Origin of the sequence: Runella zeae DSM 19591, assembly GCF_000423565.1 — a bacterium.
Lineage (GTDB): Bacteria > Bacteroidota > Bacteroidia > Cytophagales > Spirosomataceae > Runella > Runella zeae.
The window spans coordinates 57,672-115,342 of the sequence record NZ_AUIF01000035.1; the positions used below are offsets into that span (position 1 = coordinate 57,672).

Sequence of the window (57,671 nt, forward strand, 5' to 3'; positions counted from 1 at the left end):
TCGAGTTGCGCTTTCTTTTGGGCATCAATATCTTGAAAAGTACCATAAAGCCTGCGGCATTTACCATTCACGAGTTGAGCATTGCCAAGGGCTCTTACCCATCGTTCGTTGCCTTTGGCTGTTACGATTTGTAGTTCTATGCTCCAAGGTTTACCAGTTTCAATTCCTTTTTTGATAGCCTCTTGAATGGCTTTTCGACTTTTACCTTCTTTATAAAAATTGATTCCTGTCTCTAAATCAGGCTCGAAGTCGGCGGGTACTTCATGAATTTCTTTGGTAACTGCCGTCCAAATTACCTTGTTATTTACCAAGTCTACTTCCCAGCCGCCCACACTCGCGATTTGGTTGGTTTGTTCGAGCAGTTCTTTTGTTTGTTTTAAATCGTTTTCTAACTGATGTCGCGTCGTAATATCTAGGGCATTTCCGATTACATAATCCTCTCCCTCTAAGCTTTTTTCACGGATATTGTTAAACATCCAGATACGCGGTGAGCCATCACGGTGCAGGGTATGCATGAGACCACTTGACTTTCCTTTTTGTTTGATTTCGGACAAGTAGGCTCTGAGGCCACCATGCAATGGTACCGGAACAATATCAAACAAGCTCATGTGGGTTACTTCTTCGGCGGTATATCCCAAAATAGTTGCGCCGGCTTCGTTGACAGTGAGGAAGTTTCCATGCATATCATGGGTGCACATCAAGCCCTGAGAGTTTTCAAAAAAGGCTCTTAGTCTATCTTCGCTGATTTTGAGTTTAAGCTCTTTTTCTTTTTCAGTGGATATGTCTCTCGCAATCGCAAATATACTCCCCGTGGCAGGCTCAGGCGAAGCGGTCCATTGTAGGTATTTGTAGTGCCCATCTTTGGTACCAAAGCGATGCGTAAAATTGATTGTATTAGCGCCTGATGCTAGTTTAGCGATTTCTAGTTGGCTTTTTTCAACATCCTCAGGATGAATGAGTTCGAAAAAAGAAGTATGCAAAAGTGTTGCTTCATCCCATCCCAAAACTGCCGTGAAAGCAGGGTTAATTCTCTTGAAGTAGCCGTCGGTGCCAGCTATGCATATCAAATCATTGGAAGAATCAAAGAGTTGTTCAAAATGCCTTTGCTCCTCTTTTTGTCGACGTTCGACAATCAAAGAAATCGCTACTTCCCCGAGTAGTTCTAGGGCTCGTTGTTGAGAATCGGTGAGCTTACTAGGGGTATCATCCAAAACGCATAATGTCCCTAAAGCGTATCCGTTGGGGTCAATCAGCGGATAACCGGCATAAAATCGAATATTGGGATCGGAAGTAACAAGCGTATTTTCTTTAAAACGAGGGTCTTGGGTAGCATCTTCGATTTGAAAAATGGAACTATCCTGAATGGCATGATGACAGAAGGCAAGGCTGCGAGATGTTTCCTCCTGATTGAGTCCTACTCTAGACTTAAACCATTGCCTGTCTTCATCAATCAGCGAAACAAGTGACATGGATGTGCCGCATATCAGAGAAGCGAGTTCGGTAAGGCGGTCAAAATCTTCTTCGGGTAGCGTATCTAATATCTGATAGTATTTGAGCGCTTTAAGTCTATCCTTTTCGTTGCGTACTAAAGGGCGATTTTTCATTTATTTGGAAAATAATCTCAACAGTTAGGTGTAATCAACAGGCTATTAAAGATGGTCTGGGTATGTTTAGAGATAGCTTTATATACTATAAAGGTAATAACATTCTAAAAAAATGAAAAGTTGCGAAGCGATGGTTTTCTTGTGGTTTGTGTAAATGATTGATAATCAGCACGTAAATACTTTTAGGTGTGCCGGGGAATGCAAACAAAAGCACTTGATATGACCAAGTGCTTTTGTTTGCATTCATAAAAGGCCAAATTTAGCTTTGGATCTTAGCAAATTCTTTGACCAAATTGCCCGCTACTATCTCAATGTCATACAATTTCCACACCATCTTTTTTGCGTTTTTTTTGAGTTTATCGCAGTAAGAAGGATTTTGAAGCATTTGTACTAATCCTCCTAAGACACCTTCTACGGTAAGAGGTACTTCATGGGCAGCCTGATGCTGAGCAACGGTGCCATCGAAGCCGATGCGATTGGAAACAAGGGCAGGGACGCCCGCAGTCATGGCTTCTAAAGCCGCAATCGAAAAGCCTTCCGAATAAGAAGTTAAAGCAAAAATATCAGCATCGGCTAAGGCGGCTTTTTTGAGTTCACCAGTGAGCATTCCTACCATTATCATTTTATGAGCTAGATGATGGTCGCTAATGAACCGCTCCGTAAGTGCTTGGTACCCGTCATCTGGCCCTGCCAAAACAAGGATGGCATCATCGTATTGTTGGGCATATTTTTGAAAAGCCGGCAGTAGCAAATCAAGTCCTTTTTTGATGTTGAGGCGTCCCATAAACAAAACGATTTTTTTGTCGGTAGGCAAGCCAAATTTTTCTCTAAAAGAGCCTTTGGGCGGGAGATTGGCAAGCTCATCTAGCTGCATACCATTAGGAATGATAGCGACATTGGGATGCTGAAAACCCAAATATTGGCGTAAGTCGTTTAGCTCATCGTGGTTGTTGATTTGGATGAGGTTTGCTTTTTTGAGAAATCGTTTTTGAAATAAAGCAGAGAAAATTTTCTTTTTCCAATATCCGTGATGGAGTGCCCAATGGTCAAGCAAGCCATGAATGGTGATGGCTTTGGGTGTAGTGTTTTTGAACAAAAACGGAGCCACACTCCCAAAATGCCAAATGCCATGACAATGCACTACGTCATATTCATGGATGTGTTTTTTTAGAAAATCCCATAATTCCAACGAAAATTCAGGAAAAAAACGACTAATGGGAGTCGTACGCTTACATACAATTACCCGGGCGCCGTCAGGGGCAGGGTAAATTTTGTCGTCAGGTGAGGCCGGACTCAATATGTCCACTTCGTGACCTAGTTTCAAAACCACCGTAGTATGATCATAAATGATACGAGCTGGCCCACCAATCGCCCAAGTGTAGGCACAAATATTTAGGATTTTCATGCGGCAAAATAACCACATTGAAGCATATTACACAATAGAGGAGGCTGCACTAAATAATTTGGCACATTATTTGACATAGGCTTATTATACATTTCCCTTTCTCCATTAATCGATATGCGAAAGCTACTACCAATCGCTTTTTTATTTATTTTTTGGCAAATACAGGCTCAAAATGTGACTTTATTGGGTGTATCTCCTAGTTATTCACAGGCAGGAAAATTAACAGGCAAATTGGCATATAACTTTAATGTGACTTCGGTTATTAATGCAGTCAGTCAAACAGTCGAACAAAAGTTTTTCCCCTCGGGACATACGCATTTTCTTTTGCATGGATTGTTGGTATATCAGCTCAATAAAAAATGGAGCTTAGGAGGAGGCTATGCTTTTGGAAGACATAATATTTTTGGGCTTCGTGAAAACGAGCATCGGTTGGTTGGACAAGCGATTTACCAGCATAAATTAGGCAACTTTATAATCACCCACCGTGGCCGGTATGAGTGGCGTCAACCTATTAATTTACAGACGAAAGTAGTATCTGAAGCCAGCATTGGGCGTTATCAAGTTTGGGCAACTTACCCTCTTTACGACACTGACAAACAAAAAAAAGGATTCTATTTGTCAGCTTCTAACGAAGCCTTTTTGTATTTTAATGGGGCGACCAATGGCCCCGTAAGCTCGCGAAATGGCTCCCTATTGTCAGAAAATTGGATGCATATAGGAGGGGGCTATAATGGGGGGAAAGCACGTGTTGAACTGGGATATTGTTTTCAAGCCTTGGTACGTAATAAAGTGCAAGATTATCGATTTTTCAATCTCTTACAAATCAATATTTATCATACGATTCATTGGCACGACGTGCAGTATTGGTGGTATATGTAATTCTTATGGCATGAAAATTGTCTAAAATTTTAATGTAGAATTTTAAAGTTTTAAATACCTTTGGATTAAAATTAAAGTTTTTCTTGAAAAAATTAACTGCTATCGGCCTTTTTATCCTGTTGCTCTACAATATGTTTGGGCTGACGGTGGCAGTTTTGTTTTTTGAAAATGACTTCCAAACGGCTTCTCCTATCGCTGAAGACGATAAATGGCAAACCGTAAAAATGCACTTACCTACGCTTCCTTACAATGAAGCATGGGAAAATGCTGATGGACAAGAGGGGTTGATTAGGAGTGGGGATGATTTTTATAATATTACCCATCAACGCCACGAGAATGATACGCTCTATGTAACGCTCAAAACTAACCAACACGCCCGTGATCGGTTTTTTGAGCTTGCCAATATGATTCAAGAAATCGCTGATCCCAGCTCTGACCCTACCGATACTCCTTTTGGAAAGGTAGTGAAGCTATTGAGTGATTTGGTAAAAGTATATCTCCCTAACTCGTCGATTGAGTGGCCTACCGAAGCATCTATACAAATGCTCTCTACCCGTTTTTTTGCCGCTCCCAACGATTCTTTGCTACAATTTTTCCAGCTTCTACACTCTCCTCCTCCCGAAGTCGCTTAGTGATATATCCATTTGGGAGTTGAAAACTACTCTCATTGGTACGCTATGTCTGTAGTAGTACGGGCATATAATATCATTAATCGAAGCTAACAATGATGAAAACACTGTTAGGGGTTTTGTTGCTATTCTTGGTTGTGGTCTGTATCTCTAGGGATACCCACGCTTATGAAACAGAAAAAGCAACATCCTCGTCTATTTGCTCAGAAATAAAATCTTGTCGCTTAAAAAGCGAGAAAGATAACCAGTATATGATGACCACCCTAGCGGTAAAAGAAATTCCGCCAGTGGGATGTGGTATACCTATACCTCATTTTTCTGAAGCTGAATAATAACGGTTTTTCGCATCCAAGCTTTGGTTGAAATTATTCTATTTTTCAACCCAGACTCGTCGGAATACCCTACATGAGTCCCAAAGCTGTTATTAAATGAAACGTATTATCTACTCTTTGATAGGGCTACTATTAGCCAATGAAGGATTTTCGCAAGGATGTGTGGCGGTTCGTCATATGAGCTGTACTGCTACCAATGCGCTTACTTCTTCCGAATATTTCAAACAAAAAAACGGACAGTGGCAGGTCAGTATGGGCTATCGCTACTTTCGGTCGTTTCGGCATTTTAGAGGAGATGTCGAAGAGCATGAGCGACTAGAACAAAACACAGAAGTTATCAATTTATCTCATGCCTTAGATTTAGGGATTAGCTATCAGCCCAATGCCCGCCTAGCTTTTGGTATCAATTTGCCGATTCAATACAACGACCGCTCATCCTTGTATGAGCATTATGGAAATGCAGTCTCTGCCAATCCCGACCAAAAACGTTTTCATACTTATTCGAAAGGAATTGGAGATATCCGTTTGACGGCCACTTATTGGATGCTCAATCCCTACAAACTTCCCAAGTTTAATTTTGCCTTGGGAGCAGGTATAAAATTGCCCACCGGAAACCCAGGCGTAAGGGATGATTTTCATAAGTTGAACAAAGAAAAACAGGATTATGTGGTCAATAAGCCTGTAGATCAATCTATCCAACTAGGTGATGGAGGCGTAGGCGTAAGTTTAGAACTTCAAGGGTATGGGCAAATCACCAAAACCTTGACCGCTTATTTTAATGGCTATTACTTATTCAATCCCAAAGAGACCAACAATGTACTTCGCAACCCTGAAGCTACTACCATCGATTTAGTGACTGGGTACTTCTCCGTAGCGGATCAATTTGCGGGCCGTGTAGGATTGAGTCAAAGTATTGGTAAAGGCCTAGCTATTATGCTAGGGGGGCGCGTAGAAGGTGTTCCGGCGATTGATGCCATTGGAGGGAGCAAAGGCTTCCGTCGGCCAGGGTACATCGTATCGGTAGAGCCGGGTATTGCTTATATGAAAGGCAAGTTTTCGGCGGCGGTCAATGTACCTTATGCTTTGTATCGTAATCGTATCAAGAGCTACTCTGACCGCCTCGATCCGCTTGGGGTTCGTCATGGCGATGCTGCTTTTGCCGACTATTCTGTATCGATAAACATCAGTCGTTGGTTTTAACGTATATGAGGAGCGTTAGTTTGCTTATCATGTCTTTATTCTAAAAAAACACATTTCAAATGACCTATGAAAAATCTATATAGATGGGTGCTATCAGCACTTATGTTGGGCTACAGTACAGCCTACAGTCAGATGCCCAACGACGCTATTTATATGCCTAAAGGCGTAGTATGCGTGGGTACGATGTACACCCACAGTAGTTGGAAACAATACTGGGAAAATACCCTGAAGCGTGAAAATCTAAATATCGGAACGCATACCACCCAAAGCGTCATGGTAATGCCCGCAATAGGAATTACGAATCGATTCAATGTCATTTTGAGTTTGCCCTATGTATGGACTAAAACCAGCGCGGGGAATCTCATGGGGCAGAAAGGCTTTCAAGATTTGGGAGGCTGGCTCAAAGTAAAAGCGGTGGATTGGAAAGGCTTCTCAATCAATGGTTTGGTAGGAGTTTCAATCCCTGTTAGCAAGTATGTCCCAGATTTTTTGCCTATGTCGATAGGGTTACAGTGTCGCACTGCTTCAGGGCGCGTGTTGGCCAATTATACCCATCCCAAAACAGGATTCTATGTTACAGCTCATGGTACTTATACGTGGCGCAGCAATATCAACGTGGATAGAGATGCGTATCAGGCTGATGATAAAGTGTATAATACCAACGAAGTACGGGTACCAAATGCCTATGATATGGGTGCTAGAGTGGGAATTTTGAAAAAACAATGGCAGACCGAAATCTGGGCAGAGCGCAATTCGTGCGTGAATGGCGACAATATTCGCCGCAACGATATGCCTTTCCCGACCAATAATATGCAAGCTACGATGGTGGGATGGTATGGTAAGTTTCAACCTAAAGCGCTCGGTGTCAATGCGCGTGTAGGCTATGTAACAAATGGCCTCAATATGGGACAAAGTACTAGCTATACAGTAGGAGTACTTTATATGTTTGGCCTAAAAAAATAACGTTTAATTTGACAAACTGATGAAACCCTATTCAACTATTATAAAATATAGCACTGCTTTCCTCACGCTCGCGGTGATAGTATTAGCTTGTAACAAAGACCTTGAAGAGCCCCAAAGAGTAGGATATACGCCTGTTGCGGTAGATGAAAAAGCCGGAACTTGGAAAACCTATGTTTTGGCTTCGAGTGATGAAATCGAAGTAGCTGCACCTTTGGCAGTGACCTCGTCAGAATATACCGCTGAGCTATCTGCCCTAAAAGGATTGGCTTCTAATTTAAGCCAAGAGCAAAAAGAAGCTGTGGTGTATTGGGGAGCGGGAGCGGCGTATCGTTGGAACGAAATCGCCCGTGAGCTTTGCGCTCGCTACAACATCCCGCCTGCTTCGAATGCCGAGGGAAAATACCCCTTGCCCGATGCTGCCAATCCGTTGGCCGATCCTAAATTTCCTTTTGCCACTCCTCCCTATGCCTCACGGGCTCTGGCGTATTTGTCGGTAGCTCAGTATGATGCGCTAGTTTCGGCTTGGCATTATAAATATAAGTACAAACGCTCGGCTCCTTCAAAAGTAGATACGAGTATTCCAGTGGCGTTAGCAGTTTCAGCTTTACCGACTTATCCTTCAGAAGATGCCGTGGTTGCGGCGGCATCGGCCACCATTTTAAAAGCCATGTTTCCTGGCGAAGTACCTTATTTGGATGCAAAAATGAAAGAACATTTGGCGAGCCGTCAGTGGGCTGGTATGAATGTCACGAGCGATTTGACGGCGGGAACGTCGTTGGGAAATGCCGTAGCGGCAAAAGTAATGGGTAAAGCCCGCAACGACGGCATGGGTGCTTCCAACAACCAAACATTGGTGGCAGCTATGATAGAATCGGCCAAAACGAGAGGTATCAAGGAGCCTTGGATAAGTCAAGAAGCTCCTTTGCGCCCGCCTATGTTGCCCAATTTTGGCGCTGTTCAAACTTGGAATTTTGACAAGGCTACGCTGGTTAAAATCCGTCCAGCTGTGCCGTATATTGTAGGCTCTGCCGAGTGGCAAAAGGATATGGATGAGCTAAAACAAATCCAAAACAAACAAACCCGCGAACAAGCCCGTATTGCCAATTATTGGGCTGATGGGGCAGGTAGCTACACGCCACCGGGGCATTGGCACCGCGCGGCTGCCAACGCCGCCCACGAAGCACGCTTTAGCGAAGTACGTATGGCGCGCACGTTAGCCCTTGTCGGTACTGCCGAAATGGACGCTGGAATCGCTTGCTGGGATGCTAAGTATTTTTATTATACGCCTCGTCCTCAGCAGTTTGGCTTGAAAACATCCGTAGGTTTACCCAATTTCCCTTCCTATACATCGGGGCATTCTACGTTTTCGGCGGCGGCGGCTACTGTGCTAGGGTATGTATTTCCTGAGCAAGCAGCTAAGTTTGATGCACAAGCTTTAGAGGCATCTATGTCTCGTATTTATGGACTGATTCACTATCGGGTAGATTGTGAAATGGGGCTAAAACATGGTGAAGTCATTGGCGAATATGCTATTGCACGTGGCAAAGCAGATGGCTCTGGTTTGTAAGATACTTGGTATTTTTTGTTTGTCATCCATAAATAATTTTTAATAAAATAAGTGTTTGTTTAGCTATGTTCAGAAGGTTGGGAAGGTATAAAATCTTCTCAACCCTGAACACAGAGCAATCAAGCTTTCAGTAACAATCAATTTAAATTCATGAAGTTTATCTTTTCGGTACTTTTAATAATAGGAAGTATTCATTTTGTTTTTGCTCAAGATGGCCCTAAGCAAGAAGTTGCTCAACAACTTACCAACTGGCATAATGGCCTAGTAAAAGGAGATTTAGAGGGTGTAATGGCTCAGTATGCGAGCGATGCCGTTTTTTTTCCGACGTTTATCAATCAAGCGTTGACAGCCGATGAGCGAAAAACTTTTTTACAAACGCTCATTGCCAAAAAACCAGTAGCGACCTTAAATAATGACCAACGAATTCGGGTTTTTGGTGATGTGGCTACGTGTTCGGGCTCTTGGGTGTTTGATGTCAATGGAACGGAAGGGCAACGCGAAAAAAAGCCCGTTCGTTATCTGTTCGTTTTTGAAAAACGGGCTGGCAAATGGCTTATTATTGAACAACATGTTTCGGCTTTTCCCGAAAAAAAATAAACTATATTCTTGAAAAGACTGGTTTCGATATTGCTATTTAGCTTGTTGCTCTACAACATGGTAGGCTATTCGATAGTCTATTGGTTGGGAGGAAATGTGGCTTTGCATAACCAAGAAATTCAGTTTGATTCTAATGTGAATGAAGATTATATCACTGTGAAAGTGCCGGTAGTATTGCCTTATCAGACAAATTGGACGGCGCCTCAATCTGTACAAGGGAGTATTCAAGTAGGGGAAGAGTTTTTTGAGATGGTAGAGCAAATCATGCTTAACGATACCCTTTACATTAGTTGTAAGCCTGATCACTATGCGCGCAAAAACTTTTTTGCCTTGGCCAAACACATTGATAATCACATTAAAGATTATGAGGGTAGCAGCCCTGATTCTTCTAAAAGTAAAACTTTAAATCTTCTCAAAGAATATGTGTCGTTTAGGCGTTTGCATGTATTCTTTTGGGTAGAATGGCTTCCCGACACTACACCATCGATTAGTATTTCTTTTACGCTTCTTTTAAGGGCTTTGCCCCTTTTTTCTCCTCCTCCCGAATGGCTTGATTTTTAGGTGTTTATAGTAGTTGCTCTATCTTATGAGAGTAACTAGGGTTTTTATTGAAATACTTATAAATCAACTATTTGTTGTATGCCACACATACCACTACCTGAGCATTTGCCCGGTATTACGGGCTTGCTCGAATACCGTTTGGACACGGCTATGCCGATTCGTGATTTAACGCAGATTTTGTTGCGGGGCGAATCCTCTTTAACCCAAGGCGAAAGAGAGCTGATCGCGACGATTGTGTCTTCTCGAAACTGCACCAACTTTTGCGAAGCAGCTCACACGAAGGCCGCTGATTTGCTTTTGGGCGAGTCCGAAACGGCTCGGCTTGTCAAGCTGGATTTTGAATCAGCCCCCGTTTCCGATAAAATGAAAGCTTTGCTCAACATTGCGGCACTCACTCAAAAAAGTGGGAAGGCGGTATCAGAAGAGGCTATCGAAAGAGCACAAAAAGCGGGTGCCACCGATCTCGAAATCCATGATACGGTGCTGATTGCGGCGTTGTTTTGTCTTTATAACAAATACGTGGATGGACTTGCTACCGTCGCGCCTTCTGATCCGGCATTTTATCAGACTTTGGGGGAGAGAATTGTTGGAAGAGGTTATTTAAGGCCACCCGGAGGCTTTGTAAATCCTTCCTAGGAACGTATTTTAAAATGACTCATTGCCTCGTTTGGAGGCATATCAAAGACTTTTATTCATTATGAAAAAGCATATACTTATTTGGGTATGTATCATTCTGTTGTACAATGTACGTACAATTCAGGCGCAAACCACACGACTGATAGGGCGAATTACGGATGCTGATACTCAGCAGCCATTGGTGGGGGTCTCGGTTGCTATCAAAGGAAAAGTGATTGGAACAGTGACAGATGCGAAAGGAGATTTTGAATTAACTACTACTTTACCATCTACTTTACTAATTTCAATGGTGGGTTTTGAACGTCAAGAAGTTGTTGCGACTCAAAATCAACCGATTAGCATTGCACTCAAAACGGGGGCTGCTGAACTCAACCAAGTGATTGTCTCGGCTTCGAGAGTAGAAGAAAGCAGCCTGAAAACACCGGTTACCATCGAAAAAATGGATGCGAGAGCTATCCAACATGCACCGGCAGCCACGATGTTTGAGTCTCTCAATAGCCTCAAAGGTGTAGATATGGTGACGAGTGGGCTGACACTTCGACAAGTCAATACGCGTGGTTTTAACAGCATAGGCAACAGCCGTTTTTTACAACTTACTGATGGTGTCGATAATCAATCGGCGGGATTAGGGTTTCCGGCGGGGAGTTTTTTTGGGGTATCAGATTTGGATGTAGAATCAGTAGAGCTGATTCCTGGAGCTGCTTCGGCTTTGTATGGTCCAGCGGCTTTTAATGGATTGTTGATGACGAGAACTAAGAATCCGTTTGATTATCAAGGACTTATTGTTCAGCAAAAAGTAGGTGTCAATCATCTCAATGATCCTAATGGCGGAGGAGCCAAACCTTTTTTAGAAACCGCGATTCGGTATGCAAGAGCCTTCAAAAATCAGGCAGGCGTTGAAAAGTTAGCTTTTAAACTCAATGCTTCTTACATCAAAGGAACCGACTGGTATGCTACTGATTATACCGATATTGATCCCAATACTCCCGTTGAAAAAAGAGGGGTTGAGAATCCTGGTAAAAATAGCCTTAACATCTACGGTGATGAAGTAGCGGCTACCTTGCCTGGGATAGGGCGTGTATCGCGCACGGGGTATTTGGAAAAAGACGTAACTACCTATGATGTTTACAGCTTCAAAGCCAACGGCGCAGTCCACTATCGGATTTCGGACAAAATAGAGGCTATTTATCAGATTAATTTCAGTCAAGGTACTGCCAACTACACTAGTAGTAGTCGAAATATGCTACGTGATTTTCGATTTATACAGCAGCGTGTCGAACTCAAAGGCGCTAATTTTTTTATAAGAGCTTACTCGGTAGCTGAAAATTCGCAAAATGCCTACAATACACGTTCGTTGGGGCAGTTTATCAACCGTACATGGGTCAAAGATTTAGATGGAAATGTGGTTGCAGTAGGTAAAGCTGATGCCACTTGGTTTGAGCGTTATGGCGCGGCTTACAACGGAGCCATAAGCGGTATTGCGGCTAAAAATCACCAAGCAGCACGGACATTTGCCGACGAAGGGCGAATACAGCCCGGTACGGCGGCTTTTGAGAGTGCCAAAGATAAATACAGTCATTTGTATGGACTTGAAGGAGCGGGTGTACTGAGTTTATGTAAAATGTATCATATAGAAGGGTTATATGATTTTACACCTCATTTTTCGTGGGTAAGTGTACAAGTAGGCGGTAACTTGCGCTACTATGACATGAATACCAACGGTACGCTGTTTGATGATAAAGTCAATAAAGTTCGGGTACAGGAGTATGGGGCTTTTGTACAAGCATCTAAAGCTTTTTTGCAAGAAAAATTAAAATTAGCGGTCTCGGGGCGATTCGACAAAAACCAGAGTTTTGCTGGTAATTTTACGCCACGAGCCTCAGCAGTCTTTTCGCCCTCAGAGAATCATCATTTTAGGGTAAGCTATCAAACAGGATTTCGTAACCCCACAGTCGTGGATCAGTATATCAAGCTCAATGTGGGGCCGTTGATTCTATTGGGAGGTGCTCCTTCTAATTCTGTGGGTCTTAATGCTTATGAAAACTCTTTCACGGCGGCTTCTGTGGGAGTATTTGGGGGGGCTTTTGGTCAAGAAACTGCGGCTGGTACGCCATTTCCTCAAGCAGTAGCGAAGCATAAAGACAAATTAGTAAAATCAAATGTGCCTTATATCCGCCCCGAACAAATGCAGGCCTTTGAAGTGGGTTACAAAGGCGTATTGAACAATAAGTTGTTGTTTGATATTAGTTATTATCATGGGAAGTATACCAATTTTTTGATTAATCAGGTTGTCATTCGTCCAAACACCGCCAATGTACTTTTGGCGGATGGTACTATCAACCCTGCTGCTGCCCAAGAAATTTTAAGTACAACTACTCGTCAGACTTTTCAGCTATATACCAATGCGGCCGACAAAGTGTCGACCGATGGAGCGAGTGCGGGCATTACGGCACTGTTAGAACGTGGGTATCGTGTGGGGGCTAATGCTACTTGGGCACAATTCAACATCTTGGATGCTAACCCCAACAATGTACCAGCTTTTAATACGCCCAAATGGAAAACCAATGTCACTTTTAGCAATGCTCGTTTGACCGATAAAATTGGGTTTAGTGTAGCTTGGCATTGGCAAGAATCGTTTTTGTGGTACGGCACTTTTACCGAAAACCGTCCAGGATTGGTACCCGCTTATAGTCTGATTGACGCTCAAGTTTCTTACAAACTACCCAAATTGAAATCCTTTGTAAAGGTAGGAGCTTCTAACTTAGGAAACAATTATGTGGTACAGGCTTATGGTTCGCCTGCGGTGGGTGGATTGTATTACGTGAGTTTGACATTTGACGAACTACTGAGATGATAAAAGCCAATAACATAGGACTTGAAGTTTCGGCCTCAATCACAACCGACGCTTGTAGTCAGAAACTAAGAAATCTGGCTTTTGTGCTTTGCATGTTCAGCTATTTGTTTGGAGGGTCGGTAGCCACGCTCATGTCGGTTTATTTACCAGTGGCTATTCCTGAACTTTTAGGAGAAAAGCAAATCACTGAAGAGCATATGGGCGAAATTGGAGCCTATATTGGTGCTGCTTTTTTGTATGGATGGGGTATAGGAGGGCTGATGTTTGGCGTAGTGAGCGACCGCATAGGGCGAGTTAAATCCTTGACTCTTGCTACAGGCTTATACGGTATAGCCACTTTACTTACAGTCTTTGTTTCTCATTGGTACATGCTGATAGGGTGCCGATTTGTGGCCGGAATGGGAATCGGCGGAGTATTGTTGATTTCGACGGTGTATTTATCGGAAATCTGGCCTGTACGTACCCGTCCCGTTATTTTGGGGGTTTTGGCAGTGGCGTTCCCGATTGGCATTGTCACTAGTGGCGGTATTAATATACTCTTTGCGCATTGGCGAGATGCTTTTTGGGTGGGTGTGATTCCTGTTCTAACTGCCTTGACTATGAGTAGGTGGCTACCTGAGTCTGAGGCATGGAAAAGCGCTCAGGAAAGGTATCATAGCAATACTGCCAATTTGTGGGATGCCACCAATCGCCCCAACCTTCTCAAGGGGACTGTTATTTTTGGGTCTGTTTTGATTGGGTTGTGGGGCATATTCTCTTGGATTCCGACTTGGGTACAGTCCTTGCTTCCCTCAGGGCACACTGGACAGCAAGAGCGAGGGATGACCATGATGTTGCTGGGCATAGGGGGAATTGTAGGAGGAGCAGTTTCAGGTTTTCTAGTAAAAGCAATAGGGGCTCGAAAGTCGCTCATTTTTGCTTTTTTGGGCTGTGCTTGTATGTCATTTGTGTTGTTTTTGAGCAATACCCTTTTTAGCCCCATCGTATATCTTGAAATGGCGTTTTTAGCCTTGTTTTTTGGGATAAGTCAGGGGGTTCTTTCGAGCTATATTCCGCAATTGTTCCCGACTGTTATCAGAGCAACTGCGGCTGGCTTTTGCTTCAACATTGGACGTTTCTTTACGGCGACCTCCGTATTTTTTGTGGGGGCAATGGTAGCTTTTTTTGGAGGACTAAGCCATGCTCTGTTGACTTTTTCGGTGGCCTTTTTGGTGGCTTTGATAGCAGCATTTGTCGGTAAAAAGGTTGATAAATAGAAGTTTAAGGTAAACTCGTACACATTCAAATTTTGTAAAAACATGCCACATATTACACTTCCTGAAGGTTTGGCTGGTATTAGAAGTTTAGCAGCTTATCGTCCTGATACGGGAGCTGCTTTATATGCTTTAGCAGAGGCTCTTTTAAGGGGACCAGAATCGTCATTTAGTCAAGCCGAGGCAGAGCTTATCGCCACTTTTACTTCTTCTCAAAACGAATGTACTTTCTGTACGTGTAGTCATGCCGCAGCGGCGAGGTACTTGTTTAATCAAGATAAATCGATGGTAGATGCGGTGATTGAAAATTATGAAACAGCTCCGATTTCGAAAAAAATGAAGGCGCTTTTGGCGATTGCTAAGTGTGTGCAGCAAGATGCCCGCACCGTAACCGACGAATTGGTAGCTAATGCACGCTTAGTAGGTGCTACCGACCGCCAAATTCATGATACGGTCTTGATTGCCGCCACTTTTTGTATGTTCAATCGCTATGTGGATGGCTTGGCTACGGTTACACCGCTAGGACTTGAAGCCTATGAACCAATGGGCAAACGGATGGCCACTTTGGGCTATGTACCTCCTAAACCAATCAAGTAGATTTTAAAAAAATTAAAAAATAAAAAAGTAATGCCACATATATCATTGCCCGAAGGGATGCCTGGCATATTAGGCCCCATGAATTTTAGCCCTGAAACGGCCGCCCCGATGAATGCATTGGCCAATGCGCTTTTGCAAACCGATGAAGGGTTGAGTAGAGGGGAAAGAGAGCTAATCGCGACATATGTATCCTCCGAAAATGACTGTTTTTTTTGCCAGACCATTCATGGTGCCGTGGCTAGTCATTATTTGGGCGACGCAGATGGGTCGTTTGTGAAAGCGGTCAAATGTGATTTTGAGCAAACTACCCTCTCTGATAAGATGAAGGCCTTGCTTTCAATCGCTGGGAGCGTGCAAAAAGGAGGTAAAAATGTGACTATTGAACAAGTAGAGGCGGCAAAAAAACAAGGTGCTACCGACAAAGACATTCATGACACCGTCTTGATTGCGGCGGCTTTTTGTATGTTTAATCGCTATGTGGATGGTCTGGCTACCACTGCCCCTACAGAAGAAAATGTGTACCGATTGCGCGCATTGCGGATTGCCAACGATGGGTATTCGGCATCTGCACCCTACGCGCCTGTTACATCATAGGTTGAATGACTGGACAAAGGCCCCAGTATGTTGCTGGGGCTTTTCTGAAAAATGAATCTAAAAGTGCTTCAAAAACAATGACTTATGAGAGTAGTTTTTTATATCGGTATTATTGGTTTGGTGCTGTTTGAAATAGCCAATGTGTATTTTATTATGCCCATGCCCGGTAGTCAACGTATAAACAGCATCGACATCGCTTATTTTTTGCACACTTGGCGCTGGGTTTTTCGGGCTATTTTTGGGGTTATGGTTTTGGCGGGGGCTTGGTCTTTGTTTCAGAATAAATCATCAAAAATTACCAAATGGATAGCGGGTAGCGTGCTGGGAGGGGCTTTGGTAGTGGTCTATGTGGCTAATTTCATCATGGCTGCCGACTCCATGTTTTATCAACCTTCCACTTTAGTTTTAAAGAATGCTGCCGAAAACAAAGTTGACCCGAAACGATTGGTAATTGGTGTTGAAATCAATGGACAAGCACGGGCTTATCCGATTCAATACATTGGCTATCATCATCAGGTTAGGGATACTTTGGGTGGAAAGCCTATCATTGTGACTTACTGTACGGTTTGCCGTACAGGGAGGGTTTTTGAACCAATCGTCAACGGAAAATTGGAACATTTTCGCTTGGTAGGCATGGATCATTTCAACGCTATGTTTGAAGATAATACTACAGGTAGCTGGTGGAGACAAGCCAACGGTGAAGCAATCGCTGGTGAACTTAAAGGGCAAACGTTGCCCGAAGTAGATGTAGTTCAAGTGTCTCTTGCCCAGTGGTTTACTTATCACCCTCAGAGCTTAGTGATGCAGCCTGATACGAAGTTTCAGGAAAAATATGATTCGATGAGTACTTATGAATCAGGTAAAAAGAAATCGGCGCTTACTCGGCGCGATACTGCCTCGTGGAAAGAAAAATCGTGGGTAGTAGGTGTAGAAGTAAGTAGTGGCACCAAAGCCTATGACTGGAATGATTTGCAACGAGCCAAAGTAATCAACGATATGATTGGGTATTTGCCTATTACGCTTCTGCTTTCTTCTGATAAGCAAAGTTTTGTGGCCTTACGACGTGCTACACCCGGACAAAGACTTGCCCTTCAAAACGATACTATCATTGATGCAGGAGGAATAAAATACACCCTCCTCGGAAAATCACTCCAACCGACGCACCCCGACTTAGTAAGGGTGAACGCTTATCAGGAATATTGGCACAGTTGGCGTACTTTTCATCCTGATACGCAGCAGTATAAATAATTTTGGCACGATAATTGTTATACAATAAATAATGTCCTGTTTTACAGCAGGATAGACCTCTAACTCATGAAAAGAATCTACACTGTTATTGCGATGTTAATAGCATTCTATGGTACAAATGCTCAAACCATGAAAAGTGATTCGGCACGTGTTCTTAAGGAAATTGAAATCATTGGTACTCGTCAACGAATTCAAATTGAGCGCTTGCCAGATAGACAAGGAACCTATCTTTATGCAGGTAAGAAAAATGAAGTGATACAGCTTGGGGGTATTAATGCAAATATTGCTGAACGTACTCCTCGACAAATGTTTGCAAAAATACCGGGGGTGTTTGTATATGATATGGATGGCTCTGGCAATCAAATCAATTTTTCTACGCGTGGTCTTGATCCTCACCGTAGTTGGGAATTTAATATGCGTTATAATGGAGTCATTGGAAATACTGATATGTACGGCTACCCTGCAAGTCACTATAATCCACCCGCAGAGTCGTTTGAGCGGGTAGAAATTGTACGCGGAACAGGCTCTTTGCAGTATGGTGCGCAGTTTGGGGGCATGATTAATTATGTATCCAAACAGGCCGATACTACCAAAAGATTTGGGTTTGAAAGTATCAATTCGGTGGGTTCATTTGGCCTTTTTAGTTCTTACAATGCGATAGGTGGCAAGGTCGGGAAATTGACTTATTATGCTTATTATCACCGCCGAAACTCCAATGGTTATCGTAAAAACAGCCGTTCCGAAGCACAAGCACAGTTGGTGAGATTGCAGTATGATTTTTCGTCGAAGCTTTCGCTCAAGGCGGAAGTAGGGCATACCGACTATGTGTATCAGATACCTGGCCCTCTCACCGATAGTATGTTTGCTGCCAATCCTCGCATGTCTACACGGTCGCGAAATTATTATCAGCCCGATATTTATTTGCCTTCCCTGACGCTTGATTGGCAACTTAGCCCCCGTACTCGTTTGTTATGGACAAACTCTATGGTGTTAGGTTTCCGAAACAGTGTCATGATTGATGCCTTTGCTACCGTAAAAGACGCTATCGACCCTGCCACTGGCGATTACAAAAACCGTCAGGTAGATGTTGATAAGTTTAATAGTTTTACCTCGGAGCTGCGATTGTCGCATCAATATCAGTTGGGAGCTATGAGTAGTACGGTGGTGGGAGGCATACAAATCATGAGCAACGACCTCAACCGCCGACAAATGGGAAAAGGAACCACCGGAAGTGATTATGATTTGACGCTTGTCGTACCCAATGATTGGGGACGCGATATGCACTTCCGCACCAAAAACGTAGCGATTTTTGTTGAAAACTTGCTCTATATCACACCAAAATGGTCAATTTCACCGGGATTTCGGGTGGAAAGCGGTCAAACAGACTTCTCAGGATACATACGATATCTAAAGCCCGAAGTAGTTCCTAATAGCATTCCGCACCGATTTCCGTTGTTTGGGATGAGTACTCAGTACCAACTCAATCACCAAAATCGGATTTATGGTGGATTTTCGCAGGCTTATCGCCCCGTGATTTTGAAAGACATTGTGCCGGCGTCGGTACTAGAGCGTGCCGACAAAAACCTCAAAGATGCCAATGGGTATAATGCCGAAATTGGGTTGAGTGGGCGCACGGGGCGTTTGCATTATGACATAAGTGCGTTTTTGCTCCAATACAACAACCGACTCGGTAGCCTCCTCCTAAATGACCCCGACGGGACGGCTTATATTTTTCGTACCAATATTGGCGATAGCCGTACCAAAGGGCTGGAGATGTACATAGAATATGAGTTTATTCATAACAACAAAACCCGCTTGTCGGCCTTTACTTCTACGGCGTTGATGGATGCTCGTTATGTCAATGGAAAAATAAGTAATGGTAAAGAAAATCAGGATGTGAGTGGTAATGCGGTAGAATCAGTACCCAAATGGACAAGCCGAAATGGTATCGAATTCAATCACCGTTGGTTAAGTGGTACTTTGCTGGTGAGCTATGTTGACAAAAGTTTCGCTGATGCTTTTAATACTGTTAAGCCCACCGCCAATGGCGCACGGGGGCTAGTGCCTAGTTATACATTGGTCGATCTAAATACGACCTTTCATCTTACCAACCGCTATACTGTAAGATTTGGTATCAATAACCTGCTCAATAAAAGCTATTTTACAAAACGTCCTACATTCTATCCCGGGCCGGGTATTTGGCCTTCTGATGGGCGTAGTATCGTAGCTACGGTGGGAATAAAGATATAGAAAAGTCATTTTCGATTTTGTATTCTATTTTTTAGCTGTAGCAATCGGGCAGCAGGGTAGTTTTCAACTTGCTTGACAATGGCGCTGTCCGCTTGTTTTTAAACCTAGTTTCTTTTATGAAAAATTTGTTATTTACTGTGTTGAGCGTTGTACTGATTATGGGTAGTTGTACCAATAGTGACGTAGTAACGCCCCAAAAAGCCAACCATGTTTCAGAATATTCAGCAGACTTCTTGCGTGAATGGTTCAAACTTGAATGCCGCGTAGTGAAAGAAACAGCGGGATTTTTGCCTCCTCAAGCTTCACGGGCTTTTGGATATGTAGGTATTACAGCCTACGAAGCTGTATATAGTGGTATTCCAGATGCCAAACCTTTGGCTGGTCAAATCAATCGATTACTTAGAGCTGACATGCCTACTCCTCTGACGCTCAATGTGCGCTATCACTGGGGAATAGTAGTCAATGCCGCAGTAGCTGATATGATGCGCTATATGTTTGACAAAAACCTGAGCCCTGCCAATTTAGAAAAAATCGATGCTTTGGAGGCGCAGTATTACAATGAGTTTAAGGGAACGACTTCACAAATCCTTGCTGATGAATCAGTAAAGCATGGTAAAGCAGTAGCCACCGCTATTTATGAATATTCAAAGTCGGATGGTGGTCATGATTCTTACCTCAATCCTTTTTCAAGACCTTTTACGCCCGTTACGGGAATTGATAAGTGGGTTCCTACTGATGCCAAAAACGCGACTCCTTTGAGTCCTTATTGGTACAAGTGCCGTCCTATCATCGCCTCCAATATGCAATATGCCACTCCTTCCAAGCCTATTGCCTTTTCGGTAGATAAGGAATCGGCTTTTTATAAACAAGCCGAACAAGTCTATAATCAGGTCAAAACCAACACTAAAGACCAAATCGAAATCGCTAAGTTTTGGGCTGATGATCCTTTTGCTACTTGTACACCTACAGGGCATACTTTCAATATCATGACGCAGCTTTTGGAAGAAACCAACGCCACTCTTGAAAAAGCAGTAGTAGGTTATGCCATGCTTGGCATTGGTGAAATTGACGCCTTTATTGCTTGTTGGAAAGCCAAATATGACTATTCATTGATTCGTCCGGTGTCTTATATTCAAAAATACATCGACCCTAACTTCAATACTGTTATTGGTACGCCGGCTTTTCCCGCTTACACTTCGGGACACGCAACGGAGATTGGGGTGGGGGAGAAAATCTTCATTAAGCTTTTTACGAATGGCGATGGAAATTATACGATTACTGACCGGTCGCAGGTACAACATGGTTTTCCACCACGCTCGTATAAAAATTTCAGCGAAATGGCGCTCGAATGCGCCAACTCTCGTCTGTATGGCGGTATTCATTACCAAATGGACAACCAAAAAGGTCTTGAAATGGGACGCGGTATTGGAGAAAATGTATATAAAGCCATTTCGTGGCCTCAAAATATTAAATAGTAACGACGGGGTTTTGCCTTTTCAACCCCCAAAATTTATCTATTGTCATGAAAAAAAATCTGATTGTTGGAGTCATAATTCTCATGATGGGCTGCCAACAAAATACTAAACAGCAGCTCGAAAAAGATGCCAAGCTCATGGCTACGCTCGAATGCGAAGCACGTCAATTGAAAGAATATCGCTTCAAAGTAGCCAATGATATTCGGTTTATGGAAGATTCCCTGATGAAAACAGGTAAGGCACTTACAGCCACTCAATCCAAAGAAATTGATTCTATACGAAATGAGCTAACCCTGCGAACGGGTGGATTGGCCGATAAAATCACCAAAACGATGGATAGCTTGTTTACGGTCCAATACAAAACCACCGAACAGCGACACGATTTTGACGTAGCAACCGAACGAATGCTTCAAGAAGTTTGTAAATAGGGAGGAGAAATTCTCCCTATTTTTTTGTTATGATTTATACTTTTTTAGTAAACAAAATAACACTGGGGTAGTATATCATCCATAAGATAATCAACAAATTAGTCTCTGTGATACTCAGTGTAAAACTCCGAGCAACTCTGTGTCCAAAAAATTTGGGGATTACCTTATTTTCTCTTGAAAAAGAAGCGGGATGTTGTATAGATTAGTTTCAAGCAACAATTTTGCCTCATCACCGACGTTAATATCCTGTTTTTAAAAGTTGTTATTAAGATTTAATCATGAGAAAAATCAATTTATTGTTAGTGCTTTTGACCGTTGGGCTGGTGTTTAATCGCTGCGCTGTTACCAAACAAATCTCTGAAGTAAAGACCTTGGGTGATTGTAAATATTCGATTGCTTCGGCCGACAATATCACCGTAGCAGGGATTGATATTCGTCAGTTCCAAAACCTCCAAGATTTTGACTTGTCGCGTTCGCCGCAGCTTGCTTTGGCATTGCTAAGTAAGGAGGTGCCGCTCAAACTCCGCCTCAATCTTGACGTAACCAACCCTACCAAACAACTTGCGGGTATTACGCAATTTGAGTATAAGGTTTTACTGTCTGAAAATGAGGTTTTTACGGGTTTTTGGGATCAACGTATCGAGGTACAACCCAATGGTGGTACTACGCGCGTACCTATGCAGCTTTCGACTAATGCCTACCGTCTTATCACGGATGCCAAAACTCGTGATTCGTTTGTAAATATGGTAGAAAATTTGTCTGGAAAACAAAATACCCAACCGTCTAAATTGACGATTAAACTTAAGCCGACGCTTGGAATTGGTAATTCTCAAATCAATTATCCTGGCTACATCACTATCGAAAAAGAAGTAACCGCCAAAATGATTTCGGGCGAATAAGGAAAGTCCTACTAAATTTTCAAAACTTGGTTGAAATTTAGTCCTTCAACATTCCCTCTTCTTTTAAGAGCGCGTGCAACAACCTTGGCAAAGAGGCTACAAACTTTAACGCAGGCAACGTTCAGAACGTTGCCTGCGTTGGGGTTACAAATTCTTAGTTTTCAGTTGCTTTACGGCATAGTCAGCAGCACGTGCGGTGAGTGCCATATAAGTAAGAGAGGGGTTTTGAGTAGCGGTGGAAGTCATGCTACTACCATCAGACACAAATACGTTTTTGCAGGCGTGCATTTGGTTCCATTTGTTGAGCATCGAAGTTTTAGGGTCTTTTCCCATTCTTACGCCGCCCATTTCGTGGTTTTCGTTGCCCGGAACGCGTTTTGTGTCAGAAGTTTTGATATTTCTAAAACCTGCCTTAGCAAACATCTCCGAAAACTGTTCATAAAAATCTTGTACCATCTTCATGTCGTTGTCGTCAAAATCTACCGACATCCGCAGCTGAGGAATTCCCCAATCATCTTTCAAATCAGGGTCGAGACGTACAAAATTGCTTTCTTTAGTAAGTACTTCTCCCATCATCTGAGCGCCCATCGTCCAGCCTTCCGTAGAGGGTTTGAAGAGCTGTTCTTTGAGATCAGCACCTAGGTAGTTGTCGGTAGGAGTGCCTATTTTGGAAGAACTAATCGAAGCTGCATAGCCGCGCAAAAAGTCGGTTTCTTGTTTTGCTAAATTTCTAAAACGTGGTAAATAGCTTCCTGTGGGTCTTTTTCCTTCGGCCATTGTATCATGAAAACCGTCATACTCTGCCGATACTCTGCCTCGATAATTGTGAAAACCGATAAATTTGCCAAGCACGCCACTGTCGTTGCCAAAGCCGTTGGGGAATCGGTTGGAGGTAGAGTTTAGCAAAATCAAGTTGGTATTGAGTGCCGAGGCATTTAAGAAAATGATTTTGGCATAATATTCTGTCATTTCTTTGGTATGAGCATCGATCACACGCACACCCGTAGCGCGTTTCTTTTGCTCGTCATAAATGACCGAATGTACCACCGAATGAGGTTTTAAGGTCATTTTACCCGTTTTGGCGGCCCACGGAATCGTCGAAGAATTGCTGCTAAAATAACCACCATAAGGGCAACCTCTTTCACAAAGTACCCGATTCTGACACTGCGAGCGGCCTTGTTGATGATGAATCTCCTGGGCTTTGGTGAGATTGGCGGTGCGACCGATGATAATTTGGCGGTCGTTGTAGTTTTTGGCTACTTGCTGACTAAAATGCTTTTCAACACAGCTCATCTCATGAGGAGGCAAAAACTCACCATCGGGTAAGTGCGAAAGGCCGTCTTTGTTGCCGGCTATACCCACAAATTTTTCTACATAGCTATACCAAGGTGCTAGGTCGGCGTATCGGATTGGCCAATCTACCGCAAAACCATCGCGGGCGGGACCTTCAAAATCATAATCTGACCAGCGTTGTGCCTGACGCGCCCACAGCAGCGAACGTCCCCCTACTTGGTAGCCACGCATCCACGAAAAAGGCTTGTCTTGTATAAAAGGATGCTCGTAGTCTTTGACTACAAAATGAACGGTTTCTTCCTTAAAAATGTAATGCCCACTCGAAGCAGGGCTTTTTTGTTTGAGCTCTAAGGGTACTTGACCCAAATGCGGAAATTCCCAAGGATTTTTCATCGCAGTGGGATAATCTATGACATGTTTTACATCGCGCCCACGTTCGAGTACCAAAGTACGCAACCCTTTTTGGGTCAGCTCTTTGGTAGCCCAGCCTCCACTAATGCCCGTGCCCACCACTATTGCATCAAATGTCCGTTCTTTGATTGAATCAATATTAAAGTACGCCATGAATAAACTTCTGAATTGTCGATATATGGATTTTTCTTACTTTTAAAAAGAACAGCGTCAAGTGAATTACTTGCCATTGGGCAAAATTATTCTTTGACACAAATCTGTGCTATCTTTGTTTTTGTATCAAATATAAAACACAAGGCGATATTCTTTGGCGAAGATTAGGAAGTATTTGTGCCATTAAAACCTCAAATTTAAGCATGGTTACCAAATTTGAAGATTTAGATTTGACCAAACGATATAGCTATGCCGATTATTTGACGTGGCAGTTTCAAGAGCGTTTGGAGCTTATCAAAGGTCATATTTACAAAATGACGCCTGCACCAGCGCGGCGTCATCAGCAGATTGTTTGGAATGTAACTGGACTTTTTTGGGAAAGATTCAAAAAAGGACCTTGCAAAGTATATCAAGCACCCTTCGATGTGAGATTGCCTAAAAAGGGTCAAGTGTCAGATAAACAGATTTTTACGGTGGTTCAGCCTGACTTGTGTGTGATTTGTGATCTCAACAAACTCGATGACCGTGGCTGTGTGGGCGCACCTGACTTGATAGTTGAAATCTTATCGCCAGGGAATACTAAAAAAGAAATGAAACAGAAGTTTGATGTATATCAAGAAGCTGGGGTAAAGGAATATTGGATCATCCAGCCCGACGACCGTAATGTGTTTCAGTACGTACTCAATGAAGATGGTATTTATATTGGTCTTCACCCACTTACCGACGAAGATATCCTTATTTCGCGGGCTTTTCCTGATTTTGAAATAGAATTGGCCCAGCTTTTTGATTAAAAAATTACTCCTAAACCCCAAGTTGATATGACCGCAAAATTTCTATTCTCTCTTTTTTTTATTCTTTGTTGTAGCGTAGTCTATGCTCAAGAAACAAGCCTTTTCAATGGGAAGGACCTTACAGGGTGGCACATCGACGTACCTGCGATGGACAAAGATACCAAACTCCGAAATCCTTTTATCATCAGAAACGGGATGTTAGTAAGCTTGGGTGAACCGCAAGGGCATTTGATTACGGATAAAATATACCAAAACTACCGAGTCGAAGTGCAATATCGTTTTGCTGGTACGCCGGGCAATTGTGGATTGTTGTTGCACGCTTCTACGCCTCGTTCGTTGTATGGGATGTTTCCTAAATCTATCGAATCACAGATGATGCACCAAAATGCGGGTGATTTTTGGTGTATTGTAGAAAACATCGAAGTGCCTGAAATGGAAAAACGCCGTGGCCCTAAAGAAAATTGGGGGATAACGGAAGGCAAAGAACGCCGCGTAAGAAACCTAACCGACAATTCCGAAAAGCCCTTGGGAGAGTGGAATACGATGATTGTAGAATGCCTCAACGACCAAATCAAGGTATGGGTCAATGGCGATATGGTCAATCATGGATTCAATTGTACGGCTCAAAAAGGTCAGATTGCCTTGCAAGCAGAAGGTGCTGAAGTAGAATTTAGGAAAGTAGCTTTGACTCCTATCACCAAAATTTCGGAATAAGCATCAATAATAAATGTATCTACTTTAGCCTTAGGCAATAAGCTTAACGCAGGCAACGTTCAGAACGTTGCCTGCGTTAAAGTCCATGCATCTATTTATGTTTTTGAAAAACAGAACGATATACATATTCTGTTTATAAGTGGTAATATGAAGGCAATCAGGGTGCTACCTAAAGAAGTAAAATAAAGGCTTAAAATCAACGCAGGCAACGTTCTAAACGTTGCCTGCGTTAAAGTTCATGCATCTATTTATGTTTTTGAAAAACAGAACGATATACATATTCTGTTTATAAGTGGTAATATGAAGGTAATCAGGATGTTACCTAAAGAAGTAAAATAAAGGCTTAAAATCAACGCAGGCAACGTTCTGAACGTTGCCTGCGTTTACCTTAATGCATCTAACCCCCGGCCACGTTCTGAACGTGGCCGGGGGCGGGGACAGACTATAAATTCTTAGCTTTCAACTGCTTTACGGCATAGTCGGCGGCGCGAGCAGTGAGAGCCATATAAGTAAGCGACGGATTTTGGGTAGCGGTCGAAGTCATGCAAGCGCCGTCGGTCACAAATACATTCTTGCAGGCGTGAAGTTGGTTCCACTTATTGAGTAAAGACGTTTTAGGGTCTTTTCCCATGCGGCAGCCGCCCATTTCGTGAATGTCGAGGCCGGGTGCTTTGTTGGGTACATCATGGGTTTTGATGTTTGTAAAACCTGCCTTCGTAAACATCTCCGTCAACTGTTCATGATAATCCTTTATCATTTTCTCGTCGTTGTCGTCGTAGCTTACCGAGATTTTCAACTGAGGAATCCCCCAAGGATCTTTCAAGTTAGCATCAAGAGCCACGTAGTTGGTTTCTTTGGGAATGGTTTCACCCATCATGTGTGAACCTACGCGCCAGTTACCATATTTCTTTTCGGCAAGATTGTTTTTGAGGTCTTCGCCGAAGCCCGAGCGGTCGTTGTAAGTAATGCGATTTCCACCGAAACCCGCTGCATACCCACGAATAAAATCCGTTTCTTGCTTTAATAAATTCCTAAAACGAGGAATGTAGCCACTATTGGGGCGAATGCCTTCGGTGGTGGTGTCCAAAAACCCCTCGTATTCACCTGAGATACTCGTGCGATAGTTGTGAAAAGCGATGTATTTGCCAAGCAAGCCATTGTCGTTGCCCAATCCATTTTGAAAACGATTGGAAGTTGAGTTCAACAAAATCAAGTTGGTATTTAAAGCCGCCGCATTCACAAAGATGATTTTAGCGTAATATTCGGTTGTTTCCTTGGTGTTGGCATCAATGACTCGCACGCCTGAGGCTTTACCGAGTTTTTCGTCGTAGATAATCGAATGCACCACCGAATCAGGTTTGAGAGTCATTTTGCCCGATTTAGCCGCCCACGGAATCGTGGAGGCATTGCTGCTAAAATAGCCTCCATACGGACATCCTCTTTGACAAAGGGCGCGGTTTTGACATTGAGCGCGGCCTTGGTCATAATGAATCTGATTGGGTTTGGTCAAGTGAGCGCACCGCCCGATGATGATAGGGCGACTCCCTCCGTAGTGTTTGGCCATTTGTTGGCTAAAATACTTCTCCACGCAGTTCAGTTCGTGAGGCGGCAAAAACTCTCCGTCAGGAAGCTGCGGTAAGCCGTCTTTGTTACCCGAAATGCCCGCAAATTTTTCTACGTAACTATACCAAGGCGCGATGTCGCTGTAATTGATAGGCCATTCTACCGCGAAGCCATCGCGGGTAGGCCCGTCAAAATCGTATTGTGACCAACGCTGGGTTTGGCGCGCCCAGAGGAGAGATTTTCCGCCTACTTGATAGCCACGTATCCAGTCGAAGGGTTTTTCTTGAACATAAGGATGCTCGGCATCTTTCACAAAAAAATGCGCAGCATCTTCGTTGAAAGCATAACACCGACTTACTACGGGGTTGGCATCCTTGATAGCTTTGGGGATTTGATTGAGGTGCTCAAACTCCCAAGGATTTTTGAACGTAGTAGGGTAATCTGTCACGTGCTGAACATTGCGCCCACGCTCCAAAACCAGGGTTTTGAGACCTTTGCCTGTGAGTTCTTTTGCGGCCCAGCCACCACTAATTCCCGACCCGATAACGATAGCATCGAAAGTACGGTCTTTTACAGAATCTATATTGAAATATGACATTTTGATTTATTTTTTGACAGGTACACAGCCATGATAAAAACCCGGAGCCATGTTGTATTTTTGGATATTTACCATCACATACTCAGAGTTCATGTATCCCTGAATCGTCAAGTTTTTGATGGTATTTACAAACTGCTTGGCATTAGTATCAGAGGAAGTCGACAATTGTTTCAGCAGCTCAAGACGCTGCTGCGGGGTACATTCTACAAACCCTTTACTGTAGGCTTTTTGAGCCGCATCGTCGGTAGTTTTGAGGCCTTGTTTAAAACTTTGCTGGGCAGGCTCGGCGTAGCAATCATTCACCATTCGCATCGCAAATTGATGTACTTTAAGCGATTTTGCGCCAGGGGTGTTGGTTTCGGGAATGATGGTTTCTACAATTTCGGCCAAGGTATTTTCTTCGTTGAAAGAGAGCATAGAAACAGACCCGATGGAGTCGGGAGTCCATCCAGAAGCCCAAGAAGGAAGGCTTAACAAGCCTCCCATAGCCATGGTTAGGTTTTTAATGGCAGAACGTCGTTGCATAATCATTTATCAGTTGGGTATTCAATTCAGTTTAAATTATTAAAGTCGCACGGCAGGTTTTTATTACCCATTCAAAATAAAACAAAAAAAAGATAGTTTACGCAAATTTTTTGGAAGAGAGCATCGACGATTCCCGTATCATAAGCTGAGTAGAGAGGGTAATGGTCTCGGGAGTATTGTGTTCGGACTCCAATTGTCTAAGAAGGAGCCTTACTACTTGGGCGCCCATTTCTTGAATGGGCTGATTGACACTTGTCAGCGAGGGCGAAAGATAAATGCAGGTAGGTTCGTTGTTGAAACTTACCACTGCTACATCTTCTGGAATTTTAATGCCTTTTTGTTTAAAAGCATACATCGTCGAAAACGCAATGCGGTCGCTCATGGTCAGGATACCGTCAGGGGGCTGAGGGAGACTCATCATATTGAGTGCTTGCATGATGGTATTTTCGGGCGTAAAATCGCTATGAAATATATAACGGTCTGTATAGGGTAAATTGTACTTTTGGAGAGCTTCTCTAAAACCAGCCAGTCGTTGATTACTAATCAAAAGGCTAGGAGGGCCAGCCAAGCAGCCCAAGCGTTGACAGCCGTTTTCGATAAGATGCTCGGTGGCTTTAAAAGCGGCAAGTTTGTTGTCGACGATTACTTTGGAGGTTTCGAGGCTTTCGTCGTAGCGGTCAAATATCACCACGGGGATTTGCTTTCGTAGTAATCGGTTGATATGGTCAAAATGTTGAGTATCACGGGCCAATGAAATAATAAACCCTTCTACTTGACTATTGAGTAAGTTCTGGATTTGGGCTACCTCTCTCAAATAAGATTCGTTGGTTTGACACACTACTACACTATAGCCTGCTTGCATAGCGGCCTCTTCGATGCTGTTGAGTACTGATGAAAAAAAGTAGTAACTCAGCGTTGGCAAAATCACTCCAATCGTTTTGGTACGACTCTTAACGAGGCTTTTGGCAAGTTGGTTGGGTTGATAATCTAATTGTTGGGCCAATTGGAGTACCGCTTGGCGAGTTTCGGGGTGAATTTCGGGCATTCCACGCAATGCCCGTGACACAGTAGAGGCCGAAATATTGAGCGCTTGGGCAATGTCTTTGATGGTGACAGGTGCGTTTTTGGTCATGGGTTTAGGAAATATAACTTTTGCAATATTATATACTAGAAGAACAAGGTAAGAGAGAATAAAATGTAATTTTAGTAAAAAATTATATAACAAAAATAGTTTAATTTTTTTTAGGTATGAAAAACATGAAATAAAAAACCGCAAACGTTTGCGGTTACGTTTGCAAACAACCACACGCTATTTTGCGAAAATGTTTTGCGTTTTTTCTTCTTTAAATATCAATTTACTCATACTTTTAAAGTAGAAAAAGAATTTTTATTGGTTTTAGTAATAATGGTACTGTTTGAAGAAATGAATACCTTGGTTAAATAAAAATTGTATTTTTTTGTGATTTTAATTTTCGCTTAATTTAATTAACCCCTCATTTTTGATGAAAAAGATTTATACCCTTTTTTTTAGTATTTGGGCGTTTTCTGCTTGGAGTCAGCCCAAAATCGACGTGAAAAAAGAATTTGAGTTTGCAGCTAAACAGTATGAAGGGATGTTGGCATCTCACCCCGACATTACTAAGTTTCCTCAATCTACTAATCCTGACGGTTCGCCACGCGATATGAAATCCAGCTGGTGGTGTAGTGGCTTCTTTGGTGGGTCTCTTTGGTATATTTATGAGTATACTAAGCAAGATAAATGGAAAGAAGCAGCTGACAAATGGACCATGGCTGTGGAGAAAGAACAGTACAATACCGGTACGCACGATTTGGGTTTTATGATTTACTGTCCTTTCGGAAATGGTTATCGTCTTACCAAAAACGAGGCTTATAAACCCATCATGCTCACAGGAGCCAAATCATTGGCAACGCGCTTTGACCCAAAAGTAGGGCTTATTAAGTCTTGGAATAGCTTCAAAGGTGGATATACGTATCCGGTCATCATCGACAACATGATGAATTTAGAGTTTTTGTTTTGGGCAGCTCGTGAGTCTGGCAACAAAGAGCTTTATAATCTAAGTGTCACTCACGCTGACAATACGCTCAAGAATCATTATCGTGCCGACAACAGCGCTTATCACGTTATATGCTACGGGCCAAACGGCGAGGTGCTTGCCAAAAAGAATCACCAAGGTGCCGAAGACGAATCTCCTTGGGCGCGTGGACAATCGTGGGGATTGTATGGATATACCGTTATGTATCGCGAAACCAAAGATCCTAAGTATCTTGATTTTGCGCGTAAAATTGCGACTTTCTTGCTTAATCATCCTAATCTCCCAGCCGACAAGATTCCTTATTGGGACTATAGCAAACCAGGCGAAGAGCGCGATGCTTCGGCAGGGGCGATTATGGCATCGGCATTGCTAGAATTGAGTACCTACGGCGGCAAAGATGCCAAGCTGTACTATGATTCGGCAGTAAAAATGCTCGAAAGTCTCTCCAAACCTCCTTACAAAGCTGAGTTGGGCAAAAACAATCATTTTATATTACAACATAGCGTAGGACACAAACTGGGTAATTCGGAGATTGATGTGCCACTTGTATATGCAGATTATTATTATTTAGAGGGGTTGTTGCGCTATGATGCTTTGCGAAAAAAGAAGAAATAATACCTTAGCCAAAAGTGATGGCCTATTCTTACATCTTTCTCATTTGATATTTTCTGTGTTATGAAAATTCCTGATAACCAGTCTATTAATTCTGATACTCAGCTCTGGATTCAGTTGAAAAGTGGGAGTGAATTAGCCTTGGGAAAGCTCGTCAAAAAATATTTCAATCCTTTACAAAACTACGGCTACAAATTTGTCAGAGACGAAGCTTTTGTAAAGGATTGTGTTCAAGAAGTTTTTATTGAGGTATGGCAGCGCCGCGACCGTCTTACTACGCCCGACAGTGTTCGGGCGTATTTGCTAAGTTCGGTACGCAAAAATGTAATGCGTGAAGGAGTGCGTCAGCAAATCGTAAGAGATGATGCCCCCCTCAACCTCGAAAACGATGGGCATTTTATTGAGTTTTCTCACGAATCTTCCTTGATTGAAGAAGAGGATATGGCTTATCTTACTCAAAGGGTAGGCCGCTTGCTGGCGCAGTTGCCTAAAAGACAAAAAGAAGCGATTTATTTGCAATTTTATCAAAATTTGGAACGCGAAGAAATCGCCCAAATTATGGATATTCATCCTCAATCGGTTTCGAATTTATTGCAGATGGCATTTAAGCTTTTCAGAGACAATTGGCAGGTTATTTATGCGTTGGTGGGTGTTTTAAAAATATTTGTTTTTTGAAAAGTTTGAAAAAATGAGTATTTCGTAATCGTTTCTGCTATCTATCTAAAAAGGCTCTTTAACAACCTCTGCCTTTTCTAAACACGAAAATAGGAAGTAATGAATACTCCGTATCGACACTACCGATTCGAAGATTTTGCCCGGGATGAGCGTTTTCGCAAATGGGTAATACAAAATGACCCCGAAAGCGCTCATTTCTGGGAAGAGTGGCTAGTTCAAAATCCTGATTGTGAGGAGAATATACGACTTGCTAAGGCGTTTTTGTGGGCATTGGAAGAGGAAGAGGTTGGGATTTCGCTTAGTGAATCAGAATTGGACTATATTACGGAAGAGATATTGGCAGCGCCTCCTCGTGCTCCATTTTCTTTTTGGAATTCTAACCATTTTCGATTAGTAGCTTCGGTGCTGTTGGTATTGGCCGCAGGGCTCGGAATATATACTTATTTCTATCATCAAGATACCATTTCGGCGGCGGTGTCTTTTGTAAGCACGCCACTCAATGATAATTACCTCGAACATACCAATCGCACTACCCAACGTCAGCAATTTACATTTGAGGATGGAAGTACTGTTATACTTTATCCTCATAGCAAAATCCGCTATCCTAAGCCTTTTCAAGAATCTCTGAGAGAAGTATTTTTGGATGGGCAGGCTTTTTTTGAAATTACTAAAAATCCTCAAAAACCTTTTTGGGTACATACACAATACATTTCGACTCAGGTGCTCGGCACAAGCTTTATGGTCAATGCTTTTGAAAACGCCAAAGATGTGCAGGTAAGGGTCAAAACTGGAAGAGTGTCGGTTTATACCCGAAAAGACCTAGAAAAAGTAAAAGAAACTAGCAATAACATAAGAGCTGGCGTAGTGCTGACTCCCAATCAGCAAGTGGCTTACTCTAAAACCGATGAGCGGCTGCTGAAATCAATCGTTGAAAGTCCTGAAGTGATTGTGGAAGCACCCAAAAAAGAGTTTGTTTTTGAGGAAACGCCCATTGCTGAGGTATTTGAGTTTTTGGAAAAAATATATGGCATTTCGGTTATCTATGATGCCAAAAATATGGAAGATTGTTACCTTACCGCTAATCTTACCGAAGAATCACTGTTTAACAAACTAGACTTGATTTGTAAAATTACCCATTCGACCTACGAAATGGTTGATGCTCAGGTGATTATTCATAGTAAAGGTTGTAAATAGACTTTTTTTTAAAAAAAATTTAAAAAAAACAGTATCTTCATCTGCCTTCTGCCATCCATGAGAAAACCACTATTTCATCATGGATAAATTCTACAAGAAAACCAATTTTTGCTGGACACTCATGAAAATCTCCTTTACACAGCTGCTGATTGCGATACTGTGTATGAGTATGTCTTATGCACGCGAGGCGGTAGGCCAGGAGATGCTTGACCAGAAAGTTACACTTCGACTTTCAAATGAAGATCTCAAGACTACTTTGAGTACCATCGAACGCACCACGAAGGTACGCTTTGTGTACAACCCCAAAGAAATTCAGTCCAATCAAAAGGTAAGTCTAAATGCCAAAAATGAAAGCCTCAAAGAAGTATTGACGCAGGTGTTTGACCCTTTGAAAATTGGCTATGAAGTAAAAGGAAAGCAGATTGTGCTCTTCAAAAAAACAGTAGGCTCGCTGGAAATCTTACAACCTACTACAACACCGACGGCGGTATTGTCCACTCAAAACATTGACCAAAACGTAACGGGAAAAGTAACCGATGAAAAAGGCGAACCGCTCGTAGGCGTGACTGTGCAGGTAAGGGGAACAACCCGAGGTGCTACCACCGACCCTCAAGGGGGATTTCGGATTTCGGTACCCGATGCTAAGTCGGTTTTGGTGTTTTCTTACATTGGATACGCCAAACAAGAAATAGTAATAGGAAATCGCACAACGCTCAATGTGAGCCTTGAAGTCGATGATAAAAGCCTCGAAGAAGTAGTGGTAGTGGGCTACGGTGTGCAGAAAAAAGTAAATATGACAGGTGCGGTCTCAACTATCGACTCCAAAGTGATTCAAAACCGCCCAAGTAGCAACCTCGCCAATGCACTGCAAGGAACTACGCCAGGCTTGATTATCACAAGGGTGACAGGTCAGCCTGGAAGTGAAAGTCTTAACCTGCAAATCAGAGGTGCTACTACTGCCAACGGCGACGTACCTCCCTTGGTGATATTGGACGGGGTAACTGTACCTAGCAGTACTTTGTTGAACATGAACCCTAACGACGTTGAAAGCATGAGCGTTTTGAAAGATGCGGCTGCGGCGGCTATTTATGGTGCGCAAGCTGCGGGTGGGGTGATTTTGGTAACTACCAAAAAAGGAAATGCTGGCAAAGTAAAATTTGAATACTTAGGACAATATGGAACCGATTGGGCTATCAATGTCCCCAAACGGATGAGTTTGCTTGAAGAAGCTGAGTTGGTGAACCTCGGTCAAAGAAACGCTGGTGCTGGTCCCGAATATAACGATTTTGATTTGGAGCAAATTCGTAACAATGTGCCTTATGTTATCAACCCTGCCGATACCAATACTTACTTGTTTTATAACCAACAACCTCTTACCGATCAGCTGCTCCGTAAATATACCTCTATGCGTACCCACAACTTCACGGCGCGTGGGGTACCGAAAAGGTTAATTTTATGGTTTCGGCCGGATATTACGAAAAACAAGGAGTGTTTAAAGTAGGACCTGACAACAACAAACGTTTCAACTTACGCTTTAACTTAGGAACGCAGCTTACCAAGCATTTGTCGTTGGATACTCGTTTGACGTATACTTTAGAAAAGACGCGCTCGGCATCTACTACTATCAACGAAGGTGGCATCCTGTATCAGATTTATCGTTTGCGGACTCGTACGCCTTTCTTCACGCCTGAGGGACGTTACAGTGGTGCAGGGTCAGCAGCTACGGCTTATGCAGAGTTGGAGTCTGGGGGATATAACAACCTAGACAAAAACTATTTTGACGGGACGTTTACGTTGAAGGCCGCTGATATTGTAAAAGGTCTCACACTACGTGCGGTAGCAGGTACTCAATTTAGACCCGAAAACAGAAATGCCTTTTTACGCACGGTACCGTTGTGGGGAAGAACTAGTATTTTGCGGTATATCAATCAAGTCAACTCTTACCGTGTGACGCGGGATTTGACCAGAAACCTAAATTTGCAGTTTTTGGCGGATTATAATTTCAAAATTGGCGACAAACATAGCTTCAGCGTATTGGGAGGCTATCAGTGGGAAGACTCTCGTTTTGAAAGTGTATATACCCAAGCTAACAACCTCGTAAGCAACGATTTGCCTACGTTGAGCTTGGGGGATGATGCTACAAAAAGCAACAGCGAAACTATCAGAACGTATGCTTTCCAGTCGGTTTTTGGACGTTTCAATTACAACTATGCCGACAAATATCTCTTTGAAGCTACCGTGCGTCAAGACGAAAGCTCTAAGCTAGCGCCAGGTTTGCGTAAGCAAGTATTTCCTTCGGCTTCAGTAGGTTGGAATGTACATCGTGAAGCTTGGTTTGGCAATTCGCTCGGCTTTATTTCTGAACTCAAACTTCGTGGTTCATGGGGACGCTTGGGTGGCGCTTTGGGAAGTACGCTTGGTGTGTACGATTATCTTAACCAACTTTCTCGTAATTCAAACTTAGTATTGGGCGATGTGCGAACCTCTTATATTGGTCAGACTTTCATCCCGTCGGCGGCATTGTCGTGGGAAACTATCGAAACCACCAACGGGGGAATTGACTTAGGATTTTTCCAAAATCATTTGCAGGCCAATTTTGACTACTACGTAAAGTATAACCGCAACATGCTTACCCCGCAGCAGTTACCTGCAACAATTGGGATTTCTACTCCTCGTAAAAACAACGGTGAGCTGAAATCTTGGGGTTGGGAGCTTGATTTGCGCTATCGCGACCGCATCGGCAAAGATTTCAACTATAACATTTCGTTCAATCTTTCTGACAACCAAAACAAACTTATCAACTTCTCAGGTCGTCGGGTAATCAATGCGGGATTCAACAACCTCATCGAAGGCTATCCTATCAATACCCTTTGGGGGTATCAGACGGCGGGCTATTTTACGTCAGCTGATGAAGTAAAAGCTTCGGCTTTCCAAGACAACCGCACGGGCGCAGGAGATGTGAAGTACGTCGACCGCAACGGCGATGGCCGTTTGACGGTGGGTAAAGGAAACGTAGATGATTATGGCGACTTGGTGTATTTGGGTACAACTCAGCCCCGCTATTTGTTTGGTGCTACTTTAGGTTTTGACTGGAAAGGTTTCGACTTCTTGGCTTTCTTCCAAGGGGTGGGGCAGCGGAGTTTCCGTCCAAATCCAGAGTCTATTGCTCCTCGTTTGGTGACTTGGAAGCAGCCTTTGGCGATTCATAGCGACTACTGGACTCCCGAAAATCCCGATGCACTTTATCCTCGCCCTTTCACTGGCGCAACGCACAACTACCTTGCCTCTGACAAATGGACGCTTGATGCCAAATACATGCGTTTGAAAAACCTTCAAGTAGGATATACCATCCCGTCAAAACTAACGCAGAAAGTAAAAGTAGATCGTGCTCGGGTATTTTTCTCAGGGCAAGATTTGTTTACGATTTCGGGCTTGGGGGCTTTCCAAGGCTACTACGATCCTGAGACTCGCAATGGTGTTGAAAACGATTATCCATTTTTTGCCACTGCTTCGGTGGGGCTAAATGTATCGTTCTAAGGTTTTACTTTTTACATATTCAGAAAATGAGAAAAACATTCAAATATATTTCCTACTCGTTTGCATTACTGCTAGGTTTATCGGCTTGTGATGTGACTCGACTGCCCGAAACTGCCATCAGTGACGATACTTTTTGGCGCTCAGAATCGGACCTTAAGCAAGCAGCCAACTACCTTTATACTTGGATGCCTGCTTTCAATACCGACGACAACTGGTCGGATGATGCCATCGGATTGTCGGCCAATGGTATCAGTGATGGTTCACGCTTGGCTCCCTCTACCGATGCAAGCTACAATACGCCTTATCAGTTGATTAGAGCGGCCAACAATATCATTGAAAAAGCCCCCAGAGCTACGGGGGTAGCCACCGACATCGTGGATAGATACATCGCCGAAGCGCGTTTCTTTAGAGCAATGGGTTATTTTTCTTTGGTACAACGCTATGGAGGAGTACCCTTGATTCTCAAAACCTTGACCGACGAATCGCCCGAGCTACGTGAACCCGCCGCTACACGTGCCCAAATCATGGAGCAGATGTACCAAGATTTGGATTTTGCAGCTTCTAAATTGCAAAACCCCACTCAACTTGGTACCGCCAACTATGGTCGTATTTCTAACACGGCAGCTTTGGCCTTCAAAGCTCGCGTGGCCTTGTTTGAAGGAACCCGTGCCAAATTTCATAACGACGGAGACCCTATCCCTCATCTCACCGCAGCTTACAACGCCGCCAAGGCAGTGATAGATAGCAAGCAGCACGACCTGTTTGGCAATTATTTCAATCTTTTTCAATATGAAGGAGAAGGCCGCCAAAACCGCGAAAATATCATCGTTCGTCAATATGGCGTTTCGCTGACTGACCGGGTAGCGACCCACAATTACTATCGTGGTTCGATTGAAAACGGCAACACAAGCCCTACCAAAGCACTTTCTGATTCGTATGTAATGGTAGACGGCTTGCCTATTACCAAATCACCTTTGTACAAAACCCCAACGACTACGCTGGAAGTGTTTGCCAATCGTGACGCACGCATGAGCGCTACTTTTATGAAGCGTGGCGACCCAATGATGACTACAAAACCTATTTTTGACGTTGCTAACTTGTCGTTTAATAAAACAGGCTATATGTTCCGTAAGTTTGCCAATATCGACGACTGGAATACTCAAGCCTCGCTTATCGACCGTCCTGTATTGCGCTATGCCGAAGTACTACTGATTTATGCCGAAGCTCGTTTTGAACTCGATAGCAAAATCAGTGACGCAGATTTGGATTTGACTATCAATCGATTGCGGGCAAGAGCCGGCGTAGCCAAATTGACCAATGATTTGGTGACTACCAATGGCCTTACGATGCGTGAAGAAATCCGTCGCGAGCGTCGCTCCGAATTGGCACAAGAAGGTTTCCGTTACTGGGATTTGATTCGTTGGAAAACCGCCGAAATCGAGCTTCCTAAGCCTATTTTGGGTATTTATTTCTTTAAATCAGAATTTCCACCTGCTACTGTCAATCTTACGCCAGACAGTTTTATTTTGGTGCAAGCTACTAGTTTCCGCAAATTTGACCCTGCTCGGGATTATTTGTGGCCTTTGCCTATCAACGAGATTTCGCTCAATCCGGCGTTGAAACAAAACCCAGGTTGGTAGTTAAAAGTTTATAAAGAGATAGGCCGCCAATGCTTCACGGTGAAAATTTGGCGGCCTATTTGCTTTTTTATAAATACAAATTATTGGAAAAAATAGGTATATCCTGAAGAGAAGCGGCTTGAAGTATTGGACATCCATAAAACTAGATTTTAGAACACTGATGAAACCTTTCGTGAGCTCCTCAAAACTAATCGCCTATCTGTTGTTGGTGCTGGTCTTTGCCCAATTTTCGTTTACCTCTTCTTCCTCCAAAGAAAAAGAAGACTGGATTTCGCTCTTCAATGGTAAAGACATTAAAAATTGGACCGTCAAAATACACCACCACGAAGTAGGGGATAATTATGGAGAGACCTTCAGGGTAGAAGATGGTTTGATCAAAGTAAGATACGACAAATACGAGCAATTTAATGAGCGATATGGGCATTTGTATTTCAATACGCCTTACTCTTACTACCATTTGAGTTTGGAGTATCGTTTTACGGGGCGATGGCGCAAAGACGCTCCTAGTTATACCATCCTCAATAGCGGTGTGATGTTTCATTCACAAGACCCACGTACTATGCCCAAAGAGCAAGATTGGCCGATTTCGGTTGAGATGCAGTTTTTGGCGGGTTTGGGCGATGGCAAACCACGCCCTACCGGAAATATGTGCTCGCCTGGTACGGATGTGATTTTTGAAGGAAAAAAAGACCCTCGTCATTGCATCAATTCTACTTCCAAAACCTACGAAAAAGAAGAGTGGGTCAAAGCAGATTTGATCGTATTGGGAGATTCGCTCATTACTCACCAAATCAACGGTGAAACGGTATTGCAGTATGCCAAACCACAAATAGGTGGAGGAGTAGCCAACCGCTTCGACCCTGCTATCAAAGTAGATGGAAAGTTGCTCAAGGAAGGCTTTATCGCGCTTCAGAGCGAAGGCCAAGAAATTGATTTTAGAAATATCAAACTCCTTAATTTGGAGGGATGCATGAATCCCAAATCAAAGGCATTCCGTAGTTATTATGTGAAATCTAATCCTGCCAAATGCAAATAAAACAGAATACTTAGGACAATTGTAAATAGACTCCAACTCTTCAGGTTTGTTTTCCGACTTACCTCCAGCCCATTTCTTGAAAACCACGAAAGGCTCCACAAACAATTCTCATCTTTGTTTTGTGGGGCCTTTCTATCTTACCTTTGTGGCATGACTTCTTCTACTGATTTCAATACCAATTGGCGCAAAGTTGCTTCTACTATTTATGACAAACCTACTGATTCAAAGATTTTTGGCTCAGTCGAAATCGACATTACGGATTTAGAATCTTACATCAAGACCCAAAGGAAAGCAGGCATAAAAGCAACATTGACACACTTTTTTCTGTTGGCAACGGCGCGTGCTATCAAAGAAGAAGTCCCCGAATTTAATACTTACTGGAAGCGAGGGAACATTTATCCCTATCCTCATATCGACGCTACGGTGAGTGTATTGATGAACAACGGCGAAATGGGGTCGGTGAAAGTAGAAAAAATAGATACATATACTTTGCCTCAGCTCGTAGAGCTACTGCGTACTCAAATCCAAATCGCCCAAAAAGGCGATGACAAAGCTAAATCTTCTAAAGACTTGCTAGCCAAGATTCCGTGGCCGTTTCGCAAGTGGGTGTATGGTATGATCAGATACCTGACTGTTCATTGGGGTGTCTCTATCCCTAGCTTAGGGCTTTCGGCTAGCAATTTTGGGGCGTTTTTTTTGTCCAATATTGGTAGTATCGGGCTTGACATTGGCTATCCGGCTTTGTTTCCTTCTGCCAATGTATCTTTTGTACTCATCATGGGTGGGGTTTCTCAAAAACCTTGGGTAGTAGAAGGACAAGTCGTGCCGCGTACGATCATGACCTTAGGGGCGGCCCTTGACCATCGGGTGGTGGATGCTTCTCATGGAGGAAAGCTTTTTCGATTTTTAAAAAAAATGGTGGCTCAACCTACGCTTTTAGAAAAAAATTAAGCTACCACATACCTTAGTGTTTTAGAGCGTAACTTGTCCTAGCTTCTACCAAAATATAAAATTTAGAAGACCTTTTATTTTTCTGCGCACTTAGGCCGAGCTGGAAAATTTTATATTGAAAAATTAATTTGATTTTTTTTAGAAGTGTTTCTCTTCTGAATCTCGTCCGCAAACGTTTGCGGTTACGTTTGCAAATCTTAATTTATGTTTTGTCTTTATAATATTGTCTTATTTTATTGAATAATGGTGATTTATCTATATTTTTAGAGTAAAATTTTTTCAAAAAACACTTTAGTAGCCAAATTGTATCTTACCAAGTTCGCTTGACGCTTCTACACCATTATTGTACTTTTTTGATATGTGTCGTTTGTGATTATTAATTACTAACTCTGTACTCTAATGGAAAAACAACCTTTATTTCTCCTTGTTTTGTGGCTTAAAAAGCTACCCTCTATAGGTGCCCTATGAATGCGTTGTTGCATTTTAAAGGCTCATTAAGAGTACACTACCTTACTTTCTGAGTTTAGCATGTTGGGAAGAAAGGTCGGTGCTCCTCAAAGACTTTATTTCTTGAATTAGCTTTTATCTTCTCACTTAATTTTAAACTTAATTATGAAAAAACAAGTACAAACTTGCTGGCAAACGGCCCGTAATTCCCTTTGGGGAGGTATCATCGCTCTGCTTTGTTTAGCTACGGTGGCTAAAGCCCAAAATGTATCGGGTCGTATTACGGCTGCCGAAAACGGAGAATCTCTTCCAGGGGTGAGTATTTTGGTGAAGGGAACGAATCAAGGAACTACTACCGACAATGATGGAAAGTATACCCTCAAATTACCAAACAACAACGCTACCTTGGTAGTGAGTTTTATTGGTTATCTAAAACAGGAGATAGCCGTGGGAGGGCGTTCGGTGGTTGATTTGGCGCTCGAAGTAGATACTAAAGCCCTGGAAGAGGTAGTAGTGGTGGGATATGGTACCCAAGAAAAAGTAAACTTGACGGGAGCTGTTGGGGTAGCTGATAGCAAGCGTCTTATGAACCGCCCCATTGCCAATGCCGGAGAAGGGTTGCAAGGGGTGATTCCAAACCTAAATGTCAACGTGCGAAATGGCGACCCTGCGCAGGCGGTTGTGTTCAATATCCGTGGTTATGAATCTATCAACGGTGGCGCACCGCTGGTATTGGTCGACAACGTACCGATGGATTTGAACCGTATCAATCCCAACGATATCGAAAGCATCAGTGTATTGAAAGATGCTTCTGCGGCGGCGGTCTATGGCGCTAGGGCGGCTTTTGGGGTGGTTTTGGTGACTACCAAGAGCGGTAAAAGCGGCAAAGTAACTGTCAATTTTGGTACACAAACCTCTTTGGCAAAGCCTATTTTCAATATGGATGTAGTCACTGACCCCTATGAGTTTGTACAAGCTCGTAACGCGGCCAACATCCGTACAAGTGGCGTGCCTTCGTATGATGCTGATATGGTAGCGGGTACAAAGGCCTATTCCGAAAATCCTGCTACGGCACCTCAATGGAAAGTCGTCAACGGAACCCTTCGATTCTACGGCTTCAACAATTACCAAGAGCAAATCATGACCCAATTTGCGCCGACTTCTCAGCATGATTTGTCGGTATCGGGAGGGAATGAAAAATCCAAGTTTTTTGTGTCGTTGGGCTATTTTAGTAAAGATGGGTATTTAAGAGAAAAGTCTAAAAATGAGAAGTTTAAGCGCTATAATATCTTGATGAAAGCCGATTTTAAAATCAATGATTGGCTAAGCATGGATTCAAAAGTGGTGTTTAACTCCCAAAATAGCGACAAACCTCACTTCTACAATTGGGACGTAAACATTAACTCGCTGGCGCGTGTACCACCCATCATGCCCATTCAATTCCCTGATTTGGAATATTACGTAACTCCCGGCGACCGCGATAAGTACGCCCCTTACATTGGTAAGTATTTTGGCGGTACCAATTTCTTCCCCTACTTGTTAGACGGTGGCCGTACTACTTATACCAACAACGACATCTGGCTTACCCAAGGGGTGACACTCACGCCTTTGAAAGGATTGAAGATTCGCTCGGATTTCTCTTACAATATTTTCAATCGGATGTACCAAGATGTACAAAGCAAAGTAGATATTGTAGATGCTAACTTGTTGGCAGCCAATCTTATCAGCAATGGTTTTAGTGGTGATGACTGGATTCGTAACGAAAACAATTATAACCAGTACTATGTATTCAATGCTTTTGCCGAATACAAACTGCCTTTGCCTGTCAATCATAATATGACTGCGATGGTGGGTTTCAACCAAGAATTAGGCCAAAATAGATATTCTGGTGCGCAAGCCCGCGCTTTGATTACGCCTCTGGTGACTGACCTCAACGCCACAACAGGAGTGCAGCAGACCTTTGGTGCAAAATCGCACGTAGCTCTACGGGGGGCTTTCTATCGCTTAAATTACAACTACAAAGAACGCTATTTGATAGAATTAAATGGCCGCTACGACGGTTCGTCGCGCTTCCCACAAGCTAGCCGTTTCGGCTTCTTCCCTTCTTTCTCGGCAGGTTGGCGGATTAGCAATGAGAGCTTTATGGCAGGTACAAGCCGCTGGCTTGACAACCTCAAACTTAGAGCATCTTATGGTACGCTGGGCAATCAGCTTTTGGGGAATAATTTCTACCCTTACGTAGCTACTATGGGCTCAGGACAGTCGCCTTATATGTTTGCAGGAGGCACGATTCCTATCGTAACGGCGGCTGGATTGGTAAGCCCTTCGTTGACATGGGAAACGGTAGTCTCCAAAAACCTTGGGATAGATGTGACAGCGTTCAAAGGTCGTTTGGATGCGTCGTTTGATATTTTTACGCGCGATACCAAAGATATGTTGATGGATGTAACCTATCCTGCGATTTTGGGAACTGCCGCCCCTAAAGAAAATGCGGCCGATTTGAGAACCAAAGGCTGGGAATTGTCGCTGACTTGGCGTGACAAAATCAAACGGGATTGGAACTACGACGTTACTTTAGCGTTGTCGGATTGGACTGCTGAAATCACCAAATTCAACAACCCAACAGGTAACTTAAATACCTATTATGTAGGCCAGAAATTGGGTGAAATCTGGGGATTTGAAACCGTGGGTATTTTCCAAACGGCTGATGATGTAGCCAAAGCCCCCAAACAAACCAATATCGGAGCCAACTGGCGTCCGGGGGATATTCAGTACGCAGATCTCAACGGTGATGGCAACATTACCCTTGGCAATAATACCCTCGCCAACCCTGGAGATCGTAAAATCATTGGCAACTCTACCCCACGTTATACATTTGGTATCAATGGAGGGATTAGTTATAAAAACTTCCGCTTGGGAGTCTTCTTCCAAGGAATCGGCAAAAAAGATCACTGGCCTACTTCCGACAACTGGACTTGGTTCTTCCCCTTCAATGCAGGGCACGTAGAGCGTTATTATATCACCGATACATGGCGTGAGGATAACCGCGATGCTTATTTCCCAGCGGCGCACATTTCTACAAACGACAAGAAAAACGTACAAGTGCAGTCGCGGTATTTGCAAAGTGCAGCCTATATCCGCCTCAAAAACATCACCTTTAGCTATGATTTGCCCACTGGCTTGCTCAAAAAAATTGGGATGAGCAGAGCACAAATCTTCACGACAGGGATGAACCTCTGGGAATTTACGAAGATGCGCAAACCGCTTGACCCTGAGACCATTCAGTCGGCAGCTATCGAATATCCCATGCAGCGTATTGTTACGCTCGGGGCTAATGTAAGCTTCTAGTTTTGAAATTCATAAAGCAACATTAGAAATTGATTCATTCTTAAAAGCGATTCACATGAAAAAACATATTATTACTATCGGCATTTTTGCAACTACCCTTTTGTTTAGTGGTTGTAATGACGAATTTTTGGAGCGCTATCCGCTTGACCGTATTACCAACGAAACCTTTTGGAATACCGAAAACGACCTAAGAGTATACAACAACAGCTTGTACGATTTGGCTCGTAACGACGACAATGTGCCCATTTTGCACGGGCATTATCAAGGTTTTGATAGTCACTGGGGAAGTGTTTGGTTTCAAGACGAATTTGCCGACAACATGGCTCCTCGTCATGCCCGTCATGCTTTTTTTCAACAAGTACGTTCAGGAAAACACACGACTCCCGCTGCTCCTCAGCAGTTCGGTTACAAAGGTTGGAACTTTGTACGGGCTTGTAATGTAGGCTTGGCCAATTATGACAAAGCTAATATTGCCCAAAATATCAAAGACCGCTATATCGGCGAAGCTCGTTTGTTTAGGGGCTGGTTTTATGCCGAAAAAGTATCAAAATTTGGTGATGTGCCCTGGGTAGATAAAGAACTCAATACCGAATCAGAAGAGCTGTTTGCGGCGCGTACGCCTCGTGAGCAAGCAATGGAAAAAGTACTAGAAGACCTCAATTTTGCCGCTACGAAGCTCCCCGATAACTGGGGCGATGGCAATGCCCCAGGCCGTCTCAATCGTTGGTGTGCACTTTTGGTAAAATCGCGTATTTGCTTGTTTGAAGGCACTTGGCGTAAATACCACGGCGGTACTGACCCCAACAAGTGGCTCCAAGCCGCCGCTGACGCCGCCAAAGAGTTGATTGACAAAGGCCCTTATCGCCTTTACAATACAGGCAATCCTGATACAGATTACAACGCCTATCATCGCGTCTTAAATCTTGCTGGAAATCCTGAAGTAATGTATTGGCGCAAATACCAGTTGGGGGTATTTACCAACCACGTACAGTCATATTTTGAATATGCGGGTGGCGCTACCAAAAGTTTGGTAGAAGATTATTTGTGTACCGATGGCTTGCCGATTTCTTTATCTCCACTCTACAAAGGAGATGACAAAATCGAGGATGTATTTGAAAACCGTGACCCACGTCTTCGCCAAACTATCTTACACCCTGCTGATGCCGCGAAATATAAATATCACTTAGCCGATGGTCGCAGCTACCCAAGAGTGTTGGGAATGGCTGGGGGGTATATCTCCGAAACGGGCTACCATATCATCAAGCACTATAATGCCGACGATATGATTGGAAAGGCTTTTGATACAGCGGAGTCTCCTGCGATTATTTTACGTTTTGCGGAAGCGCTGCTCAACTACGCCGAAGCCCAAGCAGAGCTAGGAAAAATGACCCAAGGCGATCTCGATATTAGTATCAATAAGCTCCGCGACCGTGTCAAAATGCCTCATTTAAAGCTAGCCAATGTACCCGTTGACCCTCGTTACACAGCCGACGGAATATCACCTTTGATTGCAGAGATTCGTCGTGAGCGTCGTATTGAGTTGTTTATGGAAGGGTTCCGATATGGTGATTTAAGACGTTGGAAACAAGGCAAAAAATTCTTGATTCCAACGATGGGAATGCGTTGGGATGATGCCGCCAAAGCTCGTTATCCCGGAGCCGTCGTCAAAACGGCCGTTGACCCTGTTTCTAAGAAAACCTACATAGATGTTTATCAAGGGACCGATTATGCCAATCCTGTATTTGATGAAGCCAAACATTATTTGTGGCCTATTCCATTGAATTCATTGGCCGAAAACCCCGCCATAAAACAGAATCCAGGCTGGCAATAGACCAGAAATTTTTTAAAAGACAAGCGCTCTTTGGGCGCTTGTCTTATTAAAAATAGCTATATCAAGTAGTCTAAAACAACCCTAGCATCCGTATAACAATAACAGGATAGCTCAATAAGCAAAGTACACAGCCCCAAATAAAGAGTGTTTTGGGTAAAGTACCAGGTACTTCGTCGGCCAAAGTGGCTTCTCGATTTGATTTGTGGAACTTGTACCAAATCCTCACTTTTTGACCTACCTTATAAGGAGAAGGTGAAACAAAAGTAGTAGAATAATGTCGATGTGAACCATTCGGAAAAGTAAAATCAACGACAGGTGCTTGGCCTTGAGCGGCATTGTCGGGATGAGAGCGAAGTTCGACCACGACACCTTCCGTTTCGGTTCCGTTTTGTAACAGCCGCCGAATATAGTTTTGCTTTTCGTAGGCTAGGATAAAGCAGTAAGTGCCTACCAAAGCCATCACTCCAAATACTTGCGGTGGAATGAGCGATAAGAGATGATTCATTGTGTTGAAAAATAGAAAAGTAAAGGTTTGATAAATCAAAATAGATCCTAAAAGTCTATGAAAATAGTAATCAGTAAAAATGAAAAAAATTGAACACCCCTAAAACATAATTAAACAGTAGGAAAAATATAATAAAGCGTTTTTAATACTTTTGCCTCCTTCACAAGTCTGTCCAAAAGAGTAGAATCCCTGTCTGAATGTGTTTCAAAAGGTAGTTATTCGCCCATTATCAATGTTGTTTTTATGAAGTATTTATTTGTTTTTTTATTGGCATCGACCACGGCTATTGCCCAACTCAAGCATCTTCAGCATCTCAAATCTGTTCCTAATCATCCTCGTATTATGCTATTGAAAGGGGAAGAAAAAGGAATTCAGAAAAACATTCAAAACGACCCCAGCTGGGCCAAAATCCACGGAGTCATTATCCAAGAATGTGAAAATATGCTGACATTGGCACCTTTGGAACGTATCCAAATTGGGCGCCGTTTGCTCGACAAATCATGCGAAGCACTACGTCGTATTTTTTATCTTTCGTACGCTTATCGCGTTACTCAAAATCCCAAATATTTAGAACGTGCCGAGTTAGAGTTACTGACTGTTTCCAAATTTTCGGATTGGAATCCTTCTCACTTTTTGGACGTGGGCGAGATGACCATGGCCGTAGCGATAGGCTACGATTGGTTGTATCATGATTTACAAAAAAGCTCCCTGCCAATCATTCGCGAAGCCATTCTTAAAAAAGGAATAGAGCCTTCGCAAGATGCTAAGTATAATAGTTGGCTCAAAGCCTCTCACAACTGGAATCAGGTATGCAATGCGGGCATGACCTACGGTGCATTGGCTATTTATGAAGACCAGCCCGAACTAGCCCGCCAAATCATCGACCGTGCCATCGAATCTATCAAGCTTCCTATGGAAGACTACAAGCCCGACGGTGCTTATCCTGAAGGGTATGGGTATTGGGGATATGGTACAAGTTTCAATGTATTGTTTTTGAGTGCCATTCATCGTGCATTAGGCAGCGAGTTTGGTTTGTCTAATGAGCGTGGGTTTCTCAATACCGCCACTTATTTTCAAAATATGGTAGGAACTTCCGGCAAAACCTTCAATTATTCGGATGCAGGTAGTGGAACGGGCGGTATCAGTCCTGCTACTTTTTGGTTTGCCAATCGTACCAAAGCATCTTCTTTACTTTTTCTCCAAAAGAAGGCCATCGAAAATATTTCTGCTTCTGCGGGTAGAGATCGAATTTTGCCAGCGGCTTTGATTTGGGGAAATGGCCTACGATTTGATAAAGTGGAAGTGCCTCAGCAACTTATTTGGGTAGGTCAGGGTAAAAACCCCGTAGCCATGATGCGTTCGTCATGGACCGACCCTAATGCTATTTATGTGGGGTTGAAAGCGGGTTCGCCTTCCGTCAATCATGGTCATATGGATATAGGTTCTTTTGTGATGGATGCCAACGGCGAGCGATGGTCGATGGATTTTGGAATGCAAGAGTACGAATCATTGGAATCCAAAGGGGTCAAACTTTGGGGTAAAGAACAAGAGGCCGAGCGGTGGCACGTGTATCGGTACAACAACCTCGCTCATAGTACTCTTACCTTCGATAACTCATATCAACGCGTGGATGGTTATGCCAAAATCACCAGTCGTATCAATAAGCCCGCTTTTTTAGGAGCTATTACTGACATGACTGCCGTCTATAACAACGCTGCTGCATCGGCCAAAAGAGGCGTAGGAATCGTAGATAACAAATACGTAGTGGTAAAAGACGAAATCTTATCTAATGCCAAATCAACAACCGTACGCTGGGCGATGGTCACGCCTGCCCAAGTGACGCCTTCAGGCAATGGCTCGGCTATGCTTACTCAAAATGGCAAAAGTCTACAGCTGAAAGTATTAGAGCCGGCTAATGTGGTAGTCAAAACATGGTCAACCCAACCTTCGCACGACTACGATGCGCCTAATCCGGGAACTACTTTGGTAGGTTTTGAAGTGACATTGCCAGCGAATTCCTCCCAAATCATCAATGTATTGTTGATTCCAGAAGGCATTACTGTCAACAAAGAAACCAAAATCCCTTCTCTCAAAGATTGGGAAAAATAAGCTAATCATATGTAGACTTTCCAAGTTTGTTATCGATTCAAGACCAAAACTTGGAAAGTCTTTTGTGAAAATAAGATTAGACTTTCCAAGTTTGTTATCGATTCAAGACTAAAACTTGGAAAGTCTTTTATACCAATTTCTATTACATGAAAAAATCCACCTTTATTGCTCTGATAAGTGCATTTGTTTTGTCAGCAATTACTATTTCAAACGCTCAAACCCTCAATCAAACCGACGATGGTTTTCGAGGAATTTGGTATTATATTGGCAAACTCAACAACGAATACGTTCATAAATACAGCGGAGGCCTAGGCACTTATCCTTCCAATCACAATCCCTTTGCAGTCTATAGCCCTACGGCCAAGAAAACTTTTTTTTGTTTTGGAGGAGCTTCTAAAGACGCCAAACCTAGTCTCCTTCACGAAATATCCTATTTTGACCATGCTACGGGGGAAGTAGCAAGACCCACTATCGTTTTGGATAAAGCCACCGACGATGCTCACGACAACCCCGTCTTAAACATCGATGCCCAAGGCTATATTTGGGTATTTTCGACTTCGCATGGCGTGGAGCGTCCTTCGTATTTGCATCGTAGCCGTAGCCCTTATAGCATCGACGCTTTCGACAAAATTGACGCTACTTACCTTAAAGATGGCAAAGAAGTACCATTCAACAATTTTTCTTATTTGCAGAGTTATTACCAAAAAGGCAAAGGCTTTTTTCACTTGATGACTCACTATGAAAGAGGTGTATTGAAATATGGTGCCAAAAAACCTCGCCGAACCATTGGCTACATCACTAGCCAAGACGGCGTCAAATGGTCGGCGATTCAAGATATTGGGATTATTGAAGAAGGACATTATCAAACGAGTGCTCAATGGAAAAACAAAATCGGCACTTCTTTCAATATGCACCCCGATACCGAAAAAGGTGCTGGGCTTGATTATCGCACCAATCTCTATTATGTTGAGACTACGGATTTTGGCAAAACTTGGCACAATGCCCAAGGTGAAAAGATAAATCTTCCCTTAAGTACACCCCAAAACGGTGGTTTGGTCAAAGAATATCGTTCGCAAAACCTTAATGTGTATATCAACGATGTGGCTTACACGGCCAAGGGAAATCCTATTATATTGTATGTAACGAGCAAAGGCCCCGACCCTGGCCCCGAACAAGGCCCGCATACATGGCACGTGGCGTATTGGAATGGGAAGGCATGGGAGATTCAGGTGGTTACTACTGCTGACCACAACTACGATATGGGGTCTTTGTATATCGAAAACCAAAATACTTGGAAAATCATCGGCCCTACTGAAGCGGGGCCTCAGCCCTATGGTACAGGCGGAAACATCGCCGTGTGGGTGAGCAAAAACCAAGGAAAATCTTGGGTAAAAGAGCGTATCCTGACGCCCAATAGTGCCTACAATCATTCTTATGTGCGCCGGCCTCAGGCGTTTCATCCCGATTTTTATGCTTTTTGGGCCGATGGCCACGCCCGTCAAGCTTCCGAGTCATCCTTGTATTTTGCCAATCAAAAAGGAGAAGTGTTTCGTTTGCCAAGGCAGATGAGTGAAAATAAAGCAAAACCACAAAAAATAAATCCATGATGCAAAAGGGCTTCCAAATCTTGGTTCGCAGGCAAATTCTCTTGGTGTTGGGAAGCGTTGGCTTAATAAACGCTCAGGTTTATACGCAAACCCCTACTTCTGCCGAAACGCATTTTGAGCAAGCTCTAGCCAACGGAAAACTTGCCAATGAATCCTTTCGACGGTGTCATCGATATGTGTTGGGTTGGCTTAGTAAGGCCGACAGCACAACGGGACTTATTCCGCGAAATCTGACGCAGAGCAAATGTTTTTGGAATGCTTATGATGCCGCTGCCGACAATTACCCTTTTATGGTAATGACCGCTTCCATGCTTGATAAATCCCTTTTTGAAGGTAAAATGCGAGAAATGCTGGCCACCGAAACTCGCCTCACCTCCCGCATCGACCGTCTGCCCGATACGTATTCGTTTTGTAAAAAAGGATTTCTCAACGACCATATCGACAGCAGTCAGGTGATTTTTGGCAGTGCCGAATACATGAAAGACGGACTCATTCCGCTTACGGAGTGGCTCGGCTCAAGCCCTTGGTCGGAGCGTATGCTGGGAATACTAACCGACCTTGACAAGCAAGTAGATGTACCCACGCAAATCAAAGGAGATTTTTATGGCAAAAGTGCCGTGGTAGAAGTGGGAGGCGATTTGTTGCAGGTATTGGCACGTATGTACTGGATGACCCGTAATCCCCAATGGTTGCGTTGGGGTCTCCAAATCGGCGATTATTACCTAAGCGATGCCCACTTGCCGACTCGTTCCACCGAACGACTCCGCCTGCGCGACCACGGCTGCGAAATCGTGTCGGGCTTGGTGGAAATGTATGCGGTAGTGGCGGTAGTCAATCCTGCCAAAAAACGACAGTGGCAGCCTTATATTCATGAGATGTTGAATACTATCTTGGCCAAAGGTCGCAACGAACACGGGCTTTTTTATGATGAAATCAACCCCGTGACGGGCAAAGTAATAGAAGCCCGTTTGGCCGACAATTTTGGCTATACCCTCAATGCTTTTTACACGGTTTATATGATTGATAAGGTAAGTGCTTACCGCGAAGCTACCTTAAAGACCCTCAATGCCTTGTATCCTCATTATCGTAATCACAATTGGGAATCGGGCAGTGCCGATGGCTACGCTGATGCGATTGAGGGAGCTTTGAATTTGTATTTGCGCGAGCCTGTACCTTCGGTCAAAGATTGGATAGATTCGGAAATCAAGGTTTTATGGAATTATCAAAAACCCGATGGTATCATTGAAGGTTGGCACGGAGATGGCAACTTTGCCCGGACTTCGCTTATGTATGCCCTCTGGAAAACTGCCGGTGTACGACTTTCTGATTGGCAGTCTGATGTAAATTTGGGGGCTTCAATTGCCAAAAATACGCTTTACGTGGCCATTTCTTCCGAAAAAGGCTGGAAAGGGAAGCTTATTTTTGGTGAACAATACCACGTCAATCATCTTCATATGCCCGTTGATTATCCGCGTATCAATCAGTTTCAAGAATGGTTTGCGATTGAGCCGCAGAAAACCTACCGCATTTCTATCGGCAAAAACACCCAAACTGTCAAAGGAAAAACCTTGCTCGAAGGCTGGGATGTAGTCCTCAAACCCAACGAAACCCTACGTTTGATTTGCCAGAAGTAAAGGAATGGTAAAGGTCTTTACATTAGTCTGTGGCTAAATATTGGTAGTGAATTTTTAATGAGTAACGATTTTTTTTGAAGGCGTGTGACTTTATTGTAACTTCTGCAACTAATACTTTAGAATCTATTAGTCAACTTTAGCAGTGGGCAAAACTACGTTACAAGAAGAGTTTGTGAAGTTAATGGCCAATCATCAAAAACTGGTTCACAGTCTTTGTAGTCTTTATTTTGCCCAATACGAAGACCGAAAAGATATGTTTCAGGAAATTGTGCTTCAACTCTGGAAAGCTTATCCTTCTTTCAACCATCAGTCTAAAGTCTCTACTTGGATTTACCGTATTTCGCTCAATACCGTATTTGCCAAGCTAAGAAAAGAAAAATTGCGTCCCAAAAACGAGCCTTATTCGGACGATGCTTATCAGATCTCGGCTGCTGAACATTCTCTTGAACTCACGCAAGCTACCGACGAATTGTATCAGGCTATTGCGCAGCTTGGCGACGTTGACAAAGCGATTATGATGCTGTATTTGGAAGAGCACAGTTATGAAGAAATAGCTGGTATTTTGAATTTGAGTCGCACCAACGTCAGTACCCGAATCAATCGAATCAAGACCAAATTGGAAAAGCTTTTAAAAAGTCAATTGCCATGAATTTAGATGAATTAAAACCTTTGTGGGATTCTTACAAAACGCAGGTAAATGAGCAGTCTGAGTGGAGTGAAGAGGCTATTAGCCAGATTGTTAAAGTTCGCCCTGCTTTTGTTCCTTGGTATCAAAAAGCCCAACGCCCTTTTCTTCACTTTTGTGTGAGTTTTTTATTGATAAGTATTACTTCTGGTTGTTAAACGTCTAAAAAAAAATCTCCTTTTATGCTGGCTTATATTATTTGGGACATTGCTCCCAGGGTCATTTCTTTTGACCTTTTTGGAATTTCTTTACCCATTCATTGGTACAGTATTTTGTTTGCCTGTAGCTTTTTGGTGGGCGAGCGGCTGGTTTCTTTCTTGTTTCGAGCAGACCAAGTAGGGGTGTCCAAAGTGGAGTCATTGCTACTTTACATGGCGATTGCTACCGTTGTAGGTGCTAGGGTAGGGCACTATTTATTTTATGAATGGCAATTGCTTTTGGCTCATCCTTTGGAGTGGTTACGGTCGATGTTGAGTTTGCCCTTTGAGGGATTAGCGAGCCACGGCGCTGCCATTGCCATTTTAGTGGCTCTATTTTTATACAGTCGCCAACCCACCAATCCATCGTTTTTTTGGGTAGCCGACCGGGTAGTCATTGCGGGGGCTTTGGGAGGAGCGTTGATAAGAGTAGGGAATTTGTTCAATTCCGAAATTTATGGAAAACCAACTGATTTGCCTTGGGGGTTTGTTTTTGCCCGCGAAACCGACTTCACCTTACTACCCCTTGTGCCTCGTCATCCTACGCAATTGTACGAGGCTTTTTTCTGCCTGTTTTTGTTTGTGTTCACTTTTTATTTGTGGAAATATAAGCGACACCAGCTCGCCGACGGTATTATCATGGGGCTATTTATCCTATTGCTTTTCAGTTTTCGATTCATGATTGAATTTCTCAAAAATGCTCAGGAAAATTTTGAAGAAAAAATGCCCCTAAACATGGGACAATGGCTAAGTCTGCCGATTATTTTGATGGGCGTTGTTATTCTTTTCTATGCCCAAAAACAAAAACATAGATTTTCCGAAGGAAGTCGAAAGATAAAAGACATTTGAGGCTGTTTCCGAAGGTTGAAGGCGGCATTATTTTAAAAAAAGTCTCATACAATGGGCATTTGAGACTCAAAAAAACTAGAAAGTAAACTGAGTCCTTAGCGTAAATACGCCGTCTTTGAGGTGTTGTGTATAGCCTTTAAGAGCCGTTTTTTCATTGATAGGGTGCTCATACCAGATTATCATTTTGAGATATTGGTTGAAGTGGTGCATGTATCCTCCCCCAAAAGTATCATATCTAACATCTGCTCCTGAAAACCCATTGTCGTTCCTAACACCCAAACCACTTACTTTGGTGTTGGGGTCGTACCAATCATACTTTAAAATGAGCTGATGATCAGTGCTAAAGAGGTGTTGAAGAAAATAAAAATAGGCTCCGTCAAATGAACGAGTATATAATGGCTGTGGCGCACCACTGCTCGTAACTGGAAAACTCCCAGGCGTAGTACTTGATGTGGCAGTACTGGTCTGTAAACCCCGGATATACTCTGCCCTAAATTCCGTTTGGCCCTTTTGATTAGGAAAAATAAGCTGGAAGTCGGCTCCAAAATAACGCCGAGGGGCATTTTTTCCAATATTGCTTTGGGCAGAGTCTGCTTTGACATAAGCAATGCCGTCGCGGATTTGGGTGGTATTGAGCAGCGCGTTTTGGCTCGTAATACCCCCTAAATAAGCACTTATACCCCCCGAAATTCTTGCCCCTAAAGAAGGGTTAATCAATACTTTTTTGGAGCTAATACGGGCTATTATGTCCTTGTTGCTATCGTATTCGGCAGTTCCTGTAAGCCCTTGCCCATTGTAGATACCGAGGTCGATGCCGAGCCATTTGAATTTGGAGTTTTTGCGGCGTGGATTGAAGCTAAACATTACCCCTAAGTCTCTCTCTGTTTGTACCAAAATTTGGGACATTCGGCCCCGTTCAGGAGCCTCCCGAAAGGTAGACGATAGAAGTACTTCATGACCAAAAGGGCGAGCCATAACTCCTGCCGAAAAATGAAACAAATCCCATTTGTTTTCATAAAAACGCCCCCATAAGTCACGAATATTGACACCGCGCTCAGTTCCGTCAAATTGAAAAACAAAATAGACGGAGGGTTGACCGTTGTCGTTGTAATGAGAAAAATCTATCCGAAAGCGGCCACGTCTAAGCCGAAACCGATTGTTGACATAGGGGCCAAAATCCCCTCCATTATAGATATTACCGTCAGCACCTTTGGATTGAGCAATTTGAAACTGGGGTTGCATATACCCGCTAAATCCTATTTTACCCAGCCTGCTATTGAGCGACAACATCGTTTTACCGATGCGCGTAGTGGTGTCAATCATATCAGTAAGTAAGCCACCTGTGTTGTTACTAAAATTATTTTTCTGGGCAATTGTCGATAAATAACCGCACAATAGGAGGACAACTAATATAGGTTTTGAGAAAGGTATCACGAGGTAACATATTGACTAAGCTACAAAAATACCTTATGTCGCCTAAAACCATAAGAAAAATAACATAAAAATAATAATTGGGTAATTTTCGTCTCTCCAAAAGGTTAACCTTGATTGTTTGCTTGTTCATTTTTGTCGTTAACAAACCACGAGGCTACATAAGCAGTAAAAGTCCCAAAAAGTCCTACGCCGCCTGTCATCAAGATCACGGCGATGATTCTACCTTCGGTAGTGACGGGGTATTTGTCGCCATAACCCACGGTCGTAATGGTCACATAAGCCCACCAAAGCGCATCTTCGGCAGTTTTGATATTGCTGTTGGGGTCTTTTTCAACTTGCAAAATGCCGATAGCCGAAAAGATAATCAACAAAATAGCAATGATAGAAACCGAAGTAAAAGCGCCTTGAGCGCGGTTTCGGAAAATATAACTAACGAGCTGATGAATAGACCGAAACGCTCTGATAAGCCTTAGTAAACGAATAAGTCTTAATAAGCGCCCTGCTCTTAGAAAATCGACCATCGGAATGCTCGAAATCAAATCAATCCATCCCCACCGCATGAATCTTGCTTTGTTTTCGGCCTGATAAAACCGTACACAAAATTCCAGAAAGAAAAACGCACATATAGCGTTGTCGATATAATTGAGAAGTGTAGAGGTTTCGGCGGGCAGTTTGTACACCGTATCTATCGTAAGCGCACCCAGCACGTAGATTGACAATACAATCACAATCAAGTTGAGTAGTCCTAATTTGGGTTTTGAAGAGGGAGAAGAATGCATACGACAGGGCTAGTACAACTTATGCTACTAGAATACTATTTTAAAAGCCAAAATAGAGAGTTTTCTACCTACTTATATTTATGAAATGGTAAGTTCTATTTTGAAACCATGGTCGTATTGGGTCTTTAGTTTACCGCCAATCTGAGAAGCCCGCATTTGCATGTTGGCTAAGCCAAGGCCATCCGACACCGTAGTGGATGCCGCCGCCGGCAGAGCACCATTGTCGTGAATATATAAGAGGAGTTGTTTTTGCTCCACCACAAAACGAATCTCGACATGAGTGGCGCTAGAGTGTTTGCAGATATTGGTGATGGCTTCTTTAAAAATAAGGTAAATATTTTGGCGTTTTTGAGGGTCGATAAACTTCCTTGTGTCTTCTATTTCTATGGAGAAATGATGTCCAATTTGTTTTCTATTGAGATTTTTTTCGGCAAAAGCCCGCATTCGGTCAATGAGGTTTTCGTATTTATCTTTACGAGAGTCAATCGCCCAGACCGTGTCGCGCATGCGTTCCATGGCATCGTGGCTCATGTCGCTTATTTCGTTGAGTGATTCTTTTTGAGATTGAGATGTATTGGCCGAAAAGGCCATCATTTGAGATTGCATTGCCAATCCCGACAAGATAGAGCCTACATCATCATGGAGGTCGCTAGAGATTTTGATCCTAATGGCTTCCATCGCCTTAATTTGGCCAACCCGTTGTGCCACTCGATACTGAATAAAAAGATACACAATCCCTCCGATAATCAACGAATAAAGCAAATAACACCACCAAGTTTTCCACCAAGGTGGGCGGATTGTGAATGAATACGACAATTCTTTGCTCCATATTCCTTCTTCGTTCATGGCTTTGACTTTAAACGTATAGTGACCAGGTGATAAGTTGCCGTAAGTTGCTTCTGAGCGTTGAGTGAGGGCACTCGGGCTGCTTTCTAGCCCTTGTAGTTGATACTGATAGCTGAGGGCTTGAGGCGAATTTGTATTGATACTTGCAAATTCAAAAGTGAGAAAATTGTTATCAAAAGCCAAACTCAACTCTTCAGGTAGCATTTGCCATTGCGACAATTGTTTGAAATGAAAATCTTGAACAGTGAATCCATTTTTTAATACGAAAGAGGTGTCTTTTTTCCACGGAATTTTTTCATTATAAAGTTTTATATTGGTGAGGAGCACGGTGGGGACTTCGCGATTGAGCACATCTTGAGGAGGATGATAAATCGTTAGGCGATCCATTTTGGGCATCCATAAGTCACCATTTGTAGTTTCAAGAAGATAATACCGACCTTCTGCAAAACCCGTGTTCCCGTTTTCAGAGGTATATTTTTTAAAAAATGGAATAACAGGGACTTCGGGAGTGGCGGCGATTTTTTCCAATTCTTTTTTTGATAACTTATTCAACCCTGTTCGGCTCGAAATCCAAAGGTTTCCAGCTTTGTCTTCACGGAGGCCAAATACGGTATTATGACTCAGACCCTCCGATTCGGTAAAATGTCTTAGTGTATGGTGGCGTAAATCCAAGCGCGTAATTCCACCACCTAGCGTGCCAAACCAGAAATCGCCTCGTTGGTCTTCTATCATACTTTCAAAAATACCGAATGCCATGCCTTCTTTTTCGGTGAAATTAGTAAACGTACGACCGTCTTTGTCCAATCTGGATACACCTCCAAACGTGCAAAACCACATATTTTCGGCTTTGTCCTGAAAAATCTGAACGACTTGGTCGTGGCAAAGTCCTTGTTGTACCCTAAAATGAGTTCTGGTTTGGGTATCTACGTTGATTCTAAAAACGCCCCCCTCTTCACGCGAGCTGTACCATACATTGCCTGCCTTATCTTCAAAAATACAAACAATAAAACTGCCACTTTCAGTGAAGTGGGTAAAGGTTTTGTGGTCGGCATTGAGCCGCACCATGTGGTTATATAAGGAGCCTACCCAAATATTGCCTTTTTTATCTTCCAACAAACTAATGGCACTATCATGGCTAAGACCTTCTTTGGGGGTATAGTTGGTAATTGTTTTTTGATTGAAGTCGAAGTGAGCTAGTCCTCCGCCTGCTTCGGATCCCACCCAAATGTTGTGATGTCGGTCTTCAATGATACTTCTGACGGTGTTGTTCACCAATCCATCTTGTTGCGTAAGGGTGCTAAATCTACGGCTGTATTTGATCACACCTTTGTAGCTTCCAAACCACAGGTTGCCGGCTGGGTCTTCTACAATAGAAGAAACTTCATCGTCTGCCAATCCTTCTTTGGTGGTGATATGGGTGATGGTACGGCCTGTTTTATCCAAACTAAATACGCCGCCGGGTAAGGCTCCAAACCAAATAGTTCCCTGTCGATCTTCTAGCACATTGCTGATCCAACCGTTGGTGAGCCCTATAGTATGGTGAAAATTTTTGCCGTCAAACTTGGTTACGCCACTCCAAGTTCCCAGCCAAAGATTTCCGACTCGATCTCTTATAACATGCATGATAGAATTATCGCTCAGTCCTTGTTTTTTGGTGTAATGAGAGAAACTTTTTCCGTCAT

The 57,671-nt window shown here is 43.1% G+C and carries 46 protein-coding genes (2 of these 46 cut by a window edge); 36 read left to right on the forward strand and 10 right to left on the reverse strand.

Going from position 1 to position 57,671, the window contains the following annotated elements; genetic code table 11:
- Both G563_RS0110285 and G563_RS0110295 read right to left on the reverse strand, forming a co-directional pair.
- On the reverse strand, positions 1–1,604 hold the beginning of the coding sequence (locus G563_RS0110285) for a PAS domain S-box protein (protein ID WP_028665245.1). 2,752 nt of this gene lie to the left of the window's left edge; only the first 1,604 of its 4,356 coding nucleotides appear in the window; its start codon is at positions 1,602–1,604; its stop codon lies beyond the left edge, outside the window.
- A 259-nt stretch (positions 1,605–1,863) separates the two neighbouring features.
- Positions 1,864–3,009 carry a glycosyltransferase gene (locus tag G563_RS0110295; RefSeq protein ID WP_028665246.1) on the reverse strand — a complete coding sequence of 382 codons (1,146 nt, stop codon included), beginning with the start codon at positions 3,007–3,009 and terminating at the stop codon, positions 1,864–1,866.
- Between the two features lie 114 nt (positions 3,010–3,123).
- Between G563_RS0110295 and G563_RS34290 the strand changes: the two genes are divergently transcribed.
- From G563_RS34290 to G563_RS0110380, 18 genes are all read left to right on the forward strand, one after another.
- Complete coding sequence (locus G563_RS34290; RefSeq protein ID WP_051210887.1) at positions 3,124–3,888, forward strand: DUF2490 domain-containing protein; 765 nt, start codon at positions 3,124–3,126, stop codon at positions 3,886–3,888.
- Between the two features lie 83 nt (positions 3,889–3,971).
- Entirely contained in the window at positions 3,972–4,520 is a 549-nt protein-coding gene (locus G563_RS0110305; RefSeq protein ID WP_028665247.1) for a hypothetical protein, read from the forward strand.
- A 92-nt stretch (positions 4,521–4,612) separates the two neighbouring features.
- A complete protein-coding gene (locus G563_RS37990; protein WP_157585221.1) occupies positions 4,613–4,849 on the forward strand; it encodes a hypothetical protein in 237 nt (78 codons plus the stop codon).
- A gap of 96 nt (positions 4,850–4,945) precedes the next feature.
- Entirely contained in the window at positions 4,946–6,049 is a 1,104-nt protein-coding gene (locus G563_RS0110310; protein ID WP_028665248.1) for a hypothetical protein, read from the forward strand.
- A 66-nt stretch (positions 6,050–6,115) separates the two neighbouring features.
- Positions 6,116–7,012 carry a hypothetical protein gene (locus G563_RS0110315; RefSeq protein WP_028665249.1) on the forward strand — a complete coding sequence of 299 codons (897 nt, stop codon included), beginning with the start codon at positions 6,116–6,118 and terminating at the stop codon, positions 7,010–7,012.
- 19 nt (positions 7,013–7,031) lie between these two features.
- Positions 7,032–8,579, forward strand: coding sequence for a vanadium-dependent haloperoxidase (locus G563_RS0110320; RefSeq protein ID WP_028665250.1), 1,548 nt, complete (start codon positions 7,032–7,034; stop codon positions 8,577–8,579).
- Positions 8,580–8,729: 150 nt separating this feature from the next.
- A complete protein-coding gene (locus G563_RS36895) occupies positions 8,730–9,176 on the forward strand; it encodes a DUF4440 domain-containing protein (protein WP_051210888.1) in 447 nt (148 codons plus the stop codon).
- A gap of 9 nt (positions 9,177–9,185) precedes the next feature.
- Positions 9,186–9,737, forward strand: a complete 552-nt coding sequence (locus G563_RS34300) for a hypothetical protein (protein ID WP_157585222.1) — start codon at positions 9,186–9,188, stop codon at positions 9,735–9,737.
- Between the two features lie 78 nt (positions 9,738–9,815).
- A complete protein-coding gene (locus G563_RS0110335) occupies positions 9,816–10,373 on the forward strand; it encodes a carboxymuconolactone decarboxylase family protein (RefSeq protein ID WP_028665251.1) in 558 nt (185 codons plus the stop codon).
- 61 nt (positions 10,374–10,434) lie between these two features.
- Positions 10,435–13,227: a TonB-dependent receptor gene (locus G563_RS0110340; protein WP_028665252.1), complete on the forward strand. Its 2,793-nt coding sequence runs from the start codon at positions 10,435–10,437 to the stop codon at positions 13,225–13,227.
- A complete protein-coding gene (locus G563_RS0110345; RefSeq protein WP_063828402.1) occupies positions 13,224–14,483 on the forward strand; it encodes an MFS transporter in 1,260 nt (419 codons plus the stop codon). Before G563_RS0110340 ends, G563_RS0110345 begins: the two co-directional genes overlap by 4 nt.
- Positions 14,484–14,525: 42 nt before the next feature.
- Positions 14,526–15,077 carry a carboxymuconolactone decarboxylase family protein gene (locus G563_RS0110350; RefSeq protein WP_028665254.1) on the forward strand — a complete coding sequence of 184 codons (552 nt, stop codon included), beginning with the start codon at positions 14,526–14,528 and terminating at the stop codon, positions 15,075–15,077.
- A gap of 30 nt (positions 15,078–15,107) precedes the next feature.
- On the forward strand, positions 15,108–15,671 hold the full coding sequence (locus G563_RS0110355) for a carboxymuconolactone decarboxylase family protein (protein ID WP_028665255.1): 564 nt from the start codon (positions 15,108–15,110) through the stop codon (positions 15,669–15,671).
- 84 nt (positions 15,672–15,755) lie between these two features.
- The gene (locus tag G563_RS0110360; RefSeq protein WP_028665256.1) at positions 15,756–16,919 is read left to right on the forward strand and encodes a DUF3179 domain-containing (seleno)protein; all 1,164 of its coding nucleotides are present in this window, start codon (positions 15,756–15,758) and stop codon (positions 16,917–16,919) included.
- Between the two features lie 66 nt (positions 16,920–16,985).
- Positions 16,986–19,169, forward strand: coding sequence for a TonB-dependent receptor family protein (locus G563_RS0110365; RefSeq protein WP_028665257.1), 2,184 nt, complete (start codon positions 16,986–16,988; stop codon positions 19,167–19,169).
- Between the two features lie 116 nt (positions 19,170–19,285).
- The gene (locus G563_RS34305) at positions 19,286–20,644 is read left to right on the forward strand and encodes a vanadium-dependent haloperoxidase (protein WP_051210890.1); all 1,359 of its coding nucleotides are present in this window, start codon (positions 19,286–19,288) and stop codon (positions 20,642–20,644) included.
- 47 nt (positions 20,645–20,691) lie between these two features.
- On the forward strand, positions 20,692–21,072 hold the full coding sequence (locus G563_RS0110375) for a hypothetical protein (protein WP_028665258.1): 381 nt from the start codon (positions 20,692–20,694) through the stop codon (positions 21,070–21,072).
- A 278-nt stretch (positions 21,073–21,350) separates the two neighbouring features.
- The gene (locus G563_RS0110380; protein WP_028665259.1) at positions 21,351–21,971 is read left to right on the forward strand and encodes a hypothetical protein; all 621 of its coding nucleotides are present in this window, start codon (positions 21,351–21,353) and stop codon (positions 21,969–21,971) included.
- Between the two features lie 144 nt (positions 21,972–22,115).
- On the opposite strand, the gene G563_RS0110385 is transcribed toward G563_RS0110380, so the two are convergent.
- Positions 22,116–23,828: a GMC oxidoreductase gene (locus tag G563_RS0110385; protein WP_028665260.1), complete on the reverse strand. Its 1,713-nt coding sequence runs from the start codon at positions 23,826–23,828 to the stop codon at positions 22,116–22,118.
- A gap of 203 nt (positions 23,829–24,031) precedes the next feature.
- On the opposite strand from G563_RS0110385, the gene G563_RS0110390 reads away from it, so the two are divergent.
- Together G563_RS0110390 and G563_RS0110395 are read left to right on the forward strand one after the other, a co-directional pair.
- Positions 24,032–24,619, forward strand: coding sequence for a Uma2 family endonuclease (locus G563_RS0110390; RefSeq protein ID WP_028665261.1), 588 nt, complete (start codon positions 24,032–24,034; stop codon positions 24,617–24,619).
- Positions 24,620–24,646: 27 nt separating this feature from the next.
- A complete protein-coding gene (locus G563_RS0110395; protein ID WP_028665262.1) occupies positions 24,647–25,333 on the forward strand; it encodes a 3-keto-disaccharide hydrolase in 687 nt (228 codons plus the stop codon).
- Between the two features lie 442 nt (positions 25,334–25,775).
- Here G563_RS0110395 and G563_RS0110400 read toward each other — a convergent pair whose 3' ends face one another.
- From G563_RS0110400 to G563_RS0110410, 3 genes are all read right to left on the reverse strand, one after another.
- Entirely contained in the window at positions 25,776–27,494 is a 1,719-nt protein-coding gene (locus G563_RS0110400; RefSeq protein WP_028665263.1) for a GMC oxidoreductase, read from the reverse strand.
- 6 nt (positions 27,495–27,500) lie between these two features.
- Positions 27,501–28,019, reverse strand: a complete 519-nt coding sequence (locus G563_RS0110405) for a gluconate 2-dehydrogenase subunit 3 family protein (RefSeq protein ID WP_028665264.1) — start codon at positions 28,017–28,019, stop codon at positions 27,501–27,503.
- 97 nt (positions 28,020–28,116) lie between these two features.
- Positions 28,117–29,151, reverse strand: a complete 1,035-nt coding sequence (locus G563_RS0110410) for a LacI family DNA-binding transcriptional regulator (protein WP_028665265.1) — start codon at positions 29,149–29,151, stop codon at positions 28,117–28,119.
- Positions 29,152–29,521: 370 nt separating this feature from the next.
- On the opposite strand from G563_RS0110410, the gene G563_RS0110415 reads away from it, so the two are divergent.
- The 10 genes from G563_RS0110415 (at position 29,522) to G563_RS0110455 (ending at position 45,344) form a co-directional block, all read left to right on the forward strand.
- On the forward strand, positions 29,522–30,688 hold the full coding sequence (locus G563_RS0110415; RefSeq protein WP_028665266.1) for a glycoside hydrolase family 88 protein: 1,167 nt from the start codon (positions 29,522–29,524) through the stop codon (positions 30,686–30,688).
- Between the two features lie 60 nt (positions 30,689–30,748).
- Complete coding sequence (locus G563_RS0110420; protein ID WP_028665267.1) at positions 30,749–31,360, forward strand: RNA polymerase sigma factor; 612 nt, start codon at positions 30,749–30,751, stop codon at positions 31,358–31,360.
- Positions 31,361–31,459: 99 nt separating this feature from the next.
- Complete coding sequence (locus tag G563_RS0110425; protein ID WP_028665268.1) at positions 31,460–32,554, forward strand: FecR family protein; 1,095 nt, start codon at positions 31,460–31,462, stop codon at positions 32,552–32,554.
- Positions 32,555–32,633: 79 nt separating this feature from the next.
- A complete protein-coding gene (locus G563_RS38850) occupies positions 32,634–34,055 on the forward strand; it encodes a SusC/RagA family TonB-linked outer membrane protein (RefSeq protein WP_229598478.1) in 1,422 nt (473 codons plus the stop codon).
- Positions 34,010–36,091 carry a SusC/RagA family TonB-linked outer membrane protein gene (locus tag G563_RS38855; protein ID WP_229598479.1) on the forward strand — a complete coding sequence of 694 codons (2,082 nt, stop codon included), beginning with the start codon at positions 34,010–34,012 and terminating at the stop codon, positions 36,089–36,091. Before G563_RS38850 ends, G563_RS38855 begins: the two co-directional genes overlap by 46 nt.
- Positions 36,092–36,117: 26 nt before the next feature.
- Positions 36,118–37,731, forward strand: coding sequence for a RagB/SusD family nutrient uptake outer membrane protein (locus tag G563_RS0110435; protein ID WP_028665269.1), 1,614 nt, complete (start codon positions 36,118–36,120; stop codon positions 37,729–37,731).
- Between the two features lie 160 nt (positions 37,732–37,891).
- Positions 37,892–38,767, forward strand: coding sequence for a 3-keto-disaccharide hydrolase (locus tag G563_RS0110440; protein WP_028665270.1), 876 nt, complete (start codon positions 37,892–37,894; stop codon positions 38,765–38,767).
- A 150-nt stretch (positions 38,768–38,917) separates the two neighbouring features.
- Positions 38,918–39,718: a 2-oxo acid dehydrogenase subunit E2 gene (locus tag G563_RS0110445; RefSeq protein WP_028665271.1), complete on the forward strand. Its 801-nt coding sequence runs from the start codon at positions 38,918–38,920 to the stop codon at positions 39,716–39,718.
- 612 nt (positions 39,719–40,330) lie between these two features.
- Positions 40,331–43,513, forward strand: coding sequence for a SusC/RagA family TonB-linked outer membrane protein (locus G563_RS0110450; RefSeq protein WP_028665272.1), 3,183 nt, complete (start codon positions 40,331–40,333; stop codon positions 43,511–43,513).
- Between the two features lie 55 nt (positions 43,514–43,568).
- The gene (locus tag G563_RS0110455; RefSeq protein ID WP_028665273.1) at positions 43,569–45,344 is read left to right on the forward strand and encodes a RagB/SusD family nutrient uptake outer membrane protein; all 1,776 of its coding nucleotides are present in this window, start codon (positions 43,569–43,571) and stop codon (positions 45,342–45,344) included.
- 70 nt (positions 45,345–45,414) lie between these two features.
- On the opposite strand, the gene G563_RS0110460 is transcribed toward G563_RS0110455, so the two are convergent.
- A complete protein-coding gene (locus G563_RS0110460) occupies positions 45,415–45,849 on the reverse strand; it encodes a DUF3592 domain-containing protein (protein WP_028665274.1) in 435 nt (144 codons plus the stop codon).
- A gap of 243 nt (positions 45,850–46,092) precedes the next feature.
- Between G563_RS0110460 and G563_RS0110465 the strand changes: the two genes are divergently transcribed.
- The 6 genes from G563_RS0110465 to lgt all read left to right on the forward strand — a co-directional run bounded on the left by G563_RS0110465 (position 46,093) and on the right by lgt (position 52,930).
- Complete coding sequence (locus tag G563_RS0110465; protein WP_037326426.1) at positions 46,093–47,958, forward strand: heparinase II/III domain-containing protein; 1,866 nt, start codon at positions 46,093–46,095, stop codon at positions 47,956–47,958.
- A gap of 146 nt (positions 47,959–48,104) precedes the next feature.
- The gene (locus G563_RS0110470; RefSeq protein WP_028665276.1) at positions 48,105–49,565 is read left to right on the forward strand and encodes a BNR-4 repeat-containing protein; all 1,461 of its coding nucleotides are present in this window, start codon (positions 48,105–48,107) and stop codon (positions 49,563–49,565) included.
- Positions 49,562–51,199 carry a hypothetical protein gene (locus G563_RS0110475; protein ID WP_229598480.1) on the forward strand — a complete coding sequence of 546 codons (1,638 nt, stop codon included), beginning with the start codon at positions 49,562–49,564 and terminating at the stop codon, positions 51,197–51,199. The genes G563_RS0110470 and G563_RS0110475 overlap by 4 nt, the downstream gene beginning before the upstream one ends.
- A gap of 142 nt (positions 51,200–51,341) precedes the next feature.
- Positions 51,342–51,848 carry an RNA polymerase sigma factor gene (locus G563_RS0110480; protein ID WP_028665278.1) on the forward strand — a complete coding sequence of 169 codons (507 nt, stop codon included), beginning with the start codon at positions 51,342–51,344 and terminating at the stop codon, positions 51,846–51,848.
- Complete coding sequence (locus tag G563_RS0110485; RefSeq protein WP_028665279.1) at positions 51,845–52,042, forward strand: hypothetical protein; 198 nt, start codon at positions 51,845–51,847, stop codon at positions 52,040–52,042. Before G563_RS0110480 ends, G563_RS0110485 begins: the two co-directional genes overlap by 4 nt.
- A 24-nt stretch (positions 52,043–52,066) precedes the next feature.
- On the forward strand, positions 52,067–52,930 hold the full coding sequence (lgt, locus tag G563_RS0110490) for a prolipoprotein diacylglyceryl transferase (protein ID WP_028665280.1): 864 nt from the start codon (positions 52,067–52,069) through the stop codon (positions 52,928–52,930).
- 75 nt (positions 52,931–53,005) lie between these two features.
- On the opposite strand, the gene G563_RS0110495 is transcribed toward lgt, so the two are convergent.
- The 3 genes from G563_RS0110495 to G563_RS0110505 all read right to left on the reverse strand — a co-directional run.
- On the reverse strand, positions 53,006–54,253 hold the full coding sequence (locus G563_RS0110495) for a putative porin (RefSeq protein WP_037326429.1): 1,248 nt from the start codon (positions 54,251–54,253) through the stop codon (positions 53,006–53,008).
- 215 nt (positions 54,254–54,468) lie between these two features.
- A complete protein-coding gene (locus G563_RS0110500) occupies positions 54,469–55,143 on the reverse strand; it encodes a potassium channel family protein (protein ID WP_028665282.1) in 675 nt (224 codons plus the stop codon).
- Between the two features lie 78 nt (positions 55,144–55,221).
- Positions 55,222–57,671, reverse strand: the 3' portion of a protein-coding gene (locus G563_RS0110505; protein WP_157585224.1) for a sensor histidine kinase. The gene runs 895 nt beyond the window's last position; only the last 2,450 of its 3,345 coding nucleotides appear in the window; its start codon lies beyond the right edge, outside the window; the stop codon is at positions 55,222–55,224.

Coding starts and splice junctions, on each gene's coding strand:
- G563_RS0110460 (WP_028665274.1), bottom strand. CDS start 45,849: ATGAATCATCTCTTATCGCTCATTCCACCGCAAGTATTTGGAGTGATG.
- G563_RS0110310 (WP_028665248.1), top strand. CDS start 4,946: ATGAAACGTATTATCTACTCTTTGATAGGGCTACTATTAGCCAATGAA.
- G563_RS0110435 (WP_028665269.1), top strand. CDS start 36,118: ATGAGAAAAACATTCAAATATATTTCCTACTCGTTTGCATTACTGCTA.
- lgt (WP_028665280.1), top strand. CDS start 52,067: ATGCTGGCTTATATTATTTGGGACATTGCTCCCAGGGTCATTTCTTTT.
- G563_RS0110405 (WP_028665264.1), bottom strand. CDS start 28,019: ATGCAACGACGTTCTGCCATTAAAAACCTAACCATGGCTATGGGAGGC.
- G563_RS0110350 (WP_028665254.1), top strand. CDS start 14,526: ATGCCACATATTACACTTCCTGAAGGTTTGGCTGGTATTAGAAGTTTA.
- G563_RS38855 (WP_229598479.1), top strand. CDS start 34,010: ATGGTTTCGGCCGGATATTACGAAAAACAAGGAGTGTTTAAAGTAGGA.
- G563_RS0110445 (WP_028665271.1), top strand. CDS start 38,918: ATGACTTCTTCTACTGATTTCAATACCAATTGGCGCAAAGTTGCTTCT.
- G563_RS0110450 (WP_028665272.1), top strand. CDS start 40,331: ATGAAAAAACAAGTACAAACTTGCTGGCAAACGGCCCGTAATTCCCTT.
- G563_RS0110425 (WP_028665268.1), top strand. CDS start 31,460: ATGAATACTCCGTATCGACACTACCGATTCGAAGATTTTGCCCGGGAT.
- G563_RS0110375 (WP_028665258.1), top strand. CDS start 20,692: ATGAAAAAAAATCTGATTGTTGGAGTCATAATTCTCATGATGGGCTGC.
- G563_RS0110495 (WP_037326429.1), bottom strand. CDS start 54,253: ATGATTGACACCACTACGCGCATCGGTAAAACGATGTTGTCGCTCAAT.
- G563_RS0110295 (WP_028665246.1), bottom strand. CDS start 3,009: ATGAAAATCCTAAATATTTGTGCCTACACTTGGGCGATTGGTGGGCCA.
- G563_RS0110500 (WP_028665282.1), bottom strand. CDS start 55,143: ATGCATTCTTCTCCCTCTTCAAAACCCAAATTAGGACTACTCAACTTG.
- G563_RS38850 (WP_229598478.1), top strand. CDS start 32,634: ATGGATAAATTCTACAAGAAAACCAATTTTTGCTGGACACTCATGAAA.
- G563_RS0110395 (WP_028665262.1), top strand. CDS start 24,647: ATGACCGCAAAATTTCTATTCTCTCTTTTTTTTATTCTTTGTTGTAGC.
- G563_RS0110365 (WP_028665257.1), top strand. CDS start 16,986: ATGAAAAGAATCTACACTGTTATTGCGATGTTAATAGCATTCTATGGT.
- G563_RS0110390 (WP_028665261.1), top strand. CDS start 24,032: ATGGTTACCAAATTTGAAGATTTAGATTTGACCAAACGATATAGCTAT.
- G563_RS0110485 (WP_028665279.1), top strand. CDS start 51,845: ATGAATTTAGATGAATTAAAACCTTTGTGGGATTCTTACAAAACGCAG.
- G563_RS0110315 (WP_028665249.1), top strand. CDS start 6,116: ATGAAAAATCTATATAGATGGGTGCTATCAGCACTTATGTTGGGCTAC.
- G563_RS36895 (WP_051210888.1), top strand. CDS start 8,730: ATGAAGTTTATCTTTTCGGTACTTTTAATAATAGGAAGTATTCATTTT.
- G563_RS34305 (WP_051210890.1), top strand. CDS start 19,286: ATGAAAAATTTGTTATTTACTGTGTTGAGCGTTGTACTGATTATGGGT.
- G563_RS0110470 (WP_028665276.1), top strand. CDS start 48,105: ATGAAAAAATCCACCTTTATTGCTCTGATAAGTGCATTTGTTTTGTCA.
- G563_RS0110320 (WP_028665250.1), top strand. CDS start 7,032: ATGAAACCCTATTCAACTATTATAAAATATAGCACTGCTTTCCTCACG.
- G563_RS0110420 (WP_028665267.1), top strand. CDS start 30,749: ATGAAAATTCCTGATAACCAGTCTATTAATTCTGATACTCAGCTCTGG.
- G563_RS0110380 (WP_028665259.1), top strand. CDS start 21,351: ATGAGAAAAATCAATTTATTGTTAGTGCTTTTGACCGTTGGGCTGGTG.
- G563_RS0110335 (WP_028665251.1), top strand. CDS start 9,816: ATGCCACACATACCACTACCTGAGCATTTGCCCGGTATTACGGGCTTG.
- G563_RS0110385 (WP_028665260.1), bottom strand. CDS start 23,828: ATGGCGTACTTTAATATTGATTCAATCAAAGAACGGACATTTGATGCA.
- G563_RS0110415 (WP_028665266.1), top strand. CDS start 29,522: ATGAAAAAGATTTATACCCTTTTTTTTAGTATTTGGGCGTTTTCTGCT.
- G563_RS0110440 (WP_028665270.1), top strand. CDS start 37,892: ATGAAACCTTTCGTGAGCTCCTCAAAACTAATCGCCTATCTGTTGTTG.
- G563_RS0110355 (WP_028665255.1), top strand. CDS start 15,108: ATGCCACATATATCATTGCCCGAAGGGATGCCTGGCATATTAGGCCCC.
- G563_RS0110475 (WP_229598480.1), top strand. CDS start 49,562: ATGATGCAAAAGGGCTTCCAAATCTTGGTTCGCAGGCAAATTCTCTTG.
- G563_RS37990 (WP_157585221.1), top strand. CDS start 4,613: ATGATGAAAACACTGTTAGGGGTTTTGTTGCTATTCTTGGTTGTGGTC.
- G563_RS0110455 (WP_028665273.1), top strand. CDS start 43,569: ATGAAAAAACATATTATTACTATCGGCATTTTTGCAACTACCCTTTTG.
- G563_RS0110400 (WP_028665263.1), bottom strand. CDS start 27,494: ATGTCATATTTCAATATAGATTCTGTAAAAGACCGTACTTTCGATGCT.
- G563_RS0110345 (WP_063828402.1), top strand. CDS start 13,224: ATGATAAAAGCCAATAACATAGGACTTGAAGTTTCGGCCTCAATCACA.
- G563_RS0110360 (WP_028665256.1), top strand. CDS start 15,756: ATGAGAGTAGTTTTTTATATCGGTATTATTGGTTTGGTGCTGTTTGAA.
- G563_RS34290 (WP_051210887.1), top strand. CDS start 3,124: ATGCGAAAGCTACTACCAATCGCTTTTTTATTTATTTTTTGGCAAATA.
- G563_RS0110465 (WP_037326426.1), top strand. CDS start 46,093: ATGAAGTATTTATTTGTTTTTTTATTGGCATCGACCACGGCTATTGCC.
- G563_RS0110340 (WP_028665252.1), top strand. CDS start 10,435: ATGAAAAAGCATATACTTATTTGGGTATGTATCATTCTGTTGTACAAT.
- G563_RS0110410 (WP_028665265.1), bottom strand. CDS start 29,151: ATGACCAAAAACGCACCTGTCACCATCAAAGACATTGCCCAAGCGCTC.